Origin of the sequence: Idiomarina loihiensis L2TR (assembly GCF_000008465.1) — a bacterium.
Lineage (GTDB): Bacteria > Pseudomonadota > Gammaproteobacteria > Enterobacterales > Alteromonadaceae > Idiomarina > Idiomarina loihiensis.
In genome coordinates, this window is the sequence record NC_006512.1 from 575,219 (window position 1) to 632,889 (window position 57,671).

The 57,671-nt window shown below is 45.1% G+C and carries 47 protein-coding genes (2 of these 47 running past the window's edge); 42 read left to right on the forward strand and 5 right to left on the reverse strand.

Going from position 1 to position 57,671, the window contains the following annotated elements; all coding sequences use genetic code 11:
* The 36 genes from IL_RS02760 to guaA all read left to right on the forward strand — a co-directional run.
* On the forward strand, window positions 1–388 hold the 3' portion of the coding sequence (locus tag IL_RS02760) for an SDR family oxidoreductase (protein ID WP_011233802.1). It extends 338 nt beyond the left edge of the window; the window shows 388 of its 726 coding nt (coding positions 339–726); its start codon lies beyond the left edge, outside the window; its stop codon occupies window positions 386–388.
* A gap of 26 nt (window positions 389–414) precedes the next feature.
* Complete coding sequence (gene rffA / locus IL_RS02765) at window positions 415–1,557, forward strand: dTDP-4-amino-4,6-dideoxygalactose transaminase (protein ID WP_011233803.1); 1,143 nt, start codon at window positions 415–417, stop codon at window positions 1,555–1,557.
* The gene (locus IL_RS02770) at window positions 1,550–2,686 is read left to right on the forward strand and encodes a hypothetical protein (protein WP_011233804.1); all 1,137 of its coding nucleotides are present in this window, start codon (window positions 1,550–1,552) and stop codon (window positions 2,684–2,686) included. Before rffA ends, IL_RS02770 begins: the two co-directional genes overlap by 8 nt.
* Complete coding sequence (locus tag IL_RS02775) at window positions 2,670–3,191, forward strand: acyltransferase (RefSeq protein ID WP_011233805.1); 522 nt, start codon at window positions 2,670–2,672, stop codon at window positions 3,189–3,191. Before IL_RS02770 ends, IL_RS02775 begins: the two co-directional genes overlap by 17 nt.
* Before the next feature lie 12 nt (window positions 3,192–3,203).
* On the forward strand, window positions 3,204–4,394 hold the full coding sequence (locus IL_RS02780) for a UDP-N-acetylglucosamine 4,6-dehydratase (protein ID WP_011233806.1): 1,191 nt from the start codon (window positions 3,204–3,206) through the stop codon (window positions 4,392–4,394).
* A gap of 12 nt (window positions 4,395–4,406) precedes the next feature.
* Window positions 4,407–5,549 carry a LegC family aminotransferase gene (locus IL_RS02785; RefSeq protein WP_011233807.1) on the forward strand — a complete coding sequence of 381 codons (1,143 nt, stop codon included), beginning with the start codon at window positions 4,407–4,409 and terminating at the stop codon, window positions 5,547–5,549.
* A gap of 10 nt (window positions 5,550–5,559) precedes the next feature.
* Window positions 5,560–6,723 carry a UDP-N-acetylglucosamine 2-epimerase gene (gene neuC, locus IL_RS02790; RefSeq protein ID WP_011233808.1) on the forward strand — a complete coding sequence of 388 codons (1,164 nt, stop codon included), beginning with the start codon at window positions 5,560–5,562 and terminating at the stop codon, window positions 6,721–6,723.
* Between the two features lie 5 nt (window positions 6,724–6,728).
* A complete protein-coding gene (gene neuB / locus IL_RS02795; protein ID WP_011233809.1) occupies window positions 6,729–7,802 on the forward strand; it encodes an N-acetylneuraminate synthase in 1,074 nt (357 codons plus the stop codon).
* Window positions 7,795–8,436 carry an acetyltransferase gene (locus IL_RS02800; protein WP_011233810.1) on the forward strand — a complete coding sequence of 214 codons (642 nt, stop codon included), beginning with the start codon at window positions 7,795–7,797 and terminating at the stop codon, window positions 8,434–8,436. Before neuB ends, IL_RS02800 begins: the two co-directional genes overlap by 8 nt.
* A gap of 1 nt (window position 8,437) precedes the next feature.
* Window positions 8,438–9,493 carry a nucleotidyltransferase family protein gene (locus tag IL_RS02805; RefSeq protein ID WP_011233811.1) on the forward strand — a complete coding sequence of 352 codons (1,056 nt, stop codon included), beginning with the start codon at window positions 8,438–8,440 and terminating at the stop codon, window positions 9,491–9,493.
* A 1-nt stretch (window position 9,494) separates the two neighbouring features.
* Window positions 9,495–10,196, forward strand: coding sequence for a cytidylyltransferase domain-containing protein (locus IL_RS02810; RefSeq protein ID WP_231378622.1), 702 nt, complete (start codon window positions 9,495–9,497; stop codon window positions 10,194–10,196).
* On the forward strand, window positions 10,189–11,217 hold the full coding sequence (locus tag IL_RS02815) for a UDP-glucose--(glucosyl) LPS a 1,2-glucosyltransferase (RefSeq protein WP_011233813.1): 1,029 nt from the start codon (window positions 10,189–10,191) through the stop codon (window positions 11,215–11,217). The genes IL_RS02810 and IL_RS02815 overlap by 8 nt, the downstream gene beginning before the upstream one ends.
* A gap of 62 nt (window positions 11,218–11,279) precedes the next feature.
* Window positions 11,280–12,542: a nucleotide sugar dehydrogenase gene (locus IL_RS02820; RefSeq protein WP_011233814.1), complete on the forward strand. Its 1,263-nt coding sequence runs from the start codon at window positions 11,280–11,282 to the stop codon at window positions 12,540–12,542.
* A gap of 53 nt (window positions 12,543–12,595) precedes the next feature.
* A complete protein-coding gene (locus IL_RS02825; RefSeq protein WP_011233815.1) occupies window positions 12,596–13,408 on the forward strand; it encodes a glycosyltransferase family 2 protein in 813 nt (270 codons plus the stop codon).
* Window positions 13,409–13,916: 508 nt separating this feature from the next.
* Complete coding sequence (locus IL_RS02830) at window positions 13,917–15,038, forward strand: glycosyltransferase family 4 protein (protein WP_011233816.1); 1,122 nt, start codon at window positions 13,917–13,919, stop codon at window positions 15,036–15,038.
* Window positions 15,039–15,126: 88 nt separating this feature from the next.
* Entirely contained in the window at window positions 15,127–16,137 is a 1,011-nt protein-coding gene (gene galE, locus IL_RS02835; RefSeq protein ID WP_011233817.1) for a UDP-glucose 4-epimerase GalE, read from the forward strand.
* 50 nt (window positions 16,138–16,187) lie between these two features.
* Window positions 16,188–17,225, forward strand: a complete 1,038-nt coding sequence (locus tag IL_RS02840) for an EpsG family protein (protein WP_011233818.1) — start codon at window positions 16,188–16,190, stop codon at window positions 17,223–17,225.
* 2 nt (window positions 17,226–17,227) lie between these two features.
* A complete protein-coding gene (locus tag IL_RS02845; RefSeq protein WP_016341277.1) occupies window positions 17,228–18,148 on the forward strand; it encodes a hypothetical protein in 921 nt (306 codons plus the stop codon).
* Entirely contained in the window at window positions 18,145–19,071 is a 927-nt protein-coding gene (locus tag IL_RS02850; RefSeq protein WP_011233820.1) for an NAD-dependent epimerase/dehydratase family protein, read from the forward strand. The genes IL_RS02845 and IL_RS02850 overlap by 4 nt, the downstream gene beginning before the upstream one ends.
* A gap of 22 nt (window positions 19,072–19,093) precedes the next feature.
* Entirely contained in the window at window positions 19,094–19,645 is a 552-nt protein-coding gene (locus IL_RS02855; protein WP_011233821.1) for a sugar transferase, read from the forward strand.
* Complete coding sequence (locus tag IL_RS02860) at window positions 19,642–20,697, forward strand: NAD-dependent epimerase (protein WP_011233822.1); 1,056 nt, start codon at window positions 19,642–19,644, stop codon at window positions 20,695–20,697. Before IL_RS02855 ends, IL_RS02860 begins: the two co-directional genes overlap by 4 nt.
* Window positions 20,698–20,900: 203 nt before the next feature.
* A complete protein-coding gene (locus tag IL_RS02865) occupies window positions 20,901–23,582 on the forward strand; it encodes an SLBB domain-containing protein (RefSeq protein ID WP_231378623.1) in 2,682 nt (893 codons plus the stop codon).
* Between the two features lie 164 nt (window positions 23,583–23,746).
* Complete coding sequence (locus IL_RS02870) at window positions 23,747–24,043, forward strand: hypothetical protein (RefSeq protein WP_011233824.1); 297 nt, start codon at window positions 23,747–23,749, stop codon at window positions 24,041–24,043.
* Window positions 24,044–24,179: 136 nt separating this feature from the next.
* Window positions 24,180–24,890: a YjbF family lipoprotein gene (locus tag IL_RS02875; protein ID WP_011233825.1), complete on the forward strand. Its 711-nt coding sequence runs from the start codon at window positions 24,180–24,182 to the stop codon at window positions 24,888–24,890.
* Window positions 24,891–24,898: 8 nt separating this feature from the next.
* Window positions 24,899–27,766: a YjbH domain-containing protein gene (locus IL_RS02880; protein ID WP_011233826.1), complete on the forward strand. Its 2,868-nt coding sequence runs from the start codon at window positions 24,899–24,901 to the stop codon at window positions 27,764–27,766.
* Window positions 27,767–27,809: 43 nt separating this feature from the next.
* Window positions 27,810–29,714: a nucleoside-diphosphate sugar epimerase/dehydratase gene (locus tag IL_RS02885; protein WP_011233827.1), complete on the forward strand. Its 1,905-nt coding sequence runs from the start codon at window positions 27,810–27,812 to the stop codon at window positions 29,712–29,714.
* Window positions 29,715–29,733: 19 nt separating this feature from the next.
* Window positions 29,734–31,203: a glucose-6-phosphate isomerase gene (pgi, locus tag IL_RS02890; RefSeq protein WP_011233828.1), complete on the forward strand. Its 1,470-nt coding sequence runs from the start codon at window positions 29,734–29,736 to the stop codon at window positions 31,201–31,203.
* Between the two features lie 151 nt (window positions 31,204–31,354).
* Window positions 31,355–31,990 (forward strand): SatD family protein, encoded by a 636-nt coding sequence (locus IL_RS02895; protein WP_011233829.1) that lies wholly within the window; start codon window positions 31,355–31,357, stop codon window positions 31,988–31,990.
* A 1-nt stretch (window position 31,991) separates the two neighbouring features.
* The gene (locus IL_RS02900; RefSeq protein WP_011233830.1) at window positions 31,992–32,795 is read left to right on the forward strand and encodes a DUF3307 domain-containing protein; all 804 of its coding nucleotides are present in this window, start codon (window positions 31,992–31,994) and stop codon (window positions 32,793–32,795) included.
* A 154-nt stretch (window positions 32,796–32,949) separates the two neighbouring features.
* On the forward strand, window positions 32,950–33,684 hold the full coding sequence (gene cysQ, locus IL_RS02905; protein WP_011233831.1) for a 3'(2'),5'-bisphosphate nucleotidase CysQ: 735 nt from the start codon (window positions 32,950–32,952) through the stop codon (window positions 33,682–33,684).
* 102 nt (window positions 33,685–33,786) lie between these two features.
* Complete coding sequence (locus IL_RS02910; protein ID WP_011233734.1) at window positions 33,787–34,818, forward strand: IS110 family transposase; 1,032 nt, start codon at window positions 33,787–33,789, stop codon at window positions 34,816–34,818.
* Window positions 34,819–35,216: 398 nt separating this feature from the next.
* Window positions 35,217–35,570 (forward strand): hypothetical protein, encoded by a 354-nt coding sequence (locus IL_RS02915; RefSeq protein WP_011233832.1) that lies wholly within the window; start codon window positions 35,217–35,219, stop codon window positions 35,568–35,570.
* Window positions 35,571–35,635: 65 nt separating this feature from the next.
* Entirely contained in the window at window positions 35,636–35,842 is a 207-nt protein-coding gene (locus tag IL_RS02920) for a hypothetical protein (protein WP_011233833.1), read from the forward strand.
* Window positions 35,843–35,848: 6 nt separating this feature from the next.
* A complete protein-coding gene (locus tag IL_RS02925; RefSeq protein WP_011233834.1) occupies window positions 35,849–36,553 on the forward strand; it encodes a nucleotidyl transferase AbiEii/AbiGii toxin family protein in 705 nt (234 codons plus the stop codon).
* Between the two features lie 72 nt (window positions 36,554–36,625).
* Window positions 36,626–38,095 (forward strand): IMP dehydrogenase, encoded by a 1,470-nt coding sequence (gene guaB / locus IL_RS02930; protein WP_011233835.1) that lies wholly within the window; start codon window positions 36,626–36,628, stop codon window positions 38,093–38,095.
* A gap of 11 nt (window positions 38,096–38,106) precedes the next feature.
* The gene (guaA, locus tag IL_RS02935) at window positions 38,107–39,684 is read left to right on the forward strand and encodes a glutamine-hydrolyzing GMP synthase (RefSeq protein ID WP_011233836.1); all 1,578 of its coding nucleotides are present in this window, start codon (window positions 38,107–38,109) and stop codon (window positions 39,682–39,684) included.
* A gap of 162 nt (window positions 39,685–39,846) precedes the next feature.
* Here guaA and IL_RS02940 read toward each other — a convergent pair whose 3' ends face one another.
* Both IL_RS02940 and IL_RS02945 read right to left on the reverse strand, forming a co-directional pair.
* Window positions 39,847–40,371, reverse strand: a complete 525-nt coding sequence (locus IL_RS02940; RefSeq protein WP_011233837.1) for a hypothetical protein — start codon at window positions 40,369–40,371, stop codon at window positions 39,847–39,849.
* Between the two features lie 188 nt (window positions 40,372–40,559).
* Window positions 40,560–41,768 (reverse strand): endonuclease/exonuclease/phosphatase family protein, encoded by a 1,209-nt coding sequence (locus tag IL_RS02945; protein WP_011233838.1) that lies wholly within the window; start codon window positions 41,766–41,768, stop codon window positions 40,560–40,562.
* Window positions 41,769–42,159: 391 nt separating this feature from the next.
* Here IL_RS02945 and IL_RS02950 point away from each other — a divergent pair, with 391 nt between their 5' ends.
* From IL_RS02950 to IL_RS02960, 3 genes are all read left to right on the forward strand, one after another.
* Entirely contained in the window at window positions 42,160–45,321 is a 3,162-nt protein-coding gene (locus IL_RS02950) for a TonB-dependent receptor (RefSeq protein ID WP_011233839.1), read from the forward strand.
* A 153-nt stretch (window positions 45,322–45,474) separates the two neighbouring features.
* The gene (locus IL_RS02955) at window positions 45,475–48,672 is read left to right on the forward strand and encodes a TonB-dependent receptor (protein WP_011233840.1); all 3,198 of its coding nucleotides are present in this window, start codon (window positions 45,475–45,477) and stop codon (window positions 48,670–48,672) included.
* A 14-nt stretch (window positions 48,673–48,686) separates the two neighbouring features.
* On the forward strand, window positions 48,687–50,156 hold the full coding sequence (locus IL_RS02960; protein WP_016341278.1) for a Na+/H+ antiporter NhaC family protein: 1,470 nt from the start codon (window positions 48,687–48,689) through the stop codon (window positions 50,154–50,156).
* Here the strand turns inward: IL_RS02960 and tadA are convergent.
* Window positions 50,149–50,622: a tRNA adenosine(34) deaminase TadA gene (gene tadA, locus IL_RS02965; protein ID WP_081423214.1), complete on the reverse strand. Its 474-nt coding sequence runs from the start codon at window positions 50,620–50,622 to the stop codon at window positions 50,149–50,151. The two genes, IL_RS02960 and tadA, sit on opposite strands and share 8 nt — an antisense overlap.
* Window positions 50,623–50,692: 70 nt before the next feature.
* On the opposite strand from tadA, the gene IL_RS02970 reads away from it, so the two are divergent.
* Together IL_RS02970 and mltF are read left to right on the forward strand one after the other, a co-directional pair.
* Window positions 50,693–51,976, forward strand: a complete 1,284-nt coding sequence (locus IL_RS02970; RefSeq protein WP_011233843.1) for an amidohydrolase — start codon at window positions 50,693–50,695, stop codon at window positions 51,974–51,976.
* 1 nt (window position 51,977) lies between these two features.
* A complete protein-coding gene (gene mltF / locus IL_RS02975) occupies window positions 51,978–53,345 on the forward strand; it encodes a membrane-bound lytic murein transglycosylase MltF (protein ID WP_011233844.1) in 1,368 nt (455 codons plus the stop codon).
* A 325-nt stretch (window positions 53,346–53,670) separates the two neighbouring features.
* On the opposite strand, the gene IL_RS02980 is transcribed toward mltF, so the two are convergent.
* On the reverse strand, window positions 53,671–54,702 hold the full coding sequence (locus IL_RS02980; RefSeq protein WP_011233734.1) for an IS110 family transposase: 1,032 nt from the start codon (window positions 54,700–54,702) through the stop codon (window positions 53,671–53,673).
* Between the two features lie 120 nt (window positions 54,703–54,822).
* Here IL_RS02980 and IL_RS02985 point away from each other — a divergent pair, with 120 nt between their 5' ends.
* On the forward strand, window positions 54,823–57,399 hold the full coding sequence (locus IL_RS02985) for a zinc-dependent metalloprotease family protein (protein WP_011233845.1): 2,577 nt from the start codon (window positions 54,823–54,825) through the stop codon (window positions 57,397–57,399).
* A 63-nt stretch (window positions 57,400–57,462) separates the two neighbouring features.
* On the opposite strand, the gene IL_RS02990 is transcribed toward IL_RS02985, so the two are convergent.
* A protein-coding gene (locus IL_RS02990; RefSeq protein WP_011233846.1) for a transcriptional activator RfaH crosses the window boundary here: on the reverse strand, window positions 57,463–57,671 show its 3' end. The gene runs 289 nt beyond the window's last position; the window shows 209 of its 498 coding nt (coding positions 290–498); its start codon lies off the right edge, out of view; the stop codon is at window positions 57,463–57,465.

Sequence of the window (57,671 nt, forward strand, 5' to 3'; positions counted from 1 at the left end):
CACAAAGTCTTTGCTTCCACTGTTACGTGAGTCGGATACCCCTAGTATAGTAAATGTTAGCTCCATAATAGGTAACGTAGGGAACATAGGACAATCTAATTATTCAGCTTCAAAGGGGGCTTTGATTTCACTAACTAAAACTTGGGCTAAGGAGTTTAATAGAAAGGATCATAAAATTCGGGTGAATAGTGTTTCACCGGGTTTTATAGCAACAGATATGCTTAGAGGTGTCCCTGAGAGGTTTTTAAATAGAATTACAGAACAAACCCCTTTAGGTCGGTTAGGAATGGCAAGCGATGTTGCTGATGCAGTAGTATTTCTCCTAAGTGATGAAGCCAGATTTATTAACGGAGCCGATGTGCCTGTTGATGGCGGCTTAGTCTGGTAGTTCAACCTTGAGCTTGTGAGTATTTGATGATTCCATTTAATAAGCCGCCTTTGACAGGCAACGAAGTTCAATACATTACAGAAGCATTGAAGGGTAATAAGATTTCCGGAGACGGCCCTTTTGGAAAACGCTGTCAGCAATGGTTTGAAGAAAATTTACCAACTCAAAAGGCTCTTTTAACGCCTTCCTGTACTGCAGCACTCGAGCTTGCCGCTATCCTTATTGATGTCCAGTCTGGCGATGAAATAATTATGCCAAGCTACACCTTCGTTAGCACAGCCAACGCATTTGTATTGCGGGGAGCTAAAATCGTTTTCGTCGATATTCGCCCTGATACGATGAATATTGATGAAACGAAAATTGAGGCTGCAATTACAGATAGAACTAAAGCGATTGTTCCCGTCCATTATGCGGGAGTTAGTTGTGAAATGGACGCCATTATGGATATTGCTGGGCGTTATAGTCTTTACGTTATCGAAGATGCAGCTCAGGGAGTAATGAGTAGCTATAAAGAAAGACCTTTAGGCACTATTGGCCATTTGGGCGCTTTTAGCTTCCATGAAACCAAAAACTATACGAGTGGTGGCGAAGGCGGCCTGTTAATAATTAATGATGCTCGATTTACAGAACGAGCTGAAGTTATTCGTGAAAAAGGTACTAATAGAAGTCAATTTTTTAGAGGGCAAGTAGACAAGTATACTTGGGTTGATATTGGTAGTAGCTACCTGCCTAGTGAAATGCAGGCGGCATACCTTTGGGCTCAGCTTGAGAAAGCAAATGAAATAAATGATGCTCGACTCCGTACTTGGAAATCTTACTATGATTCTTTTAGAAAATTAATTCAGGAAGGTTTTATAGAGTTGCCGATAATTCCTGATTATTGTATCCACAATGCTCATATGTTCTATATAAAAGTTAAAAACTTACAAGTGCGAACTGAGTTACTCGAATTTTTAAAAAATAAAAATATTTTGGGGGCTTTTCACTATATACCTTTACATTCGACTCCTGTAGGTAAGGACTGGGGGCGATTTTCTGAGGATGAAGTGTATACAACATCTGAAAGCGAACGTTTGTTAAGACTACCAATTTTTTTTGGTATAAAAGATGAAGAAGTTTCGCTAGTAGTAAAAGAAGTATCAAATTTCTTTAAGGAACCTCATGCTTAAAGAAAAAAATCTCTATAAGGGTAAAAATTTATTTTTCATAAGTAATAGAGATAAATTTTTTAAGTTACAGGCAGATTCTTTAGTTAACAAAGCGGGTGTTAGAAAGGATTCGATAATTGCTATCGTTTTCGAAGTTGATAAAAAAGTTGAAATTACTAAAGTCGAGGGTATAGAGTATGTGGATTTTAATGTTTCCGATTTGAATTTTATGATAGAAGCTAAATCTTTTACCTTCATGTCTTTAAATAACTGGAACGCGCCTATTGCTGAAACGCTTATCAATAAAGACAAGCGAGTTTTACAGAAACTATACATATTTATTACGGACGACGAAGTCGAACGATGGAAGATAAATTATGAAAAAAATAACTGCTTAACTGAAGATATTGGCTCTCATATTTCAAAGAGTTGTATATTAGTCTTACAGTGTGTGAAAAATTTTATAGCGCCCGTTCCATATTTTAAAGAATTAATTTTAAAGGTTTTAGATAGAAAAGATATTGAGTTTATCAATTGTTCTATAATATTTGAGATCTTACCTTTCAATCAGTCGCAGCTTCTGAGGGACTCAACTGGAAGAGATGAGTCATATTTAAAAAGTAATAAAAAGAGAGTTTTAGTTGGCACAAAAAGTTATAAGTTAATACCTTTTTTTAAAGTGTTTAAGGATTTTAACCGGTATCAAAAGAATTCTGGTGAAGCGGTAGAGCTTCTCGTGTTCCAGAGCTTGTCGAATAGGTTTTTAATAGATGCCTTTTTACTTTTTAGAAAGCTTTTAAGGCTAAAAGACAGTAACGTTACATACCTAAGTGAAATGCCTCCCCATTTGTACTCATCACTCATCGGTAGTTGTGACTACATTTTATTGCAGGATAGAGGTGGAGCGAGTACAGCTAGAGTCTTTGCTAAGTGGGGGGCTGGAGCTTTGTTGATAAAAAACGGGTCTCCAAATTATTACTTCTTTAAAGACGTATATAAAATTGACTTTATATCTTTTGATGAGAAGTTAAAGATATCAGAGCGGATAAGACATGAAGATTTAGACTTGCTTTGTAATTCCTATAGAATCATTGAAGAAGAAAAACGCTCTATTGAAGTGTACGGGAAATTGTATGATGAAAAGCGTTAAAAAGGCTCTACTTTCCTTGCGAAAAAAGTTGGTTAGGTTTTATTGGACACATAGGGTTCGCTCCAGGGCTTCTGCTAGCGGAGTTGACCTTAGGGTAAACTCCAAGTCTATTGTAACAAGTAAGACGGTATTGGGTAACAACGTGAATTTTAATGGAATGCAGGTTGCGGGAGGTGGGAAGGTAATCATAGGAAGTAACTTCCATTCTGGACCCGAGTGCTTAATGATCTCTCAAAACCATAATTTTAATTCTGGCGAGGCCATCCCCTACGATTCAACTTACATATTTAAAGATATTATTATAAAGGATAACGTCTGGCTTGGGAGTAGGGTAATTGTACTTGGTGGCGTTACGGTTGGAGAAGGGGCTATTATTCAAGCGGGAAGTTGTGTCGTAAGTGATATTCCAGATTACGCTGTTGCTGGCGGACACCCTGCTAAAGTTTTTAGTTATCGAGATATTGACCACTATAAGAAGTTAAAAGCTGCTGGGAAGTTCCATTAACGGGTTTTATTTATGCAAAATACTTTAAGTTTAATTGGGCGTACAGAGCCCCTGTTTATCAGCGACATCTTAGTTAATGAAGATAAAATAAGTGAATTAGTTCAGTCTTCATCCTTTTTGGTTATTGGTTCGGCTGGTTCAATTGGTCAAGCAGTTACTAAGGAAATATTTAAAAGAAACCCCAAAAAACTTCATGCAGTTGATATTAGCGAGAATAATTTGGTTGAGCTTGTCAGAGACTTGAGAAGCTCTATTGGTTATATAGAGGGTGACTTTCAAACATTCGCCTTAGACATTGGCTCTCTGGAATATACTGCTTTTATAAAAAAAGATGGGCAGTATGATTACGTACTGAACCTTTCCGCGCTAAAGCATGTGAGAAGTGAAAAAGATCCTTATACGCTTATGAGGATGATAGAAACCAATATTTTTAATACGGTTAAGACGCTAGAACAGTCGAAAGAAGCCGGGGCGCGAAAGTACTTTTGTGTCTCTACCGATAAAGCCGCGAACCCAGTCAATATGATGGGAGCTTCAAAACGCATTATGGAAATGTTTCTTATGCAGGGTAGTGAGTCGATCGAAATCTCAACTGCTCGCTTTGCTAACGTAGCTTTTTCAGACGGCTCTCTTTTGCATGGGTTCAACCAAAGAATTCAGAAAAAGCAACCTATAGTTGCCCCGAACGACATTAAACGCTACTTCGTTACTCCGCAGGAATCTGGCGAGTTGTGCTTAATGTCGTGCTTGTTTGGTGAAAACAGAGATATATTTTTCCCTAAATTAAGCGAAGCGCTTCATTTAATTACATTTTCTGAAATTGCAGAGAAGTATTTGAGAAGTATCGGTTATGAACCATACCCTTGCAGTTCTGAAGACGAAGCCAGAGAGCTTATTAAGACCTTACCGGAACAGGGGAAATGGCCTTGTTTGTTTACTTCCAGCGACACAACAGGTGAAAAAGACTTCGAAGAGTTTTTTACCGACAATGAAGTGCTGGATATGGAGCGGTTTAGTAACATTGGTGTGATTAAAAATGACGCTATTTATGATGAAAAGCTGTTAGAACATTTCAGTAAAGCAATTAATGAACTACGAACCTCTCACTCCTGGACGAAAGAAGACATAGTAAAGCTATTTCACGAAATGATACCTGCATTCGGTCATAAAGAGATGGGTAAATATCTCGACAGTAAAATGTAATTTGAGAAAAGTATGTCACATCATTTAAGCGAGTTTATTCGTTCTCTTTATAAAACCAAAGATTTCATTCCGCTTCATGCCCCAACATTTGGCGATCAGGAAAAATCCAATGTGCTAGACACCATTGAAACAACCTTTGTGTCGAGTGTTGGTAAGTACGTTGACGAATTTGAAAGAGAAATAGAGCGTTTTACTGAAAGCCCAAAAGCAGTAGCTACAGTTAATGGAACCGCGGCACTGCACACTGCACTTTATATGGCAGGTGTAAAACAGGGCGATTTGGTAATTACTCAAGCATTAACTTTTGTTGCAACCTGTAATGCTATTCACCATATGGGTGCTGCCCCTGTATTTGTAGATGCATCACGTGAGACCTTAGGGCTTTGCCCCGTCGCGTTAGAGTCTTTCCTTGAGTATAACGCCAAACTAGATGGTGAACGGTGTATCCATAAAGAATCCAGGCAGGTAATAAGAGCTGCCGTTCCAATGCATACCTTTGGGCATGCCGTTCATTTGGATGAGATACAGCGTATTTGCAAAAAGTGGCATATTACTCTAGTGGAAGACGCTGCAGAGAGCTTAGGGTCTTATTATAAGGGTAAACACACAGGCACAATTGGTGAGTTTGCCGCTTTAAGCTTCAACGGTAATAAAATTATTACAACTGGCGGTGGCGGTATGGTGCTTTGTGCTAGTGATGTTGACGGGCGGTGTACGAAACATATTACAACTACCGCTAAAGTACCTCATCCTTATGAGTTTTATCATGATGAGCCGGGCTTTAACTATCGGATGCCGAATTTAAATGCCGCACTAGGTTGTGCGCAGATGCAAAGGTTGCCTTTATTTCTGGAGCAGAAACGTCAGCTGGCTAACGATTATCGAGCGTTCTTTAAAGGCTCGAACTATGAGTTTGTCGATGAGCCAAACCATAGTCACTCCAATTTTTGGCTTAACGCTGTACTTTGTGAAGATAAAGGTGCGCGCAATGCTTTGCTCGAAGAACAAAACAGCGCAGGGATAATGTGCCGGCCTATATGGCAGCTTATGCATAAGTTACCGATGTTTGCAGAGTGTTTAAGAGGTGATTTAGAAGTGTCCGAAGATATAGAAGCGCGTCTTGTAAATATCCCAAGTTCACCAATTTGTAGATAATGGAATTACAATGAAAAAAGTCGCAGTATTCACAGGAACTCGAGCTGAATATGGGCTTTTGTATTGGTTGCTTAAGGATATTCAGGATGCAGATGACTTAAAACTACAGTTGCTGGTTTCTGGTTCCCATTTATCTCCAGAGTTTGGTCATACTGCAGATCAGATAGAAGCTGATGGTTTTGAAATTTCTGAAAAAATTGAAATGTTACTTTCATCAGATTCAGCGGTAGGCAGTGTAAAAAGTCTAGGACTCGGTATTATTGGGTATGCTGACGCCCTTGAGCGGCAACAGCCGGATATTTTGGTTGTTTTGGGCGACCGCTATGAAGCACTGGGAGTGACGCAAGCCGCTATGTTAATGCGTGTGCCTGTGCTGCACATTCACGGAGGCGAGATAACCGAAGGCGCTTATGATGATGCTATTCGGCATGCGATAAGTAAATTAAGTTTGTTACACGCAACCTCCACTGAAAGCTATCGCAAACGAGTCATACAATTAGGTGAAGCCCCTGAAAGGGTTATCACTGTAGGAGCTATAGGACTCGATCATCTTAAGCGCTCTGAGTTCATGTCTCGTCAGGAACTATCCGAATCTTTAAAGTTTTCTTTAGATGGCGACTTTGCAATTGTGACTTATCATCCAGTAACACTCGCAAATGAACCTGCAGAAGAGGCTTTCGAAAATATTACGGAGGTTCTGGACACTTATCCTTGGCTTAAAGTAATTATAACTTATCCAAACGCTGATGAGGGTGGGCGAAAGATTATCCCTCTGATAGAAGCTTATGCTGCAAAGCATAAAGAGAGGGTTATTGTCGTTCCTTCGTTAGGGCAGCGTCGTTATTTGAGCGCAGTTAAGCATGCAACAGTTGTTATCGGTAACTCATCCAGCGGTATCATCGAGGTTCCTTCTTTCAACGTGCCTACTGTAAATATAGGGGCGCGCCAGTTTGGACGACTTGCTGCCGAAAGTGTAGTTAACTGTTCTCCAAGTGAAGTGGGGATCAGGAAAGCGTTAGAGCAAGCAATTGATATGTTTAAGTCTAATGCATTAAGCTCGGTGGTTAATCCTTACGGTAAAGGTAATGCTAGTGCAAAAATCCTTAATCTAATTCGTAAAGCAGACTTAACAACCATAAAGACATTTCACGATTTAGATTCAGAACAAGGTTAATAAGAATGACATTGATAATCGCTGAAGCGGGGGTTAATCATAATGGTGACGCAAAGCTGGCTCGTGATTTAGTAACCTCTGCTCATAAGGCTGGTGCGGATATTGTAAAATTTCAAACGTTTAAAGCGAAGAACATTGTTACAGAGAAGGCAACTCAAGCTAATTACCAGAAAAAGAACCTTGGTAGAGAAGAAAGCCAGTTAGCAATGCTACAACGCTTGGAGTTGAGTCACGAACTCCACTATGAACTGGTTGATTACTGTAATGAGCTAGGTATTGAGTTTCTTTCAACCGCATTTGATGATGAGAGCCTGAACTTTTTAGTCAATGATTTGGGGTTGAAGCGTTTAAAATTACCGTCTGGCGAAATAACTAATGCCCCTTTAGTTTTAAAGCATGCTCAAACCGGGTGTGATTTAATTGTTTCGACAGGCATGGCAACAATGGCCGAGATCGAATCGGTTTTAGGTGTTATTGCTTATGGTTATTTAAACCCGCATGCCAAACAAGCTACCCGAGCAGATTTTGAAACGGCATATGCATCAGAAAGTGGGCAGCAAATTCTGCGTGAAAAAGTGACGGTTTTGCATTGCACTACAGAATATCCTGCGCCTATGGAAGAAATTAATTTAAACGCGATGAACACCATCGGAACTACGTTCCGGTTACAAATTGGTTATTCCGATCACAGCCGAGGCATTACCATTCCGATTGCTGCCGTTGCCAAAGGCGCAACGATTATTGAAAAACATTTTACTTTGGACCGAAATCTGGAAGGACCGGATCATAAAGCGTCATTAGAGCCTGACGAACTTGCTGAAATGGTTACAGCTATTCGTGATGTGGAAAAAGCAATGGGCGACGGTGTTAAACGCCCGACGGTATCAGAAGTAAACAATAAAAATATTGCCCGTAAAAGTTTGGTTACAGTGAACCCTTTGAAAAAAGGCCAAGTGATAACAGCCGATGATATTGCTGTGAAGCGCCCTGGTGGAGGTCGCTCGCCGTATGATTATTGGAAAATTATCGGGCAGCAATGTGACAGAGACTATCAGTCAGGGGATACGTTGATTGACTAAGCGATATTTAGTTCTTGGCGGTGGTGGCCATGCTAGGGTTATCATTGATATTTTAGCCTCCTATAACATTCCAATAGAGGCAATTGTGGCTCCTGAGCTAGGACGAATGCAAGAGTTTAAGGGATTGAAGCATCTTCGAAAAGACGAGGAGGTAAGGCACTATAACGCCGACGAGGTAAGCTTGGTTAATGCGTTAGGGTCTTTGCCTGGCCAATATAACTTGCGAGAAGGGTTATTTAAACGCTTTAAAAAAGCCGGCTATCAATTTTTAACGGTCGTTTCGGAAGCGGCTATAATATCTCAGTATGCGGTGCTGGAAGAAGGCGTTCAAGTATTGCCCGGCGCGATTCTAAACGCTTGTAATGTTGGCGAGAACTCAATAGTTAATACGGGAGCTATAGTCGAGCACGATGTAACTATTGGAAAGCATTGCCATATCGCTCCGGGAGCAACGATTTGTGGCAATGTAACACTTGGCGATAATGTGCACATTGGAGCAGGAGCAACAGTCATCCAGGGGATTGATATTGGCGATAGCGCTGTCGTTGGAGCGGGCTCCATTGTTTCAAAAAATCTTTTTGCAAGAGACAGGCACTACCCAGCAAAATCATTTATTAAGAAGGGAAGTCAGTAAGATGAGTTACGATTGGCGCAATGCAGTTGTCGGTCCGTCAGTTTCTGTCAAGGACACTTTGGAGAAGCTAGATAAAGAAGCATTACGTATCGTTTTAGTCTGTGATGACTCGATGAAGTTACTTGGTGTTGTAACAGACGGTGATATTCGCCGAGCGTTACTAAAAGGGATGGGTTTGGAATGTGACGTTCATAAAATAATGAATCCATCACCAACGACAATAACGAACAATACGTCTAGAAAAGACGCCGTTGCGTTAATGCAAAGCAAAAGCATACTGGCTACTCCTATTCTGGAAGAAGGCAAACTAATTGGTCTCGAAACCCTTCAACAAGCAAAAAGCCGTAAGCAGTATAGTAACCCTGTATTCATTATGGCAGGTGGTTTTGGAACACGCTTACGTCCCCTGACAGATGACACTCCTAAGCCAATGCTGAAAGTGGGTGAACGCCCAATACTAGAAACCCTGATACTTAATTTTATTAAAGCGGGCTTTTCTAAGTTTTATATTTCAACACATTACCTGCCGCACGTTATTCGAAACCACTTTGGTGACGGCAGTAAATGGGGTGTAAACATTACTTATGTGCATGAGGAGACTCCTCTTGGCACAGGTGGAGCCCTTGGTCTGTTGCCGGACGATACACCTGAACACCCTCTTATTATGGTGAACGGCGATGTACTGACCAACGTAGATTTTGAACGCGTATTAGACTTTCATGTGCAGAACGCTGCACTGGCAACTATGTGTGTGCGTGAATACGACTATCAAATACCTTACGGAGTGATAGTTGGTGACGGTGAACGCATTATTAGTATGGAGGAAAAACCTATTCAACGGTTTTTCGTGAATGCTGGTATTTATGTGATTAATCCTGAAGTATTTAAAACAGTCGATAAAAATCGCCATATAGATATGCCAACGTTATTGCAGAAATACCTGGACGCTAATAAAGAAGTTTTGATGTTTCCTATTCATGAATACTGGCTGGATATTGGTCGTATGGATGATTTTGAGCGCGCACAAGCTGATATTAAAGGCTTGTCTTTTGAATGACATGAATAGTTCAGAAACTCTTATAATTATACCTGCAAGAGGCGGCAGTAAACGCCTTCCAAGAAAGAACGTTAAGCCGTTAGCGGGTAAGCCTCTTATTTGTTGGACAATAGAAGCCGCAATAAAAGCTAATTTAGATGCGAAAATAATCGTGACCAGTGACGATGATGAAATACTTGGACTGGCTGATACATATAAAAGTAAAGGGGTTTACAAGCGCAAGCGGCCTGACAATTTAGCAACGGATACAGCAAGTACAGTCGACGCAATAATAGATGTTATTGAGTCTGAAAAAGAGTTGGGTAATAACCCACAAACAATTATTCTGCTGCAGCCTACTTCGCCGATTCGAAACGAAGATGATATTCGCAATGCGTTTCTTTTGTATAACGATACAGAAGCTCATAATTACAGAAATACTGTGGTTAGCGTTTGTGAAGTGGAGCATCCAACTGCCTGGGTTGGGTGGGTTGATGAAAATATGTCATTTACGGGTACGGAACTGCTGAATAAACGCTCTCAAGACTACGAAAAAGAATACAGGCTTAATGGTGCTGTTTATGTAGCTTCTGTTGAGCACATTTTTAAAGAGAAATCGCTGTTCTCTCAAAAGTTAAAAGCATCGGTAATGCCGAGAACCCGCTCTATTGACATTGATGAAGAGGTTGACTTTAAAGTTTGTGAGGGATTACTAAGTGGTTGATAATTTATTTGTCGTAGAGTCACCCTTACAAGCTTTAGTAGCTTTAGAGCTCAGTCTACGTTTTAAGGACGCTCGAAACGGCATTGTGTACCGTTTTGTAGAGGGGCGAGAGCAAAATAACGAGCAGATAGAGAATGTTATCAGTAAAGGGGAATGGTCGTTCAGAAAAAAAGTGCTGTTTGACAGCAGTAGCGGCCTATCTAGTCATAGAAGCATTGTAAGAGAATTAAATTACTTTAACAAAACTTTTCCAGAGAGTATTAAACAGTTATTTATTGGTGAGTTTAGAGCTCAATGGATGCACTTTATGAGGGTTGCAGTTGCGCCATCTCTAACTGTACTAATGGATGATGGTGCAGCAACCTTAATGGTTAAAAGGGAGTTTATAGATAAAGGGATATATTATCCAACAGCACTTTGGGCGCATGGAAGTTTCATGAAAAGGCTTGTGAAGCGACATATGTATAGTCGTTTTTTACGAAATAACGAGCTACAGTCCCATCTATATTTCGCCTCAGCTTTTATTAAAACCGAAGCTCTATACCCTATAGATTTTTCTGCGGTGAAAAAACTGTTTAAAAGCAGTGAAAAAGGCGCTAGAGAAAAAGCTGTATTTTTCTTTGGCTCTAAATATAGCGAGGTAGGAATAGTTTCGCGTGAGTATGAACTTGCCTTCCTTGAGCGAGTGAAGCGGTTCTACTCGTTGTATGACTGTGACTTAGTTTACTGCGCACATAGAGATGAAAGTGATGAAAAGTTAAATGTGCTTAGAAATACACTAAAATTTAAGGTTGTAATGCCAGAAACGCCGGCCGAGATATTCTTATTAGAGAATAACCAGAGAATACTTGAAGTGTCAGGTGCTTACACGAGTGTTTTGAATAACGCGAAAGTGCTACTACCAGATGTTTTAGTTAGAGCTTTCCAATTGGCCCCAGAGGAAATAAGCGTTGAGCACAGAAAAAATATCGAGCTTGTCTATAAACACTTTAATCGCGAAGATATTAAGCTTGTTTTGTAATTCAGTTTGGTTGCAAGAAATGCTACTTTGGCAACCATTGATTAATGCTCAAAAGGCGGATAATGAAAGATAAAATTTGTGTGATAGGAATGGGCTACGTTGGGTTACCATTAGCTGTAGCTTTTGCCGAAAAGTACTCAGTTGTAGGTTTTGATATCAATTTCTCTCGAGTTCAGGAGCTTGAAGCTGGACAGGATAGTACGTTAGAGGTTTCTTCTAAAGAACTACAAGCTGTAAAGGATCTGCTGAAATTTACAAATAACGCAGCAGATATAAGAGATGCAAATATTTATATTGTTACAGTTCCTACACCTATCGATAGAAGTAATAAGCCAGACTTATCTCCCTTGGAGAAAGCATCTGAGACGGTTGGAAGTGTTTTGAAAGCAAAGGATATTGTCATCTACGAGTCGACTGTATACCCAGGGGTTACCGAAGAAGTTTGCGTTCCCGTATTAGAAAAGGTTTCGAAGTTAAGCTACAACCAAGATTTTTTCTGTGGCTACTCACCAGAACGTATAAACCCAGGAGATAAGCAGCACACAGTAAAAAATATTTTAAAAGTTACTTCCGGTTCAACGCCAGAGACAGCAGAAAGAGTTGATGCTTTGTATTCATCGATAATAACAGCGGGAACCCATTTAGCATCAAGTATAAAAGTGGCTGAAGCATCTAAGGTAATAGAGAACACACAGAGAGATGTTAATATCGCGCTGATAAATGAATTAGCTATGATATTTAATGAAATGGGTATAAATACTGATGAGGTAATAGAAGCTGCTGCGACTAAGTGGAACTTTATTAAGTTAAAACCAGGGTTGGTAGGTGGTCACTGTATAGGGGTCGATCCATACTATTTAACTTATAAAGCTGAAGAGTTAGGTTACAAGCCTAACCTTATATTGTCTTCCAGGCAGATTAATAATGGAATGGGTAAATATGTAGCTGATGCGACTATTAAAGAGCTTATTGATAAAGAAAAATTAGTTAAAAATGCAAATGTATTAATTTTGGGCTATTCATTTAAAGAGAATTGTCCGGACGTAAGAAATACAAGAGTGGTTGATGTAGTAGAAAATCTTTATAAATACGGAGTGAATGTTCATATACACGACCCGTGGGTAGCTAAACCTACATCGACTGATGGATTGACTTTTGTTACAGAAGTTAGCAGTAAGAGTAATTTTTATGATGCTATAATTCTGGCTGTAAACCATGATTGCTTTAGTAGCTATACGGAAAATGATTTTGCAAAACTTGTTCGAGGGAAGTTCATCCTCATAGATGTAAAGTCAGTAAAAAATTTTTCGACTTGGAAACTATAGTCAAATTATGCGAACCAGTAAAACTTATTCTCAAGCCAAATAATGTGGAAATTATGAGTTTAGTTTCGGTAATTATTCCAGTTAAAGATAGAGTCCTTCCCCTTAAAAGAGCTATTGAATCTGTAAAAAAACAAAGCCATAGAAACATTGAAGTAATTATAGTCGAAAACAACTCAAAGTCTCCCCCCAAAATAAAGGCTGCGATTGAAGATATGGGGGACCCCGCTTTAAAATTTTTTTCATTGTCAAGTTGTGATAATGCTAATGTAGCTAGAAATTATGGGATCTCGAAGGCCAGTGGAGATTATTTAGCTATTTTAGATTCAGATGATGAATTTTTTCCAACCCATATTGAAGACTGTTTAAAGCTACTGACCGAGAGTTGTTGTGACTTCGTGTTCGGCTCAATTTATTTAGATGATGGGGCATCAAAGATAGCAAGATATTCTCGAAATCTTACTTTTGGTGAGAGTGGAATAGAGTACCTTTTCGGTAAAAATGCGGGGTGGGCACCTACTCCGACCTATTTTCTACGTAAAGAGGTGACGACAAATGTAGTTTGGGATGAAAATCTCAGACGTCATCAGGATTTTGATTTTTTCATTCGCGTGGTAAGCAAATATCGTGTCATAGCTAAAAAGGAACCTTCAGTTGTTGTTCATTGGAAGAAAGGAGAGAAAAGAACCTATGATAGTAGTTCAATGCGAATTTTTTATGATAAGTGGAGGAGTAAAATGGGCCTGATAGAAAAAATTAGCTATAGTAAAAACAAAGTTAGAATTGCTATTTTGAATAGGGATATGCATAACTTGGCCTTTTTTACGTTAGAATATTTTAAGGCTAAAATCTGTGCCTATTTTAAATAAACCCTAGATTAAATTAATATCATATTTAGTGTCAGACCCTTTAACGAGGAAGTTTTTTAATGGCGTTATTCCGCCATTCGTTATTGATTTCTTGATGTTTCTTCATGATACAGAACTTGTTGAATGAGTGCTGGATATGGTTTATGAAATGGGAAAACCAGCAAGTGATATTGCATAGTGAACCGGGGATAAGTCGGCTCTAAAGTTAAGGCATAGGTTGTGGGGTGACTAGGTAATTCTATGCTTGGAGCGACTCGGAAACTGTTTGGGAAATAGTCCAAGGAAACAATCACTTAAAATGTTTAGCCTGGTTTGATGCCGGCAGTGCTTGTCGTTCATCAACTTAAGCAAAGCGAGATGCCAGTTACTTCCTGATGAATTATTCTAATTAACAGTGATTGCATCAATTTAACTATGGTCTACTGCCGGGAAAAATTAGTTAAATTTTCCGGGGCTTTCTGACCATTGCAGTATAGGTTTTTAAAAATATTTATTATAGGGGTTTGGGGTGGTAATTCTCCACATTATAGCAGGGCTAGAGAAAGGTGGTGCTGAGTCTACGTTAAAACGTTTGTGCTTAAATGGCACTGAACACGAGCATGTAGTAGTATCTTTGTCAACTTTGGGTAGTGTCGGCCTAGAACTTCAAAAGGCTGGGGTGAAAGTTTACTGCTTAGATATTAGGCCATCAATAACCAGCGTAGCAGCGATATTTAGATTATATAAAATCATAAAGCTTCGCAAACCGAGCGTTGTACAAACATGGATGTATCATGCGGATCTAGTCGGTGGGATTGTGTCGCGCGTTGCCGGCGTTAAAAAGATATATTGGGGTGTACATCATACCTATTTGATAAAAGGTCAATCAAAAAGAGTTACTATATTTATTTCGAGAATAAATTCGGTTTTGTCACATTTCATACCAACGAAAATTGTATATTGTGCTAATAGTGCTCGTGTAGCGCAGGAAAAGATCGGATATAACAAGAAAAGTGGGATAGTGATTTTTAATGGCTATGATACCTCTAAGTTTAAACGAGATTTAAAGCTACGCTCAGTATATAGAGAGAAGTTGGGACTAAAAGAGACCGATTTTGTTATAGGTCATGTAGGCCGTTATGATTCTCTTAAAGACTATCCAAACTTAATTAATGCTATTAGGAAAGTAAAATATAAAGTAGGTGGTCTGAAAGTTATTTTAGTGGGGGCTGGGCTTTCAAAAGATAATCGTGAGCTATTAAACGTTATTTCAGAAAGTACTCTTATTAGTAAATTCCACCTTCTAGGTCCCAGCGATGATATTCCAGGTATTATGAATGCTATTGATGTCTTCGTCCTTTCTTCATCAAGCGAAGCTTTCCCAAATGTTTTAAATGAGGCTATGGCATGTGGAACTCCCTGCGTATCAACTGACGTTGGAGACGCGTCAGCAATAGTCGGAATGACAGGGTGGCTTTCAGCTGCTGGGGATAGCAGCGCATTAGCTGAGAAAATCTATGCAGCTTACAAGGAATTTAGTGAAAATAAAGCAAACTGGGAAGAGCGCCAATATTCTTGTCGAGAGCGTATCGTGACTAACTTTAGTAGTCAAAGTATGGTTAGTAACTATACACTCTTGTGGCAATCTTAAAACCATTGATGTAGTTTTATTCTGATATATAGCTCGTTTAAACTATACTTAGATAAACTACTTATAACTATTAAAACAGGCGAAGAACTTGATTTTAGTAACAGGTGGTGCTGGATATATAGGAACTCATTGTTGCGTTGAGTTAATAGAATCTGGCTATGATATTGTTGTATTAGATAATTTGAAAAATTCGACCTTAGAAGGTCTTCGGCAAGTCGAGCGTATAGTAAACAAGCGAGTTAGATTTGTAGAAGGCGACGTTAGAGACTTAGGTTTATTAGAAAAACTATTTGGTGAATTTAAGTTTAACGCAGTTCTTCATTTAGCAGGCTTAAAGTCAGTGAATGAGTCATTGTCGCACCCAGTAGAATATTATGAAAATAATGTAACTGGTTCATTATCCCTATTAAAGGTAATGGAGAAATTTGGTTGCAAATGTATCGTGTTCAGTTCATCAGCAACTGTTTATGGCCATCCTGAATGTGTTCCTATTTCCGAAAATTCGACTTTATCAACTATTAATCCATACGGCTCTTCTAAATTAATGGTAGAAAATATATTGAGAGATTTATCAAGTAGCACCCTGGGTTGGTCTATTGGTATTCTTCGTTATTTTAATCCTGTGGGTGCTCATGAGTCTGGCCTTATTGGTGAATTACCACTTGGAGTTCCAAATAATTTAATGCCGTATATAGCTCAAGTAGCATTAGGGAAACTGGAGAAATTGACCGTTTTTGGAAATGATTACAATACAAAAGATGGGACAGGAGTTAGAGATTATATACATGTAGTTGATTTAGCGAAAGGGCACGTAGAAGCTCTGAGAGAGCTATTTGGTAAAGAGGACTTATTCATCGCTAATTTAGGAACAGGCGTAGGGTATAGTGTTCTTGAACTTATTAAGAATTTTGAAAAGATATCTGGTAGAAAAGTTCCATATGAGGTAGGAAATCGAAGAAGAGGGGATGTAGCAGCTTGTTATGCAGACCCTTCATATGCTAAGTCAAGATTTGGCTGGAGTGCTGAGTTCGATATAGACAGGATGTGTCATGATACATGGCGCTGGATGGTTAAAAGCAATAAAACATCAGTAGATTAAATTTTGATTGTATTTTATTTGGCGGAAAATAACGGACAGGCATTTCAATTTTGCTAATATATTACTTCACATTTATCTTTCTATTTATTTTAGGTCTTGGCTATCAACATCTTAACCTTGGGAAGGACTCTAAAGTAGCTCTAATTGGATGTGTAATTCTAGCTCTTTTATTTATATATGGCTTCCGTTTTGAAGTTGGAGTTGACTGGTTTAACTATATACGAGTTTACGAAAGAGACGTAGCAAATGCACTAACCTTTACAACCCCGGAGTTAGGCTATAAGTATTTAAACGTACTGTCAGGTGCACTCGGTTCGGGCATTCATGGAGTAGTGTTTGTCGCGACTCTAATGCTTTTAGTTTTTTCTTTTTTAGCCCCGATGCGACTCGGTATTAACCCCTTTTACTTTATGGCCTTAGTTGCTCCTTACCATTTAGTGGTCGCTGGTATGAACTTAACGAGCCAATCTATAGCCATCTCTATTTTTATTTATGCGGTTACTTTCCTAATGCAGAAAAGGAAAGTGACGTATGCCTTCCTTATTTTATTTGCTGCGCTGTTTCATTTTTCTGCCATCTTGTTGTTGTCATTTTTGTTTATCGACTTTAGGAAAAGCTATCTTATTCCGCCTTTACTCTTTATTTTCCTACCGGTAGTGGGAGCAGCTTTCTTCTTTTATGGACATTACTTTGAGTCAGAGATGGAAAATGCCGGGGTAATTCTACGTGTTGGCTTCTTATTTCCTGTCGCTCTTCTTATTCTGGCCCATAAGAAAAAGTGGCTTAAACTCGATAAAATACGCTTTAGACTATGCTTAGTGACTGTTTTAATTGGTCCAATGTTACTGGCAGCGTCACTGCTTTCCTCTACACTGGCTGACAGATTCTCATACTATTTTATACCATTAGCGGCTTTGTTAGTCATGGAGCAAGTTATTCACTCAAAACGCAGACCTTCTGATTTGATGACCTATGCTTCACCAATAATGTTTTTAACGGCTGTAACTGCTTTTGTAGCTTGGCATGTTGCGAGCTCTTACATTCCTAAATACCAGTTTCAGCACTTGTTTTTTGCGGCGGCTAGCTAATAATGAAGCGAAACCTAATTAAATTTGTAAATGACAAAGCAAAATATAACGATTTATACCGAAAGTCTTTGATGACTAACTTGAGTAACTCAGGAACGAAGGTCAGCTCTTTAGGGGTATTTGAGTCTGTAGGAAGTACGCTCTCGTTTTTGTGCCTTAACTTTAAGAATGAAAAAATAGTTTCTTCTAATTTAAAAACCAACCTATTTTCTTTACTGTTTTGCTTCAAGCCGCAGGTACTAATAATTAATGGTTTGGGTAGGTATAGAACGAGCCAAAGGTTTAGGCTTCTACTACGGGTGCTGTTGGATTATCGAAACTCCAGTGTCCAGGCTATATTCCAGAATTACGCGGATTACCGCTTTTATAGACGCTTCTGCAATCATGCTAAGGTCTACTGGGTTCCTGGTTCTGGCGGGGTGTCACGAAAAATCGGGGCGAGCGAAAACTCCTTTGTCGCGATTCAGCGCGACAGTAAGTTGTCGTTAGTTGCTAAGTCTATTCAAGAGTGTGCGAGTTTGATTCAAGAAGTTAAAGCGGGTGACTCGTTATCGTTCACTTTAGTTGGTTGCTCTATTAGAAATGAACTAGCAAAAGCTCAACTTCCGAACTTTGAAAATGTTGGCCGGTACGCTCAAGATGACATCTTTATCGATGGAAGAAGCTTTATACAGCCGGAAGGCTATGGTGAAGGTATCCCTCATACGCTGGTTGATGCAATGTGTAGTGGCATGAAAGTTTTTATAAAGAAACAATGTTTCCTAAGGTACGGGTTGCATAAGTTACATTGTAAGTTTTCTTGTATCGGTAATGGATGGGGTGAGTTAGGAGCGACTGCTAATGCTAGTAAGGAAGTCTCTCTGGAATCAGTAAACGAATCTTACATAAGTATAATATCTAGCATGAATAAGCTGAAAAAATGAAAGTATTATTAACTGGTAGTACAGGCTTTCTGGGGGCTCATTTAAATAAATACTTTCTTGGGAAAGGGTTGAGCACTGTTACACCAGTACGCAAGCCTGGAAATGGTAATGAGCAAACAACTAATATCCGTCTTTCGGCTTTAAGTGACTTAACGACTAAAATTTTAGTTTCAGAGAACGTGGGTATATTTGTTCACTGTGCGGGAGTTGCACATAAAAAAAATGTATCTGCAGATGATTTTTTTCGAGTAAATACCGAACTTACCTTGTTACTAGCACGGCGAGCTGCGATGGCTGGAGTAAAGCGGTTTATCTTTTTTAGTTCGATTGGAGTAAACGGCGCCTCAAGTGATTCTCCTTTCAACGCATGTGATAGTGGTGCTCCTTATGACGCGTACACAGAGTCAAAATATGATGCTGAGGAAGGTTTAAAAGCGGTATCGCAAGAAACAGGTCTGGAGGTGGTAATAATAAGGCCTCCTCTCATTTATGGCGTTAATGCCCCGGGAAACTTTGCGAAGTTCGTAAAATTAGCAAACATTCCAATTCCCAAGCCTCTGGGAAGCATAAAAAACAAAAGAAGCTTTGTTTCAGTCAATAATTTATGTGATTTCACATATCTATGTTTAACACATCCGGGCGCTGCAAATGAGACTTTTCTAGTAAGCGATGGCGAGGATCTGTCTACCTCGGAGTTTTTAAGGAAAATTTCAAAAGCCATGGATAAGCCCGCTATGCTTATACCGTTCCCTGTTAATGTGATGAAACGCTTGGCTGGCGTTGTTGGTAAGAAAGAACTGATCGATAAGCTGGTGGTAAACCTGCAAGTTAATATTGAAAAGAATAAAGTCTTGTTAGGTTGGGAGCCAAAAGTTTCGGTTGATGAGGCTTTAAGAAATGCTCTCTCACAAGAGAAGGCATAGTTACTAAAGAGGCAATGACTGGATGTTATTAAGAGCGTTTGATTTAGCTTTTTCTTTTGTGGGCTTAGTTACCGGGCTGCCCATACTTATTTTGCTGACCTTAATAGGTTTATTCGATACCGGCTCCCCCATATTCCGACAAGAGCGGGTAGGCAAAAACAAAAAACCTTTTGTTCTGGTTAAGTTCAGAACCATGAAAAAGGACACCGCATCAGTAGCCAGCCATTTAGCCAGTAGTGCATCTATTACCAAATTCGGACATTTCTTGCGCCGCACTAAGCTGGATGAACTCCCTCAGCTTTGGAATGTTCTAAAGGGCGAGATGAGCTTAGTTGGCCCACGGCCGGGGCTTTTTAATCAGGAAGAGTTAACCCAGGCGCGCGAAGCAAAAGGCGTGTTTAACGTTCGCCCTGGTATAACCGGGTTAGCGCAGGTAAACGAAATAGATATGTCCACACCGCAGTTACTGGCAGAAACCGACGCAAAAATGATTAGTACACTCAATATAAAAAACTACTTTCAGTATATTTTAATGACGGTTACCGGCAAAGGTTCTGGAGACAGAGTGAAATGAAGGTTTTAGTAACAGGCACAGCGGGCTTTATTGGTTTTTACACGGCCTTAAAGCTGCTAAAACAAGGCCATACCGTAGTTGGGCTGGACAGCATAAACGACTACTATGATGTAAACCTAAAATATGGCCGCCTACAAGAAAGCGGTATAAAGCAAAGCAATATTGAATACGGTGCAACGGTTCAGTCCGGTTTATACCCTGACTATTCTTTTGTGCAATTAAAACTTGAAGACAAGCCCGCATTAGACGCCTTGTTTGAACAAGAGCAATTTGACGCCGTCTGTAACCTGGCCGCCCAGGCAGGTGTTCGTTACTCGTTGGAAAACCCCAATGCTTACATAGACTCCAACATTGTCGGTTTTATGAATGTGCTGGAGGCTTGCCGCCATAACGGCGTTAAAAACTTAAGTTATGCGTCCAGTTCGTCGGTGTATGGCTTGAACGAACAAATGCCGTTTTCAACTTCGCATAGTGTGAACCACCCGGTGAGCTTGTACGCGGCCACCAAAAAGTCGAACGAGCTTATGGCGCACACCTACGCGCACTTGTATGGCATGCAGTGCACCGGGTTACGGTTTTTTACCGTTTATGGTCCCTGGGGCAGACCCGACATGGCACCTTTTATTTTCACCAAAGCCGCATTAAAAGGCGACACCATTAAAGTGTTTAATAACGGCAAAATGAAGCGTGACTTTACCTACATTGACGACATTGTTGAAGGTGTAGTGCGGGTTATTGAGAACCCATGTAAAGCCAGCAGCGAGTGGAGCGGTAAACAGCCAGACCCATCCAGCTCCTCGGCACCTTATAAAATTTACAATATAGGCAATAGCCAACCTATTGAGCTTATGACTTTTATAGAGGCCGTTGAGAATGCGGCCGGTGTGGAAATACCAAAAGACTTTCAGCCCATTCAGCCCGGCGACGTTGTCGCCACTTATGCCGATGTGTCTGAGTTAGAAAGCGATATGGGCTACAGGCCGTCAACGCCGGTAACCGAAGGTATGAAGCGTACCGTTGACTGGTATCGCAATTTTTATGGTATGGCTTAAGCGGTTACTTTTCTCTGTTAACAAATTGCTGTATCTTACTTGTCACTTTTACCTGTTGCTGCACTCAAGTTCTAATACTGGGTTTTAATACAAAAATAATTGAGGGTTATACCTTGCTGACTATGAATAAAAATGCTTTAAACGCCACGCAATTTTCTGTTTCTACGGTTCTTTTTGCTGCTGTTTTTGCTTTGGTAACAAGCATGTTTTCAGTAAATGCGGCGGCGCAAGCCATGCCTAGCCAGGAACAGCTTGAGCAATTACAAAGCTTACCGCGTGCACAGCAAGAGGCGCTGGCGCGTCAGTATGGTATTGACCCTTCAGCAATTGACCAGTTTAATGCTGCCCAGCGCGACGGCGACTCCAGTGCCAAGCAGGAAGTGGATGTTGTTAGCGAGCGTTCAGGTAATGGAGACACCGGGCAAACCAGTTCGTCTTTTATGTCGGAAAATTTACAAAAAGAATTTAACCGGGGGCGTTCAGAGCTGAAGCCTTTTGGTTACGACATATTCTCGGGTGAACCCAATACCTTTGCTCCGGTGGCGCATGCGCCTATTCCTGCAAACTACATAATTAGCGTGGGCGATGTTATTCACGTTGAAATGTTTGGTAAGCAGGACGAGAGCTTTAAGCTAACCGTAAACCGTGACGGCAGTATTGTATTACCAGACGTAGGTGAAATGAAAGTTGCGGGCATGACCTACTCCTTAATGCAGGAAATGATCCACCACGAAGTTCAGGAGCGCTTAATTGGGTATAAGGCGGCAGTAACTATGGGCGAGCTCCGCTCTATTCAGGTGTTTATTGTGGGCGAAGCCTACAAACCGGGAGCCTACACGGTAAGCTCGCTGGCGACTATAAGCCAGGCCTTGTATGTGGCCGGTGGCGTTTCAGATATTGCCTCGCTGCGTTCAGTACGTTTAATGCGCGGCGGTAAAGTTGCGTCTGAATTCGACTTATACGACTTACTGCTACAAGGTGACGCTTCTGCCGACAAAACTCTGAAAAGTGGCGATGTTATTTTTATTCCGGCACGTGGCGACATGGTAGCGGTAAAAGGTGAAGTAAAACGCCCGGCGCTTTATGAATTAAAAGGCGATGAAACGCTAGAAGACGCTCTGGAATTTGCCGGTGGCGCAAAAGACTCCGCCTATTTGCAGTCGGCTGAGCTGCGCAGAATAGTAAAAGGCAAACGCTTAGTCAGTACAGTTGATTTAACTGCAGAAAAAGACTTAAACCGTGAATTAAGCGGTGGTGATGCCTTAACCGTGCGTGAGGTGTCGCAAGAGTTGGATAATAGTTTGATGGTGGTAGGGGCTGTCACCCGCCCGGGCTATTATGAATGGCAAGACGGTATGCGTATTAATGACATATTGCGCGACGTTCGCCACGACTTGTTAGAACAGGCCGACTTAGGCTACGGCCTGGTAGTGCGTGAGCAAGGCCCGCGCCGCAACGTAAAAGTTTTACAGTTTGATGTGGCCGACGCCATTAATGGTGTAGAAGGTGAGAACCTGCGCTTAAATGAGCGTGATCAGCTGGTAGTTTTCAGCCGTTTTGAAACCAAGGCCGAAGAGCGTGACAGCCTGTCGCGTTATACTTTGTCAGAACAGGAACGCGAATACCAGCAGCGTCAGCGTCAGTTAGATGCTTATCGCGATGCCTACTTAAATGACGTAGTTAATACAAAACTGGCTGGCTCATCAGAAAGCCCGGACGCCGAGAACGAAGACAAAATTGTGCCTTTGCGCGAGCTGTTTACCGAAAAGCAGGAAGAAGAGCCTACAGTGAAGAAAGAGCTGGCTATGTATTCCCGCCAGAACTTACTTGAGCCTATTATGCAACGCATACAGCGTCAGCGCACGGCAACTGGGACCGCGCCTTTTGTGTCGGTAGCCGGTGAAGTTATGCACCCGGGTATTTACCCTTTAGTTGAAAATGCCACGGCGGAGAAATTGCTGGCCGCAGCCGGTGGCCTGAAAAATGGTGCTTACACCGAACAAGCAGAAATTACCCGCTGGGCTATTGGTAAAGATACCGCCAATACTGACTATTTAAAAATAGACTTAGCCGAGGTTATTAATGGTGAAGTAGACGTACCTTTGCAGGGGCGTGACCGTTTAAATGTACTGAGTATTCCTGAATGGCAAAATACCTATGAAGTGACCTTGCGTGGCGAAGTTCGCTTTCCGGGGACTTATTCTATTAAACGCGGCGAAACACTGAGCGACGTTATTAAGCGCGCAGGCGGCTTTACCGACCATGCCTTTTTGGAAGGGGTGGTATTTACCCGCGAAGAGCTGCAGGAGCAGGAACAAAAGCGTAAAGAAATGCTGGCACAGGAGCTGCAGCGTGAAATTGCCAGTAATATGATTACCGGCACCGGCGACGCTAACCAGTCTTACGACCAAATGCGCACTTTGCTGGCCGACTTAATGTCGACACCGGCGGTTGGTCGTTTAATTATGGATTTACCCAAAGTGTTGTCAATGAACGGCAGCCGCGACGTACAGCTAAAAGACGGGGACACACTGCATGTGCCTTCGCGTAGCGACTCTATTAGCATTATGGGCGAAGTGCAAATGGCCACCTCTTACCGGTTTGATTCTGAGCTTACGGTTGATGACTACATTAGCCGTAGCGGCGGAACAAAAGAAAAGGCCGATACTGACCGTATATATATAGTAAAAGCCAACGGCGCAATAGAACCTTATAAAGGCGGTAGCAGCTGGTTTGGTTTTGGCGGCGGTACCGACTTAGGCCCGGGTGACGCTATTGTGGTACCGCTGGATACTACCTATACTGAGAGCTTAGAGTTGTGGTCAGAGATTACTAATATTATTTACAACTCGGCTGTAGCCGTAGCAGCTATCAGTAGTATTTAATACTAAGTTGTAAAGAAGTGTTAAAGGCTCAATTACTTGAAAAAAATAGAAAAATCTAGTTTGCAATTTGTTGCATAGCAACATACTATGGAAGTTGCTGTTAATTAAAATAGTTTTAGTAACAGCGATACATGTATCTATATCTCTGGAGTGAGGTTAACATTATGAAAACATTAGCATTATCAGTAGTTGCTGCGTTAGGCTTAGCTGCCGCGCCAGCAATGGCACAAGACGGCGCTGCAGGCGCAAACGCTTCTGAAAGCGGCTACGGCGGCTTATCAACTGAAGCTTGGGTATTTGCAGGTGTTGCAGCAGCAGCAACTGTAGCAGTTGTTTCTGACAGCTCTTCAAACTCAGCTATCGACCCAACTGACCCGACTGATCCGACAGACCCGGATCCAATCGTTACAGTTACTGGTACAGGCACTAACACCTATACTATTACTATTCCAGGTCAGTAAGTTTTACTGAAGTAAGAATACGTGACCAGTAACCTGAGTTAAGTGTGAAGAAGCGCTTCTTTGCGTCTTGCTTAGGTTACTGTGATAAAATACCGCCGAAGGGCGGTATTTTTTTGTCCAGCTATTGAGGAAGATCATGTCTCGTTTGTTGCTGATACCCATTGTTTTATTGCTGTTAAGCGCTTGCACGGCGGTAACAGATGAAGTGCGCGCCACTATAGAATACGCTTTTGAAGGCGGCGAAGACGCCGAGCTTTCCCAGGAAAAAATAGACTCTTTTCCCTACACCTCACTTTACGCGCAATGGTCCGACAACCCCCGAAGTTTAATTGTACTGGGTTACGTGAATAAACCCGATGACTGGCATTTTATTACAGCGGAAAAAGAGACTCTGGTATTACGCAATGGCCGGGTTATACGGACTCAGGCTCTTAATAAGAATCTGCTGGCGGTATCTAATTTAAAAGACGACCCGTTACGCTGCATAGTAACCAGCCAGGCAAACTGCCCAACCCACTGGCGACGGCAGTACGACATTGAAATGGCTAATAAAGTGGTCAGCCGCGAAGCTTCCTCTGAGTTTTCTGTGCAGGACAAACAAGTATTAAACTTACCCATTGGCCCGGTTAATACCACCTACGTGGTTGAAAAAGGGGAGTTTACTCTTAGCGGTCAGGAGTTTGTGAATGAGTTTTGGCTGGAAGACGACGGGCACGTTGTAAAAAGTCGGCAGACGTTATTTCCGGGCGGCGATAAATTAACCCTGACTCAGGTTACCTGGATAGGCCGCGATTATTCTGCAAGCCGCAATGCGCGCGAAGAACAACAAGGGCAAGAAGCGCAATGAGAAAACCAATGAAACTGATGCTCCGGAACACGCTACTTATTAGTGCTTTGTTTTCACTGAACGCCGTTGCTCAACAAGCTAAGTATGAATTTGAAGGCCCGGTGCGGTTGCAGCAAGTACTGAATGACGCTGAAAGCGAAGGCTTGTTAGCCGACGCATACTGGCCTTTAGTGAGGCTGGTTAAAACCGACGATAAAGCCGAAATAGAACAACAACGTAACCAGATACTGGCGCAACTGACCGAGCTGGAACAGTATTGGCAGTCGCGCAGAGAAACCGAAAAAGCGCAAAGCGCCGCATTACTGAAAAGCCAGGTAAAAAGCTGGCAACTGGGTAAACAATTATGGGGGCAAATTAGCATTGAAAATGCCCGTACGGAATTAGCCAGCAACCCCTTACTGCCTGCGGGAGAATATAAGCTTTATGTACCTGAACGTCCGGACTCGGTGCACGTATATGGTGTTGTCAGTACCCCTGGTGATTACCGCTATGCCAGTGGTAAAACCGTAGCCGACTGGCTGAACAGTATAGATGACAGCGAAGGGCTGGGGGCGGCCTATAATAAAAGCCAGGCCGTGCGTATTAGGCAAAACCAGCAACAAACAGCGGACTGGGCTTATTATAAACAAAGTGACGCCGAGCTTCTGCCCGGCGACATTCTCTGGTTAGGCTTTGAACCTAACCAGTTGCCGCCTAAATTTGAAAGTTTAAATGCGGATATTCGTGACTTACTAATGCATTTTGTTGCTAATGAGTCTGAGCGTAATAGCTTAAACCTGCCAGTTCATGAAGTTGAAAATAACCATGCCACTTCCAGTTGGCATTGGTCACGCAGAGACTTGTCGCCCAGTTATGGTGACTATGGCTCTGTCGGCTTGCTGCAAACGCCTACCGCCCGTATGGCCGAAGAAGGGGCTTTGGCTATTACCTACAGCGACATGGAAGAATATCGCCGTTATACGGTAAACCTACAGTTGCTGCCCTGGTTGGAAACTACCGCCTTTTATACCGAGTTTCCTAACCGTAAGTACAGTAATGTCCCTGACTTCAGTGGTGACAACGTTTTTGCGGACAAAGGTTTTGATATAAAAGCCCGTTTATGGGAAGAGAGTTATTGGGTACCGGAAGTGAGTGTGGGCTTTCGTGACTTTGTTGGTACCGGGCTTTTTGATGCCGAGTATATTGTAGCCAATAAACGCTTTGGCCCTTTGGATGTGAGCTTAGGTGTAGGTTTTGGTCGCCTGGGTACACGTGATGATTTCACTAACCCCTTTTGCGAGCTGTCTGACGAGTACTGTGATCGTGAAACAGGTTATGGATCTGGCGGTGGTCAACTGGAGTATGATCGCTGGTTTACCGGTCCTGCTGCCTTATTTGGTGGGGTGGAGTACCATACGCCCTGGGAGCCGCTGAGTTTAAAAGTTGAGTACGAAGGCAATGACTATTCTGACGAGCGCGCCGGAGTGCCTATTAAAGTCGACAGTCGCTGGAACTTTGGTGCCAATTATCAGGTAACCGACTATTTTGACGTGCAACTGAGTTACGAGCGTGGCAACACCTTTATGTTTAACTTTAGCTTGCGCACTAACTTCGGCACGCTGAACCAAATAAAGGTAACGCCGGACAAAACCGTACCCACACCGGAAAAACGTAAAGAGTCGTTAGACGATGTGAACTGGTCAGCCATGAACCTGGCTATGCGTGAGCAGGGGGCTTTTAGTGCGGCGCGTTTTGCCGCAGAAGACGACGAAGTGACCCTATTTGCTTACCACTTGCGGTATCGCGACAGCAGCGAGGCTTATGACCGGGCTGCACGTATTATGGCGGCCGAGTTACCAGACAGTGTGAAAACCTACAACCTGGTGGATATGACGCTGTTTGATCCGAACGTGAATACCCGGGTGAATGCCGACAAATTTAAAGACCGCGTGCTGAATAAAGACCCGGGTAAAGCAGTGGATGAAACCGGCGACTTATTTGAGCGCATGGATTCTCCTGACATGCCTGCGGAAGGCGATGACAGCTGGATGCTGAACCCGAGAAACCAGTTTAGCAACCGTTTTGGTCTGAAGCCGTTTCTTGACCAGAGTTTTGGTAACCCGGAAACCTTCTATACTTACCAATTGGGTGTTTATGCCTTTGGCCGCCGGTGGCTAACCGATAATGTAGAGTTATTTGGCGAACTGGGCTTTAACATTGCCACCAACTACGACGACTTCTTGTTCTTAGACGGTGGGGAAGATGCACTGCCTGATGTACGTACGAATATTCGCCGTTATGTGCAAAATGACATTTGGTTAGACTCTGCGCAGGTCACTTACCATAAACGTTTAGGCCAGGACTGGTTTGCTATGGCCTATGCCGGTTACTTAGAGCGCATGTTTGGTGGTGTCGGTGCCGAAGTACTTTACAAACCGGTAGACAGCCGCTGGGCCTTTGGGCTTAGAGCTAACCGGGTAAGGCAGCGTGACTTTAATGGCGGCAGCGGCTTCTTAGACTATGAAGTGACCACCGGCTTTGCCAGTGTGTATTACCAAATGCCGTGGTTGTCTGATTCGTTATTGCAATTAGACTTTGGTCAGTTTCTGGCGGGCGACAAAGGTGTTAACGTAACCATGCAAAAACGTTTCGATAGCGGCGTTATAGCAGGGGCTTATGCAGCCTTTACCGATGTTTCGTCGGAAGAATATGGCGAAGGCAGCTTTACCAAAGGCTTCTTCATTAGTATTCCGTTTGACTTAATGAGCATAAGACCGACACGGGAACGGGTTGGCTTTAGCTGGGTGCCGTTGTCTCGTAATGGTGGTCAGCAGTTACAACGCCGTACCCGTTTGTACGACTATACTGATGACAGAGCGCCGTTTTACAGCCGTTAACTGAGTAAAAGGACACAAAGCTTTGAATCTTTTTAAGGTACTAATGCAGTTACCGCGTAATGTTAAGCGCGGTATTGGCCTGGGCGTCGATATCTTGTCGATTGCTATTGCCATGGTGTTTTCGTACTTATTAAGTTTTGAAGCGGTAATGCCGTTGCGGGTGTCGCAGTGGTTATTGCTGGGGGCTATAGTCCTTTGCGTAACCTTGCTGGTGTTTATCCGCATGGGTTTGTACCGCGCAGTGGTGCGTTACGTTGGTTTTAAGGTACTGAGCCTGGTCTTTTTTACCGTGTTATTAAGCGGTGCCTTATTGGTGCTGGGTGCTTTATGGATGGGCATTGCTTTGCCGGTAACCGCCGTTGTTAACTATGTGCTGGTAGCCTTTTTATTGACTGGAGGCAGCCGTTTAATTGTGCGTGAAGGCTACCAGCGCGCTATGAGTCGCCAAAAAGACCGGGTGATGATTTATGGTGCAGGCTCTGCCGGACGGCAGTTAGCGCAGGCGCTGGCTAATGGTGACGAATTTCACCCGGTAATGTTTATTGACGACGATTCGGGTTTGCAGAATACCTCGGTACTGGGGCTAAAAGTAACCGGCCCCGAGGGTATTGCCTGTGCGGTTCGCGAGCTGGATGTTCAGCGCATTTTACTGGCTTTGCCCAGCACGCTGCGCTCGCGCCGTCGCCAAATTCTGGATAGCCTGGAGCAGTTGCCGGTAAAAGTACAAACCGTGCCGGGTATGTCTGACATGGTTAATGGCGATATGTCGATTGACCAGCTGCAGGATGTGCGGGTAGAAGACTTGCTAGGGCGTGACCCTGTGACTCCGGCACCGCAGTTAATGGAAAAGCACATTACCGGACAAACCGTATTGGTTACCGGGGCAGGGGGCTCAATTGGTTCTGAATTGTGCCGCCAAATATTGCAACAACGCCCCAAGGTACTGGTGCTGTATGAGTTGTCTGAGTTTGCTTTGTACGCCATTGAACGCGAATTAACGCAAATTTGTCAGCATCAGGGCATTGGCGCGGAAATTATTCCGGTAATAGGTACGGTACAGCGACGCAACCGCATTGAAACCGTGCTGAAGACCTTTGCGGTTGATACCGTATACCACGCCGCCGCCTATAAGCATGTGCCTTTAGTTGAATACAATATGGTAGAGGGCGTGCGCAACAATGTGTTTGGCACCTGGCATACAGCGGAAGCCGCCATTTCTGCCGGTGTTAAGCAGTTCGTGTTAATTTCCACCGACAAAGCCGTGCGACCCACCAATGTTATGGGCACCACCAAGCGCTTGTCGGAGCTGGTGCTGCAGGGGCTGGCGCAACGGCAGCGCGGAACGCGTTTTTCAATGGTGCGTTTTGGTAATGTACTGGGGTCTTCCGGTTCGGTTGTGCCTTTGTTTAAGGAGCAGATTGAACACGGCGGTCCGGTAACGGTAACGCACCCCGATATTACCCGCTTTTTTATGACCATACCCGAGGCTGCACAGTTAGTGATTCAGGCTGGCACCATGGGGCATTCCGGCTCGGTGTTTGTGCTGGATATGGGCGACTCGGTTAAAATTGTCGATTTAGCCCGCAAGATGATCCGCCTGTCGGGGCTTGAAGAGAAAACCGAGAAGAACCCGCACGGTGACATTGCTATAGAGTTTAGTGGCTTGCGGCCGGGCGAGAAGTTATACGAAGAACTGTTAATTGGTGACAATGTAGAAGCCAGTGACCACCCGCGTATATTGCGTGCCAATGAGCAGTCGCTAAGCTGGGACGAAATGGAGAAACTGCTGGGGCTGTTGGATGACGCCTGCCAGCGGTTTGCCATTGACGAGCTGCGCCAGTTATTGCTGGACGCTCCAACCGGCTACGCCCCGCTGGACGACCATATTTGTGATGTTATTTGGAATAAACACCGCACCTGTAGTGATGATGAAACCGACGTTGCCTGATGTATAAATGGACGAAACAATGATAAAAAACGGACCTTACCTAGCTTTAGATACCAGCTACCAAAAGCTGTCAGTGGACGAACTGCTCGAAACCGCTGGCAAACGCTTACCCGAACACTTCGATGATTACCGCCAGCAATTGTGCCGCGGTGAATACCGCAACATAAGCGAAGACCGCCCGGTAACTCATGTGTTGAGCCGCTCGGTACACGCGGTAGCAAAACAAAGCAACCGTAAAACCCGCTTTGTGGATACCGTACAAAAGCTGCGCTCTGGCCGTCGGCTGGGCAGTACCGGAAAACCTATTACCGACGTGGTGAACATTGGTGTGGGCGGATCTGATCTGGGGCCGCAGATGGGCGCTTTTGCCCTGCGTGAATTTGCTAACGACGCCGCTTTACATAATTTGCAGGTACATTTTGTGTCCTCTATGGATGGTGGCCAGCTGTATGCCGTGTTGCCTATTGTTGACCCCGAAACCACCTTATTTATTATTTCGTCTAAGTCGTTTGGCACCGTAGATACCTTTGCCAATGTGGATACCGTACGCAAATGGATTGAGCCTGAGTTGACTCAGGAGCAGTGGCTGGAAAACCATGTAATAGGTGTGTCGGCTAATGCACAAGGTATGACGGACTACGGTATACCACCGGCGCAGCAGTTTACCTTTGGTGATGGCGTTGGCGGGCGTTTTTCCTTGTGGTCGGCGTTAGGTTTGAGCATAGCGTTAACCACTGGTATTCGACCCTTTGAGCGTATGCTGGAAGGCGCTAAAGCCATGGACGAGCACTTTTTAGATGCGCCGTTGAACGAGAACTTGCCGGTTTTGTTGGCGCTTTATGGTGTGTATAACCGCGAGCAACTGGGCATTAATAACTTAGCTATTTTGCCGTACGACGGTCGCTTGCGTATGTTGCCGAACTACCTGCAGCAGCTGGATATGGAAAGTAACGGTAAGCAGTACACTGCCGAGAATGAGGCCATTGATTACCCCACCGGACCGATTATTTGGGGCGGTTTTGGACCTAACGGACAACACGCGTTTTTCCAGCATTTGCACCAGGGTTATGACCAGTTTACTGCGGACTTTGTCACCGTGCTTAAACGTGAAGCGCCGGGCTTTTCTGATGCCACCCGCAGTGGTCTGGCCGAGCAGCAGCGTTTGGCTGTAGCCAACTGTCTGGCGCACCGCCGCCTAATGTCGGACGGCAGCGAAAATGCCGATTCACCCAGTGACCATTATCCGGGCGGGCACCCGTCCAACTTGTTGATAATGGACGAACTGACCCCCGAGAGCTTTGGCGCTTTAATAGCCGCCTACGAGCACAAAGTATTTACCCAGGGCGTTATTTGGGGCTTGAACAGCTTTGACCAGCCCGGCGTAGAGAAGGGCAAGAAAATTGCCATGGACGTACTGCGCGTACTGGACGGCGAAAGCGACGAGTCCTTCGACGAGAGCACCGACGCCGTTATTCAGCGGATGCGGTGATTTGGTGATGTAGCCTGACATTTATGTCAGGTTCTGCACCCCACCTGACATAAATGTCAGGCTACGTACATATTGTAACCGTATTCAGTTACAATTGATAATGTAACTATATTAAGTTACATTTGATAGTGTAACTCTACGGGAAAACAACATGAAAAACTCTATGATTGGTGTAATAACTGGCGATATCGTTAATTCGCGGCAAATTCCTGTTGAGGAATACGATAGTATGCTTTATCGGCTGCACCAGACGCTTGAGTCCTTTAGTGAGCGTTATCAGATGCATTTTGATGTATTTCGTGGCGACGAGTTTCAATTACTGTTAAAGCGGCCTGAAAAAGTCATCTATTTAGCAACAATTATTCGTTTATCGCTTAAATCGGGCTCCACCAACATTGATGTCCGACAGAGTTTGTCTGTAGGTGACAGTAACGAATTGCGAGATGACGTGAAGAGTTCTACCGGAGAGGCTTTCGTTTTATCAGGGCAGAACTTAAATAAAATGAAATCTGAGTTATTAATCTTTGACTCTACAATCGAACTCCTCAAACATCACCTCGGGTCGACCATTGAATTACTGGATGCACATTTAAGTTCTATAACAAAAACAGAAGCTTACGTATTGATTAATTACCTGGGGGACCCCGAAGTTTCGCATGCTGAACTGGCGAAAGAGATAGGTAAAAGTAGACCTAATACGACAAAGATGCTGAATTCAGCTCGTTACAATAGCGTTTTGAAGTACTTGTACTATGCCGAGAACCTGATAATAGAGGCTCGGGGATAAAATGAATGACTATTTAATTTTGATGCTGTTACTGCTGGCGCACATAGCCGGTGATTTTTATTGTCAGCCGGATTATTTGGTTGGTAAAAAGTTATCATCAAGCTTCCGAAAGCGACTGTATGCTAACGCGATTCATGCTTTTATTCATGCTGGCTTGGTCGTGCTTCTGCTGTTGATACCGAAAATGTCTTGGGATGATTTATTGGTAACGACAGCTGTTATAGGCGTGACTCATTTTATTATCGATTCACTTAAGTCAGTAGCTGTTATCAAATGGGTTGATACTTGGGAAGAAAACGAACAGCCGGAGGAGGGTAGTAAACCAAGGAAAAGGAACCGTGCTTTTTATTGGTTCGTATTAGATCAACTGGCTCATTTGAGCGTTATAATTCTAATTTGGCTTGGGTTATTCCAACCTTTTTCCTCTATTGTCGAATATTTGTCAGTTGAATACCTTGTTGTTGTCATTTCTTATCTTCTTGTTTTGAAGCCGACCTCTGTATTAGTCAGTCTTATTTTAAAATTGTGCGAGACGCGAGAGAAAAAAGATAGAACTCTGGATGAGGCTGGTGCGGTCATTGGCTATATAGAACGTTTGGTTATCCTTACTCTGATATTAGTCGGGCAATATACCGCAATTGGTTTTGTGATAGCTGCTAAGTCGGTATTGCGCTTCGGCGAGAATAAAGGGAAGGACACGAAGCTAAATGAATATGTGCTTCTGGGGACCTTGGCAAGTTTTGCTATAGTTTTATTTGTCGGCATTGCTACCACTGAAGTATTAGAAATACTTAAATGTAACTAAATATGGTTACGTTACCACTTGTAACCGAATACAGTTACTTTGGAACCAAGCGCTTGGTTATGTAGCCTGACGTTTACGTCAGGTTCGATATCCCACCTGACATAAATGTCAGGCTACGCAAGCCTTGTAACTGAATAGAACAACGGAATGACTCATGCTTAAAGAAGTAAAGGATATAGCCCACGACGCTGGCGCTGCCATTATGGATATTTACCAAAGCAACGACTTTGATGTGCAGAAAAAGGCCGATGACAGTCCGCTGACCAAAGCAGATTTAGCGGCGCATAACATCATTTGTGAGGGTTTGCGTGCGCTGGATATTCAGTACCCGGTTATTTCGGAAGAGTCGTCAGACATTAGTTGGGCGCAGCGCAAGCACTGGTGCCGCTATTGGCTGGTTGACCCGTTGGACGGCACCAAGGAATTTATTAAGCGAAATGACGAATTCACCGTGAACATTGCCCTGATAGAAAAGGGCGTGCCCATTTTAGGTGTGGTGTATGCTCCGGCGTTAGACGCCATGTATACCGGCGAGCGTGACCGCGGTGCGTTTTTAAACGACAAAGCGATTTCGGTTGCCACGCAGGAACCTGAAGCTTTGCGCGTTGTAGGCTCGCGCTCACACCCCTCACAGGAAACGACCGACTGGTTAGATGCTCAGGGCAAATCCTACGAGATGCTGGCGGTAGGCAGTTCACTGAAGTTTTGCCTGGTAGCCGAAGGTAAAGCCGACATTTATCCCCGCTTAAGCCCCACCAGCGAGTGGGACACCGCCGCAGCCCATGCGGTATTAAGTGCAGCAGGTGGGGACGTACTGACCCTTAACGGGGAACCGCTGCTGTACAACCAAAAAGCAGACTACCTCAACCCGCACTTTATTGCCCGGTGATTGGTGTTGTAGCCTGATGAGATGGTCCCCTCCCTCCTAAGCGGCATCGCAATGTGCCAATATAGAGGTTCAAGCTTCTATAGAACAGAGTGGAGAGGACCAATGGCTATTGTAAACAGAATTGCCCTGGATTTGGCAAAGGATTTTATTCAGGTTTTGGCGCTGGATGAAAATGAGCAGGAAGTTTTTAATAAAAAACTGCGCAGCAATAAAGTGTTAGCGAAGCTGGCGACGCTGAGCCGTACGGATGACTGTGAAGTAGCGGTTGAGTCCTGCGGCATGAGTCATTACTGGCGCCGCGAATGTGAAAAGCTGGGTTATAAAACGGTGGCGTTGCCACCGCGTTTCGTCAAAGCGTACCTGCAGGGTGAGAAGAACGATGCGAATGACGCCCGGGCAATAGCCGAGGCGGCATCACGACCCAACCGTCAGACGGTCAGGCTGAAAAGCATTGAGCAGCAGGACTTAGCATTGATGGTCAATCAGCGGGAAGGCTTCGTGCAGACGAGAACGCAGTTCTCGAATAGGTTGCGGGGGCAACTGGCCGAATACGGCATTCTTTTACCGAAGCGAGTCGGTACGATATTACAGAGAGTACCGGAGGTACTGGAAGACGACAGCAATGCGCTGACGCTTCAGTCACGGGACCTCATCAACCGGCTCTATCAGATGCTGCGAGCGGTGGATGAAGAAGTTAAAGCGCTGGATAAGCACTTAGCGACACAGGCCGAAAGGAATGAAGACAGTCAGCGGCTGATGACCCTGCCGGGTATCGGACCGATAACAGCGACCTCGCTGCTGGCACTGATAGGTGATGTGAGTGAATTTAAACGCGGCCGCAACCTGTCGGAATACCTGGGACTGGTACCACGGCAAAACAGCAGTGGCGGTAAAGACCGTTTAGGCGGTATTACCAAAAAAGGGAACACCAAACTCAGGACACTGCTGGTGCATGGCGCCCGCTCGGCACTGCGGGTGGCACAACAGCGCCACGACAGGCTGAGCCTCTGGGCACAGGATGTCGCTAAACGCAGAGGCAACAACGTTGCAGCGGTGGCACTGGCTAACAAGCACGCCCGGATAATCTGGGCGATGTTAAAGAATAAAGAAGATTACCGGATGACTGCTGCTTAACAGCATTCAGTAAAAGAGCACAGCGAAGGTTCATTCCTTCCGGGAGTTGCAAACGTCAACAGGATGGTAAAATAGGGTAAACCGACGACAACTGAGACTGTTGAACGTCCGTACATAAAGTACGTTAGCCTGATAAGCCAGTTGTCGTGCGGAGTTCATCCAGGCCAGGTGCGCAAAGCGCGCACCATAAACAGGCCGTATATATGCGAGCGCCCCGACATTTACCACGAGTTGCCGTTGCAAAACGGGAGGGGACCATATATGACGTTTACGTCAGGAGCGATGCCCCACCTGACATGAATGTCAGGCTACGTGCAGTTAAATGTGAGTAAATGTCGATTTTTCCAAATGGATGCTAGACTCTTTAGGTAAGAAAGCAGGCCACATAGGTGAAACACATGAAACTACTTTTAGCTTTTGCAACGACGGCGCTATTGGCTGGTTGCAGCACAGCCCAGTCGGCAACAGACACTCCGGTCACTATGGCCGATATTAACGAACTGATTGGTAAGCCAGAGGCGCAAAGTATAGATAGCTGTAAGGTACTGCCTGTGGGCAAAAGAGCTTGCGGTGGCCCAGCGGGTTATGTGGTTTACAGTAGTGAGACCATCACTGATGAGAGTAAATTGCTTAACGCTGTGCATCGCTACAATGAGAAGGCCGAAAAAGATGCTCAAACAGGCTATTCTACCTGCCAGTTTATTCCCGAGCCCGAACCTCAGTTAAAAGCTGGCGTGTGCTGGATACCCTAGTGGACAAATACTAATCACTTAATTAGACTAACTAGTATCAATATTTAAAAGTAAGCGGAGGCTTGATGGACAAGATTGATCGTGCTTATTATCCAGAGCTCGACAAGCTTCTGTGGGATACCAATACGAAATACTTAACGCCTAAAGAAGCATTGGATATATATGAAACTCGCTGGCGTTTTGTCGAAGAAAGGCAATTGCTTAAGCGCGAGCGTCAGCTAATTGATAAATTGGCAAAAGATGCAGGCGGTTTTCTCCCAAGTGCAGCGTAAAAATTGATGAGCACTTACCAGCGTAAACACCACCAGTTAATTCAGCGTTGCCTGGATAATTTTAATAGCCACTACTTAACGGAACACGCAATTCTTTTTGGTGGCGGCACTCGGATAGCTCTGGAGCTTAGCGAGTATCGTGAATCAGTTGACATTGATTTTCTTTGTAGAGATAAAAAATCATTTCGAGCGGTAAGAGAACAGGTAACGAATAGAACGCTAGGTGAGCTGGTAAAAGAGGATTTTATTTATTCTCGCGATATTTCGTTTGATAGATATGGTGTGCGCACTTTTCTGGATGTTGATGGTGTGAGAATTAAGCTTGAGTTTGTAGCTTTTGACAACTACGCGTTAGAGCAAGGAGATGACGCAGATTTATTTAATGTGCCTTTTATTGACCGTACTTCATGTTTTATCACCAAGCTTCTGGCAAATGCTGATAGGTGGATGCAGAAACCTTATAAAGACATATTTGATTTGATTGTTATGTTTGAAAACTGGGGGGAGATACCACCCGAGGCGTACGCGGAAGCTCACACCCATTACGGTGTTCAAGTTGTAAATAATGGCTTAAAACGGGCACTCCAAAACCTCCGGAATAATCACATTGCTTACAGAGAAGAAGCCGAAGGTATGGGAATACAAAGAGAATATTTTGATAATGTTGTGTTCCCAGGCTCTGAGCGATTATTGTCTAAGCTTCTAAATTAATTTTCCTTGCGCTCGTTAGTAAAAACGGGTAAAATCCACCCGCAACATGAATCCAGTCACGGAGTGTTGCACATGCTGCGAATTGCCCAAGAAGCCTTGACCTTTGACGACGTTTTGCTCGTTCCCGGTCATTCCGAAGTTCTCCCCCATACCGCTGATTTACGCACGCAATTAACGCGTGGAATTTCTTTAAATATTCCTTTGGTTTCAGCTGCGATGGATACCGTTACTGAATCGGCACTGGCAATTGCGCTGGCGCAGGAAGGCGGGCTCGGATTTATCCACAAAAATATGACCGCAGAGCAACAAGCCGCGCACGTTCGTAAAGTTAAAAAATACGAAAGTGGCATGGTCTCTGACCCGGTTACCGTAAGACCTACTACCACCATTGGTGAAATTAAAAAGCTGACTGCCGAGCATGGCTTTCAGGGTTTTCCTGTGGTTGAAGGTAATGGCGACTTGGTTGGTATTGTTACCGGTCGCGATACACGTTTTGAAGATGACGACAGCAAAGAGATTCGCCACGTAATGACCGGCAATGACCGCCTGGTAACTGTGCACGAAACGGCAGAAAGCGAAGAAATTCTTCAGCTTATGCACAAACACCGCATTGAAAAGATTCTGGTTGTGGATGATGCGCACAAGTTGAAGGGTATGATCACTCTGAAAGACTTTGAAAAAGCGGAAAACAAACCGAACGCTTGTAAAGATGAACTAGGCTCATTGCGTGTTGGTGCTGCTGTCGGTGTCGGCGCGGGCACAGAAGAACGTATTCAATTACTGGTTGAGGCGGGCGTTGATGTATTGCTTATTGATACTTCACACGGGCACTCTCAGGGCGTTTTAGACCGCGTTAAGCAAACTCGTAAAGACTACCCGGAATTACAAATTATTGCTGGTAACGTAGCAACTGCCGCTGGCGCTAAGGCGCTGGTTGAAGCGGGCGTTGATGCGGTTAAAGTTGGTATTGGTCCGGGCTCAATTTGTACTACGCGTATTGTTACGGGTTGTGGTGTGCCGCAAATTAGCGCCATTAGCGATGCCGTAGATGCCATTAAAGGCTCGGGTGTTCCGATTATTGCTGACGGCGGTATTCGCTTCTCAGGCGATATTGCTAAAGCTCTGGCTGCCGGCGCGCATTGTGTGATGGTGGGCAGCATGCTGGCCGGTACGGAAGAGTCGCCGGGTGAAGTTGAGCTTTACCAGGGACGTTATTACAAATCGTATCGCGGTATGGGCAGCCTGGGTGCAATGAACCAGCGCAATGGTTCGTCTGACCGTTACTTCCAGAAGAGCGATGAAGCCGATAAGTTGGTACCTGAGGGTATTGAAGGGCGTATAGCGTACAAAGGACCCATTTCTGCGATTATTCATCAGCAAATGGGCGGCCTGCGTTCAGCTATGGGCTTAACCGGTTGTCCGACAATTGATGACATGCGCACCAAGCCGCAGTTTGTAAAAGTAACGGCCGCCGGTATGGGCGAATCACATGTACACGATGTGCACATTACCAAAGAAGCACCGAATTACCGCAGTTCATAACAGGATGACTAATGACTAGAGATATCCACGACCACCGAATATTGATTCTGGATTTCGGCTCTCAGTACACTCAGCTGATAGCCCGCCGCATTCGCGAAATTGGCGTTTACTGTGAACTTTGGGCCTGGGATGTTGACGAAGCTGACATCCGCGAATTTGCGCCTAAAGGCATTATTTTATCGGGTGGCCCGGAAAGCGTAGCTGAAGAGGGTTCGCCGCGTGCGCCTGAATATGTCTTTAACGCAGGCGTACCAGTATTTGGTATTTGCTACGGCATGCAGACCATGGCACATCAGCTGGGTGGTTCGGTGCAATGCTCGCTGGAGCGCGAATTCGGTTACGCGCAAATTGAGCTGGTAGAGCAAAGCCCGCTGTTTAAAGCTATTGAAGACGCTGTGTCTGAGTCTGGTGCGCCGTTACTGGATGTGTGGATGAGCCACGGTGACAAAGTGGAAATGATTCCGGAAGGCTTTCACACCGTAGCGAAAACCTCCTATTGCCCGTATGCCGCAATGGCTGACGAAGAACGCCAGTTTTATGGTGTGCAGTTTCACCCGGAAGTGACTCATACGCGGCAGGGACAGCGTATGCTGGAGCATTTTGTCAGCGATATCTGCGGTTGTGAGAAGCAATGGACGCCGGCAAAAATCATTGATGACGCCATTGAGCGCATCCGTGAACAGGTAGGTAGTGACAAGGTTATTCTTGGTTTGTCTGGCGGTGTTGATTCGTCGGTAACGGCTATGCTGCTGCACCGGGCTATTGGCGAGCAGCTGACCTGCGTATTTGTCGACAACGGATTGCTGCGGCTGAACGAAGCTGAGCAGGTGATGGAAATGTTCGGCGACCACTATGGTCTGAACATTTTGCCAATACGTGCAGAAGACCGCTTCTTAGATGCGTTGGCGGGTGAGAATGACCCGGAGAAAAAGCGTAAAATTATTGGTAATACCTTCATTGAAATTTTTGATGAAGAAGCCGGTAAGCTGACCGAGGTTGACTGGCTGGCGCAGGGCACTATTTACCCTGACGTAATTGAGTCCGCTGGTTCTAAAACCGGTAAAGCGCACGTGATTAAATCACATCACAACGTGGGCGGTTTGCCGGAAGACATGAAGTTAGGTTTGGTTGAGCCACTGCGTGAATTGTTTAAAGACGAAGTGCGTAAAATTGGGCTTGAGTTAGGCCTGCCGTACAACATGCTTTACCGTCATCCGTTCCCGGGACCTGGTTTGGGTGTTCGTGTGCTGGGTGAAATTAAGAAAGAATACTGCGACTTATTGCGCCGTGCCGATGCGATTTTCATTGAAGAGCTGCACAACGCGGACTGGTACAACAAAGTCAGCCAGGCCTTTGCGGTATTCCTGCCGGTACGTTCGGTGGGTGTTATGGGTGATCAGCGTAAATACGACTGGGTTATTGCCATACGCGCCGTAGAGACTATCGACTTTATGACCGCGCGCTGGGCTCATTTGCCGTATGAGTTGCTAGAGAAGGTATCAAACCGGATTATCAACGAAGTTAACGGAATTTCCCGCGTAACCTACGATATTTCAGGTAAACCACCTGCCACCATCGAGTGGGAATAAGCGGGTAAACATTGGCTGGCCGTTGCAGGTAATCTTCCGAAAGACGCCAGCAAGTACATCCCTGTAAGGCTTGTGCAGCGCCGTCCATGGCGCTGCACACTTTCTCCAGATTTTCCTGCAACGACGTAACGCCAATGTTGACTTGTTATTTACTTAATCCACTTAGAAGTGGTAAGTCACGCCTAAATGTACTTCATTGTCGATGCTGTTGAAGTTTCCACGGAAACCAGCGTCAGCAGAGAATTGCTCAGTGAAAGCGTAACGTAAGCGCGCACCAACTGATGCAAAGCCGTCTAAGCCCCAGTCATAACCGGCGTCTACAATAGCAGTGGTTTGCTGGCTTAACTTAGTCATAGTACCGATACCGGCATAAGCGCTGGTGTCGTCGTAGTTGCCAAAGTCATAGTGGCTAACACCGGCTTTCAGGAATGTATTGAACTGCTTACCTGCGCCCATGTCTATGAAATATTTAGCGCCAGCACGAAGTGAGTAGTCACCCATATCTTGCAGTTGTATTTCACCAACCCAGTTTGGGGCGATAGTTTTGGATCCTTCTACGTAGAAATCGGAATCGTAGAAATCGGAGAAACCGCCGCTAACATAGTTTAAATCATCAGCTTTGCTGGCTGCTGAAAACATAAGCGAGCCGCTTGCGAGTAGAGCTGTTGTTAGTATAAGTTTTTTCATAGTTTGCCTCCTTGGATATGACATTTGTATTATGGCACCTGAGAGGCGAAATAGCAGCCCTTCAACTGTAAAGGTTCAGTAAAATAAAGGGCTGTAGGGGTGGTGTGTGTCGTTGTAGCCTGACATTTATGTCAGGTGAGATACCGTTCCTGACGTAAACGTCAGGCTACGTACCCCACCATGCCGAGCTATTTAACGATATCCAGCCAGACCATGCGATGGTCGGAAGAGGCGCTGCGCTTTTGCATTAGCCTGCTGCCGGCTTCATCACCGACAGGCCAGAACACGCCGGCGTCTTTTACGACTAAGTCGTTAGACGGCAACACGTAGTCTACGCGCTTGCGCCAGGCCGCGGTATGATATTGCGAGCCTCGTTTGTCAGGAGAATGCTGTTCACCGCCACGGCTTTGGGGTTTCACGTCATTTACCCGCGGGTGTTGCAGTAATTGCTCAATAGCACCATCAATACCGCCGGAACCGGCCTCTGCATTCATGTCACCCATAACGATAAAGCTCTCGTCAGCTCCCAGGCCGCCACGCACACCATTATCATCGTAAAGGTAGTTATCACTGCCGGGTGTAAGGTAGTCAGCTAATAAGCGGATTTCATCGTAGTTACGCATGCCGTTGCTGTTTTCCGGGCCGTCGAACGCTGGAGGTACTGGGTGCGCAGCTAATAAATGAATGACTTTGTCGCCCACTTGCACGGGGACGTCCCAATGCGATTTCGAGCTTAACGGGTACTGCGCCATGATTTCGTCGGAGTACCATTGCTCGTCAGTAGGCTGTTCCTGTTCATTCATCACGTAAGGAATATGGCGGCCGGGCATGTCTTTCCACAAAAAGTGTTGAAAGGTTCGGGCTTTATCCGTTAGTAACGGATATTTCGATAAGATAACCATACCGTACTGCCCCGGATACCAGCCAAACCCCCAGGCGTCGATGCCGGTACCTTGTGCCGTGCCGTCGCGGTTTAAATCAAAAGGTGAGGCCACCCCTGTATTTACCGGAGCAATATAAGTATAGGGGTATTCAATTGCCTTTTGTCCGTTCTGGGGAATCGACAAGTACTTTTCCTGAAAGACATTTACGCCAATTTCTTTATCAACGTAGTCAAACTCGTTCAGCAAAACGATATCAGGTCGCACACGTTGCAGTATTTCGGCAATACCACGAATTTGTTCATGATCCTGCTGTAACACCTCGGGTACAGGCGATTTGTCCAATTGCGGGAGCTCGCTGTCGCTCAGGTAATTAGATGCGTCCATACTGACATTAAAAGTCGCAACCCGAATGGTTTCTGGTTCGCCTTTGCCGGAACCGGCGAATGCATTAAAAGAAGTAGGAATCATAAGAACAACGAATGTTAAAATTAATAAAAACCGTATAAAGCCCATGGGATAACCGTTTGAGAGCAGCCTAAGACAGTGAGTGAGAATAAAGGTTCCCGGATGACTAGGCAAGAGCTAATAATTTGATTAAAATATGTCACATATCTGACACAAAAATGTCTTAGAAGCGTAATGAAATCAGCCCGATCCCATACAGCTCCGACCTCTTGCCGCGCACTGAATACTTTTCAGGCTATTAGTTTCCCGGTAATGAATCAGCTGTTATGCCGTGGCTCCTCATCTAATACTAAGCGAACGATCCAACTTCCTCTTCTGCGTTCGCAAAAAAGTTCCATTGCTTCTCATATTTTTTTTAAGTTTCACGAAATTGTCATAAATAAGATTTACCCTCACTTTCGCATAAATACCCAAAACCAAAATCGGGAAGAACAAAACTATGTTTAACTCTACTTTCAAGCGTACAGCTGTTGCAGCTGCTATTGCTTTTGGCCTTAGTGGTGCGGCCATTGCACAAGATACTTCATCAGTCGTTCGCGGTAACGTTGTTACTGAGTCTGGCGAAGTTGCTGCAAACGCACGCGTTGAAATTATTCACGTTCCCACTGGAACTCGTTCAGTTGCGACGACAAACGAATCTGGTGCTTTTTCTAACTCAGGCTTACGTGTCGGTGGCCCTTACATCATCGTTATTGAAAGCAGCGAAGGCAAGAAAGTTTACGAAGACGTTTACCTGTCTTTAGGCGAACCTCTCCGTATTAATGCTCAACTAGAGTCTAGTGATATGGAACGTTTGCAAGTGACCGGGACGGCAATTCTTGGCGGGGCGAACAGTGGTAGCAGCAGTTACTTTGGTGAAGAAGATATTGCTAACACTCCAACCTTTAATCGGGACTTAAAAGAAGTTGCGCGACTAAACCCTTACGTTAACTTGCTGTCAGGTTCTGAGTCTCCATTAAGTATTGGTGGCGCGAACCCGCGTTATAACAGCATTGCAATTGACGGCGTTGGTGTGAATGACGATTTTGGTTTGAACGGCAATGGGTATCCAACCCAGCGCTCACCTATATCTTTGGATGCGATAGAGCAAGTCTCTGTTGACGTGGCGCCATTTGATGCTGCCGAAGGTGGTTTTTCAGGTGGTCGCATTAATGCGGTAACTAAATCGGGAACGAACGAGTTTCATGGTTCACTAACATACGAGCGTATGAGCGATGCTTGGGCTGGTGACCCCGAGAATCCTGCCGGCGACGAAGTGCCATTAGATTTCGAGCGCGATACATACAGTCTGGCATTAGGTGGTCCAATCGTAAAAGACAAAGTTTTCTTCTTTGTTAACTACGAGAAGTCAAAAGAGCCAGCTCAGATTGAGTTTGGCCCTGCCGGTGCCGGCGCCGCTAACGACAGTGACGTTACTCAGGAGCAATATCAGGAAGTAAGAGACATCGCACAAGGTGTCTATGGTGTTGATATTGGTAATTGGAATACTTTAAAAGACACTACCAATGAAAACTTGTTGGTGAAGTTAGATTGGAACATTAACTATGATCATCGCTTAGCATTTACCTTCAATAGAACAGAAGGTAATAATGTTCGCGGGCAATCAAATAACCCTGATTCATTGGCGTTATCGACCAACTGGTATGACTATCAGCAGAATATGGATCTTTATCGTCTTTCATGGTTTTCTGACTGGAGTGCCGATCTTTCCAGTGAAATCTATGTTAGTTATAAATCTGTAGAGTCTATTTCGGGGCTTGAGACTAAAGAGTTTGGTGATATATCTGTCGACATGGATTCCGAGGGCGAGATTAGCTTGTCGTTTGGTCCGGATTACAATCGTCATGCGAACAGTTTGGAAACCGATAACCTTAAGATTGGCGCTCGTTTTGACTACCTGGTAGGCGATCATGAAATTGAGTTTGGCGGTGAGTACGACAAAACTGACGTATTCAATATCTTTGTGCGTAACTCACTTGGTTCGTGGAGTTTCTCTTCAATTGAAGACTTTGCCAACCGCGAGGCGAGCAGCTTTTACTATGAAAATGCCTATACAAATAATGCGAGCGACGCAGCTGCTGATTTCTCTTTAGGTCAATTGAATTTATACGTGCAAGATAACTGGTACCTTAATGACTCTATGGAATTAGGTCTGGGGTTACGTTACGAGCGATATAATACAAGTGATAAGCCAACATTAAACGAAAACTTTGTTGAGCGTTACGGTTACAGCAATCAGGAAAACCTTGATGGTTTGGATATTTTCTTACCACGCGTTGACTTCAAATGGTTTGCGGCGGATGACCTTGTTGTCCGAGCAGGAGCCGGTCGTTTCTCAGGTGGTCGTCCTAATGTTTGGGTTTCTAACTCATTTTCGAATGATGGCTACACGCTGGTGCAGTTTGATCGTGGTGAAGTTCCGGCAAATGAATATCTGAACAATGTCGATATCACGGAAGTACCAGAAGCGGTGCGTAATGCTATGTACGCCGGCGATGGCGACACCAATAGTATCGATCCAAATTATGAGATTCCATCGGACTGGATTGCACGCGTAGGTGTTGATTATCAGTTTGATATTCCAGGCCTTGGTAATAACTTTAATGCGACTGCGGAAGTTATGCGCAAGTGGATGACTGACAACAGCCAGTGGAAGGATATTTCACGTTGTGTTTCAGGCGAAACAGCTGCTGGCGTTAGTATATACGAACCATGTGATCCTGATGCGCCAATTGGCCATTATGATTTACAGTTAACGAATGAAGATAAAAATGGTAAAGCGTGGATTTATACTGCGTCACTATCCAAACAGTGGGATAACGGCTTTAATGCATATGCTGCTTATACGCATCAAAACATTGATGAGGGTAACCCAGGCACATCTTCAACGGCAACATCTAACTATGAGTACAACATTGTTGTTGACCGTAATCAGCCGTTAATTGGTACTGCGGACTATGAGACTGAACATACTCTGAAAATTGCGTTAGGTTATAGCCATGAGTTCTTCGATGGTTATGCGTCTAAGTTCAACTTATTCTTCCAGCGCCGTTCAGGAACTCCGTTTAGTCACACTATGAACCTATATTGTAATCGCAGAAATAACGACTGTGATGATGACTTTGGAGACCAGGATACGTTCGTAACGGGTAGTTACTTGCCTTACATCCCAGCGGGTGCAAACGACGCCAATATTAGCCCTGAGAGCACTATTAGTTACGATGACATGATGGCGATTTTTGAAAGTGTTGATTTAGCTCAGTACGCAGGTGGGTTTGCTCCGAAAGGTGCACGTCGTGCACCATGGGTCAATACCTTGGACTTCCAGTTCCAACAGGAGTTACCTGGTCTGATGGATGGTCATAAAGGAGTATTCTACGTAAGTATTAATAACTTGTTGAACTTGATTGACAGTTCAAAGGGCAAGTCATTACGTATGAACTACACAAACAACTCAATTATTGACTTCAATGGTTTAGATGATGAAGGCCGTTACATATACGGAGCTCCTTATGGTGGAGCGGACACGCGTAACTGGGATACTTTTGAAGCTGAAGAGTCGACTTGGCGTATCAAAATGGGTGTTCAGTACAAGTTTTAATTATAAACAAGTGCTAAGCAACTAATTAAGAGTAATCAGCCGATTTAGCGATAGCTAGGTCGGCTTTTTTTTAACTAAAATTCACAAAAATGTCACAATTAAGCTATACCTTATTTGCAGTTAAAACCAAAACAAAACTGGGAAGAACACACTATGTTTAATGCCACTTTCAAGCGTACAGCCCTTGCCGCTGCTATTGCTATGGGTCTTAGCGGTGCAGCTATTGCTCAGGAAACCTCATCCAGCCTTCGTGGTGTTGTCACCACTGAGTCCGGACAGGTTGTTTCAAATGCAACTATTCAGTTACGTGATGAGCGTACCGGAAGCACTAAAACTCTAACGACTAACCAACAAGGCACGTTCTCTTCACGTGGTTTACCGGTTGGCGGGCCATACACTATAGTAGCAGAAGGCCCGGGTGGTCGTACTCAGGTTGTTGAAGATGTCTACCTAACCCTGGGCGATTCACAAAATGTGAATATCTCGCTTGTATCGCAACAAGACATGGAACGTTTGAGTGTTACTGGTTCTATGACCAGCAACGCGCTGTATGGCAGCAACAGTCCGGCTGCAAACTTTAATCTTCAGGATTTACAAAACGCTCCGGCGAGTGATCGTGATTTACGTGATGTTGTGTCGATTGACCCGCGTATCTATATTAATGAAACGAACTCTGGTGCTATTCAGTGTGGTGGTGCAAACCCACGCTTTAACAGCCTGACCGTTGATGGCGTTCGTATGAATGACAACTTCGGCTTGAACAGCAGCGGTTACCCAACTGAGCGCATGCCATTTTCTTATGACGCGATTGAGCAGGTTGCGGTAGAGTTTGCTCCGTTTGACGTTCAGTACGGTGGTTTCACTGCCTGTAATATTAACGCTGTTACCAAAACTGGCGACAACGAAATGTTTGGTGGCGTGTTCTATGACTACACTAACGACTCTTTGCAAGGCGACGAGCTGGAAGGCGACAGCATTAATGTTGGTGATTTCAGCGAGAAACGTTATGGCTTTAACCTTGGTGGTGCGTTTATTGAAGACAAGTTATTCTTCTTCACTGCGTACGAAAAATTGGAAGGTTCTGACACTTTTGACCGAGGTCCTGAAGGCTCAGGTGCGGCGACAGAAGTTGTTGGCGTAAGCCAGGCTGACGTTGACCGTATCGCTCAAATTGCACAGGATAAGTACGGTTATAATCCTGGTGGTTTCCCGGCAAGCCTGCCAGTTGAAGATGAAAAATTCCTTGCTAAGTTAGATTGGTATATTAATGATGCACATCGCGCGTCATTAACTTACAACTATAACGACGGTTATTCTATTGCGGAGTCTGATGGTGATTCAGACGAGTTAGAGTTTTCTAACCACTTCTACGAGCGTGGCGCTAAGTTCACTTCTTATGTTGGCGAGTTATACTCTGACTGGAGTGATAACTTCTCGACTGAAGCGCGTATTGGTTACTCTGAATTAGACGCTCGTGTTAACCCGTTGGGCGGCACCGATTTCGGTGAAGTGCAAATTGGCGTTAATGACGCAACGGTGTACTTAGGTGCGGATGACTCTCGTCACGCGAACAAGCTGAAGTACGACACGACCTTCTTCAAATTAAAAGGTACCTACTTAGCTGGTGATCACGTGATTTCAGCCGGTATTGAGCGCGAAGAATATGACGTGTTTAACCTGTTTGTTCAGGAAGCACAGGGTGAGTATCGATTCAGTTCGATAGATGAATTTGATGCTGGCACGCCAATTGGAAGCCAAAATGACGATGGTAGTTATGACGATACTGTTATCTATGAAAGTGCAGCTGGGACTAACAATCCGCAAGACGCTGCCGCTGAATTTGCTTATGCGGTAAATACTGCTTATGTTCAGGATGAGTACTACTACGCTCCAATGGACATTACGTTCACTTACGGCTTACGTTATGACTGGTACACCAGCGATGACATGCCGGTGAACAACCCGTTGACCGAGGAGCTCTATGGTTTCTCTAACCAGCAAAACATGGATGGTCAAGATTTATTGCAGCCACGTTTTGGTTTCAACTGGTTTGTTAACCCAGACTTAGAAGTTCGTGGTGGTGTTGGCTTGTATTCTGGCGGAAACCCGAACGTATGGATTTCAAACAACTATTCAAACAACGGTGTGACTCAGTACGAAGCCGCATTTACAGGCGACTACTTTTTAGGCGGTAACACATTGTTTAATATTCCGCACACTGGCGAAGGTCGTCCAATTTATGATATCCCTCAAGAGCTGTATGACGAGGTGGCTAACGCAAGTGGCCAGGGCCCGATCAATACTATGGACCCTAACTTCGAATTACCAAAAGAGTGGAAATATGCTTTAGGTGCAACTTACACCTTGCCGGATAACTACATTCTGATGGCTGACTTCTTATACACTGATAAGAAAGACGCTGCTGTTATCTACAACTTGGGTCTGGAGCAGGTTGGTACAGCACCAGACGGACGTCCAATTTTCGACGAGTTATCTACTGACGGACGTGACCAGGGTGACGACTTCATGTTGACCAACGTTGATGGCGACTCAGGTTCGCAGACGACTGTTTCACTGGCGCTGAGTAAAACTCATGACTTCGGTCTGGACTGGACTTTAGGCTACGCTTATAACGAAGCGGAAGACGTTAACCCAATGACCAGTTCAGTGTCGTTCTCTAACTACACTAACCTGGCAACGGCTAACGCTCAGAACCCTGGTGTTGCAACTTCTAACTATGAGATACCACATCGCTTTACCTTTAAAGCGAACTACACCAAAGAGTTCTTTGATGGTTACGACACTACTGTGACCTTGTTTGCGACTCGTAACAAAGGACGTCCGTTCTCTTATACAATGAGCGATGGTCCTTTTGGCGACATAGCTTATCAGGGACGTAGTTTGTTATACGTACCAACTGGTCTGGATGATCCAAACTTTGCCGTCGGTACAGACCGTGACGGTAATCCATTTGAAACAGGCGCTTTCTTTGACTTTCTTGAAGAGTCTGGCTTGAGCAAATACGCGGGTGGCATAGCACCACGTAACGAGTTCAACAGCAAATGGTGGACTAAAGTGGACTTGCGTGTTGAGCAGGAATTACCAGGCTTTATGGACGGACACAAAGCTTCTGCATTCTTCGTTATTGAAAACTTAGGCAATATGCTGAATGACGACTGGGGTGTGCTTTATGAAGCTCGATTCCCACGTGCTATCAATATTGCTGACGTTGAAATCAATGACGCGGGTCAGTACCAGTTCAATAATTTCCGCGACGTATCAAACGTTCAGTCACGCCAGGGTGAACCTTCACTATGGTCTGTGCGCATAGGCGTAGAATACAAGTTCTAATTGTTTGACGCCGAATGAATAAACCGCCGCTGGTATTGCCCGCGGCGGTTTATTGTTTTAACCTCCCAGTATCAGACATTTACAAACGCACCCTAATGGAACTGAGCTGGACCAGTCTTTTACCTTCCTTATTGGCAATTGTATTTGCCATAGTTACCCGAAAAGTTCTGCTGGCGCTTATTGGCGGTATTATTCTGGCCAATATACTGCTGTTCTGGCCTGCCCCTGAAAACATTGCTTACGGCACTTTAAACAGCACCTGGGACACCCTTATCGACCCCAGTAATATGCTGGTGTGGTTTTTTACTCTGGGTATTGGTGCGTTGTTTGGCGTGCTGGAAAATGGCGGTACGTTTAAAGAGTTTGTGCTGAAGCTGGAAAAAAAGCAGTGGATAGAGAATAAGCGCCGGGCGAGGTTAATGACCTGGATACTGGGCGTTGTGGTCTTTATTGAATCGAACGTGACCATTATGATTTCCGGCACCACCTCGCGGCCTATTTATGACCGCCTGGGCATTGCCCGCGAAAAGCTCGCTTACATTGTTGACTCTACATGTGCTGCTATTTGTATCTTAATTCCGCTGAATGCCTGGGGAGCGTTTAATTTAACGCTTATTACGAACCAGGGCGTTGAGCAACCATTACTGGTGTTTATTCAGTCTATTGCCTTTAACTTCTATGCCATTTTTGCGGTATTGCTGGCGCTGTTTGTGGCGTTGTTCGACTGGAACATAGGGCCCATGAAAGCCTTTGAAAAGAATGCTGTGCCCGATCAGGTTTCCAAAAATACCTGGGGCGATGGCCCGGATGATGAGGCCAGTTTTGGCAAAGGTACAGCGGTGGTTATGACCAGCCTGATTTCGCTGGTGGTAATGGTTCCGATTATTCTGCTGGTTACCGGAAATGGCGTATTGGTTGACGGCAACGGCACATTAAGTGTGTTTGTCGCTATTTATGTGGCGCTGGGTATTGCTGTAGCCGGAACCCTGATGACACAGCCGGCAGGTTTAGCCGATATTGGTAAGTACCTGTTAAAAGGTGCCTGGAATATTCTGCCACTGGCGGTCATTTTGTGGTTGTCTATTGCACTGGGTGGCTTAACCCGCGACTTAGGTACGGGAGAGTTTTTGGCGGCTGCTCTGGATGGTTCGGTGGCATTGTGGATGCTGTTACCGCTGATATTTGTGCTGTCGGCTATTACCGGTTTTTCTATTGGCTCCAGTTGGGGAACCTTTGCCATTATGCTGCCTCTGGCGATACCGCTGGCAATGACGTTAGGTTTGCCGGCCGCGCCCTTTATAGCAGCGGCGATTTCCGGTGGCATATTCGGTGACCATGCGTCGCCTATTTCTGATACCACTATTATTGCTTCTATGGCGTCGGGAGTTGAGCACATAGACCATGTGCGTACGCAATTACCTTATGCTTTATTAGCCGGGCTTGCAGCGACTGTGGCTTACGCTATAACGGGTATGCTTATTTAGCGTTAGCTTTGGCGGATTTGCGGCGAGCGCGGAAGAAACGACGTAAAATGTCGCCGCATTCTTCTGCTAAAACACCGCTTTCTACATCGACTTTATGGTTCATGGAGGCGTGGTTAATAACCTCAATGGCAGTGCCGGTGGCTCCTGTCCGCGGGTCGGTTGCGCCGAACACCAGGCGTTTGACTCGTGCATGAGTGATTAAACCGGCACACATGGCACAGGGTTCGAGGGTGACGTACAGAGTGGCGTTGACCAACCGATAATTATCGATAGCCTGACCGGCAGAACGAATGGCTTGTGCTTCGGCATGAGCGGACGGGTCGGACAAAGAAATAACCTGATTGTAACCTTCGCCAACAATTTTATCGTCCATGACCAATACCGCGCCAACGGGCACTTCGTCTGCGTTTTGCGCTTGTTCAGCAAGTTCTAAGGCTCGCTGCATGTAGATTTCATCGGTTGTCATGAGGGCGATTTTAGCGCAGGATATTACCCAGTACCAGAATAACAATCCGCACTTATGCAGGAGAGAACAAATGAAAAAGCTCATTATTAGCTTAATGCTGGCCAGTAGCTTTGGCTATAGCGCTCAGGCTGCTGCACAGCAGTCGCCGGTAAAAGTCAGCAGTGACTTAGAAGCTCAGGTCATTGAATGGCGTCGCCATATTCACGCCAACCCGGAACTGAGTAACCGTGAGTTTGAAACCGCCAAAATGGTGGCTGAGCATTTGCGTTCTCTGGGCATGGAAGTTGAAACTGGTGTTGCGCACACGGGTGTCGTTGGCATGCTAAAAGGCGGTAAGCCAGGCCCAACTATAGCTTTGCGTGCGGATATGGACGCTTTACCTGTTACCGAGCAGACCGATGTTCCTTTTAAGTCAACCGTGAAATCAGAGTATCGTGGCAATGAAGTGGGTGTGATGCATGCCTGCGGGCATGATACTCATGTTGCTATGTTAATGGGTGCAGCAGAGAAATTAGCCGAAATGAAAGACGAGCTGGCCGGTAACGTGATGTTTATTTTCCAGCCAGCTGAAGAAGGCGCGCCTGAAGGTGAAGAGGGCGGCGCGGCATTGATGCTGGAAGAAGGGCTTTTTGCTGATAACAAACCAGAAAAAGTCTTTGGTATTCATGTCTGGGCAGGTTTTCCAACAGGTCATGTTGGTTATCGGAAAGGCCCTCTGATGGCTTCTGCAGATAGATTTGAGATTAAAGTGAAGGGCAAGCAGGCTCATGGTTCAGCTCCGTGGACAGGCGTTGACCCTATTGTGACTTCGGCACAAATTATTAATAACGCACAGACCATTATCAGCCGTCAGACCAATATTACCAAAGCCCCGGCAGTTTTATCCTTCGGTATTGTGGAAGGTGGTGTGCGTAATAACATTATTCCGGACGAAGTGACCTTAATTGGTACTATCCGCAATTTTGACATGGACATTCGCTCGGATATTCACGAGAAATTAAAGTTAACGGCAGAAAAAACGGCTGAAGCAAACGGAGCCGAAGCTCACGTTCATGTCGATTTAGGCTATCCGGTAACCAGTAATGACGCGGACCTGGTTGAACAGATGCTGCCAATAACTAAAGCGGTAGCCGGAGCTAACAAGGTGCAGGAAGTACCGTTAGTGACAGGTGCTGAAGACTTCTCGTATTATGCGCTGGAAGTGCCGGGTATGTTTGTATTTTTGGGGGTTACCCCACCAGAGCGTGATATGGCTAATGAACCAAGCAACCATTCGCCACACTTCTATGCCGACGAAGACGCACTGAAAACCGGTACGGAACTTTATGTGAATTGGGCTCTGGAATCTCTCTAATATGCCGAAGTCTGCAGTATCGCTGTTTGCTATTTTACTGCTGGCCGCTAGTGTAATAACGGCCTGCAGTCCTCAAACCCGCCCCGATGCCATGTCCGTAGTTCAGGAACGCCAGGTATTGCGGGTGGGAACATTGATAAACCCAACCAGTTATTATTTTGACCATGACCGGGAGCAGGGCTTCGAGTACGACTTGGCGAAACGCTTTGCTGATCGCTTAGGGGTTGAGCTGGAAATGGTGCCGCGCTTTGACGTGAATGACTTGTTTACCATGCTGCGCCGCGGTGAAGTTGATATTGTTGCGGCGGGTCTTGACCGGACATCGACGCGTGCTCAGCTGTTCCGTTTTAGCCCGCCTTACGACATTATTAGCCAGAAAGTGGTTTTCAAACAAGGTTCACGGCAGCGCCCGCGTGACTTACAGCAAATTACTGATGGTGAAATTGTTGTAGTAGAAGGCAGTTCGCACCATGAGTTTTTAAAAAGTCTGGGCGATAGTATTCCTACTTTAAAGTGGCGCGCGACCCGGGACCATGATGCGGTTGAATTGCTACAGATGGTGATTAGCGGCGAGGTCGATTACACCATTACCGACAGTACTGCATTAGATATTCAACGGCGGTTTCATCCTGATTTAAGTGTGGCTTTTACGGTAAAGCATGATCAAGACATTGCCTGGGCTTTACCGCAGGGTAAAGATGACTCTTTGTTTGCCGCCGTTATTGAATATTTTGGTGAGATTCGTTCCAGTGGGCGTTTAGCCCATATTAAAGAGCAGCACTTTGGTCATGTAAAACAATTTAACTATGTCACTACCAGCTTATTTATTGAAGCGGTAGAGCAAGTTTTACCCGGTTATATTGAAACCTTTAAAGAACATTCGGGCTCGCTTGACTGGCGGTTACTGGCTGCTATTTCCTATCAGGAGTCGTTGTGGAATCCGCGAGCAGTGTCTCCTACAGGTGTGCGCGGCATGATGATGCTGACTTTGCCTACAGCGAAAGCTATGGGCGTTAAAAGCCGCTTGAATGCCGAACAAAGTATTCGCGGCGGTGCACGTTATCTGGAGCGTATGTTGAATAGGGTGCCGGCAAGAATTCCTCAACCGGACAGAACCTGGTTTGCGATAGCTGCGTATAATATAGGATTCGGGCATTTAGAGGACGCGCGAATAATAACGGAGCGTCAGGGTGGTAACCCGGACCGTTGGGTGGATGTGAAGAAACGCTTGCCGCTGCTGAGACAAAAGCAGTTTTACCGACATACCCGCTATGGTTTTGCTCGAGGCGATGAACCCGTGACCTATGTTGGTAACATCCGCCGCTTTTACGACACATTGAAATATTTAGATGAGCAAGGGCGGCTGTAGCCGTCCCGCGACGTAGCCTGGCATTTATGTCAGGTGAGATGCTGATTCCTGACGTAAACGTCATATATGGTCCCCTCCCGTTTTGCAACGGCAACTCGTGGTAAATGTCGGGGCGCTCGCATATATACGGCCTGTTTATGGTGCGCGCTTTGCGCACCTGGCCTGGATGAACTCCGCACGACAACTGGCTTATCAGGCTAACGTACTTTATGTACGGACGTTCAACAGTCTCAGTTGTCGTCGGTTTACCCTATTTTACCATCCTGTTGACGTTTGCAACTCCCGGAAGGAATGAACCTTCGCTGTGCTCTTTTACTGAATGCTGTTAAGCAGCAGTCATCCGGTAATCTTCTTTATTCTTTAACATCGCCCAGATTATCCGGGCGTGCTTGTTAGCCAGTGCCACCGCTGCAACGTTGTTGCCTCTGCGTTTAGCGACATCCTGTGCCCAGAGGCTCAGCCTGTCGTGGCGCTGTTGTGCCACCCGCAGTGCCGAGCGGGCGCCATGCACCAGCAGTGTCCTGAGTTTGGTGTTCCCTTTTTTGGTAATACCGCCTAAACGGTCTTTACCGCCACTGCTGTTTTGCCGTGGTACCAGTCCCAGGTATTCCGACAGGTTGCGGCCGCGTTTAAATTCACTCACATCACCTATCAGTGCCAGCAGCGAGGTCGCTGTTATCGGTCCGATACCCGGCAGGGTCATCAGCCGCTGACTGTCTTCATTCCTTTCGGCCTGTGTCGCTAAGTGCTTATCCAGCGCTTTAACTTCTTCATCCACCGCTCGCAGCATCTGATAGAGCCGGTTGATGAGGTCCCGTGACTGAAGCGTCAGCGCATTGCTGTCGTCTTCCAGTACCTCCGGTACTCTCTGTAATATCGTACCGACTCGCTTCGGTAAAAGAATGCCGTATTCGGCCAGTTGCCCCCGCAACCTATTCGAGAACTGCGTTCTCGTCTGCACGAAGCCTTCCCGCTGATTGACCATCAATGCTAAGTCCTGCTGCTCAATGCTTTTCAGCCTGACCGTCTGACGGTTGGGTCGTGATGCCGCCTCGGCTATTGCCCGGGCGTCATTCGCATCGTTCTTCTCACCCTGCAGGTACGCTTTGACGAAACGCGGTGGCAACGCCACCGTTTTATAACCCAGCTTTTCACATTCGCGGCGCCAGTAATGACTCATGCCGCAGGACTCAACCGCTACTTCACAGTCATCCGTACGGCTCAGCGTCGCCAGCTTCGCTAACACTTTATTGCTGCGCAGTTTTTTATTAAAAACTTCCTGCTCATTTTCATCCAGCGCCAAAACCTGAATAAAATCCTTTGCCAAATCCAGGGCAATTCTGTTTACAATAGCCATTGGTCCTCTCCACTCTGTTCTATAGAAGCTTGAACCTCTATATTGGCACATTGCGATGCCGCTTAGGAGGGAGGGGACCATCTCATCAGGCTACGAAAATGATAAAATTAGGTGTTTAAAATGAAAAAGACAGTCGCCGCAGTGCTAATGGCTTTAGCTCCGGTATTTGCCTTAGCACAAAGCCTTGGCGACAAAATTGAACTATCCGTAAACAATCAGGTTATTGAAGCGACTCTGGCCGAGCCTTTGTCGTCGGGAAACAGTTATCGACTCACTTTTGAAGACCGCTATGGTGACACTCAGCATTTAGGTTTTTTGCATAAGCGTGGCGATAACCAGCTTATTTCCATTACGCATCCCGATGTGGGGGAAGTGGAAATTCGTCGCGTAAACGGTAAAACCTATATTAATCAAAGAAACCGAACACCATCGGAGCCGTTAAAACCTAAGAGTCGGACAGAACCACAACAACTGGAAAAACAGCTTCAGCTAGCTCCTGCTCCGCGTAAAGCGGCACTGACGAAAGCCAACAACGCTCAAATAACCTCCCTGGTGACTCAGTTCGATAACAACGTTGACGTGTTATTTCTGTACGACGAACGCTTATTGGGCTATGCCGATGATAAAGGTTACGATTTAGCTTTACGCATTGAAGCCGCCGTGAGCACAAGTAACTCTATTTTTGAACGTTCACAATTACCCGTTGAAATGTCTGTGGCCGGTGTTAGTTTTTTCAATCCGGCATCTACCACTAGCTTTCCGACAGAAGACCCTAACGCGATTATTGATGAACTGGTTGATGATCAGCGGGTTCGCCGGTTGATGGATCGCTATCAGGCCGATGTCGTCCATTTTATTGGCGCTGAAAACCCCACTGTTTGCGGCCTGGCTTTTGTTGCTACCGACTTTAATGTCAGTGACAACTTAGTGAATAGGGTGAGCGGCGCCGCGGGTGCAGGTTATACTGCATTATCCTGTACGGGCACGGGAACTGTTGCGCACGAGGTTGGGCATAACTTCGGACTCAATCATGACCGCTATACCTTGGCCGACAATGCGAGTGGCGGTGGCGGTGATCAGAAGGATTACCATATTCCTTACGGCTTTATTGAAGATAGCGGACTTTTTTACACGACCATGTCATACGGCAGTGTCTGTCGGAGTGAATTTGGTAGCGGTGCCGTCTGTCGGGATGAAGCTGTCTACTCCAGCCCCGATATAGTAGATAGTGACTCTGGACTGCCAATGGGTAAAGCTGAGTCTCAAATTGATGCGGCTGATGCCAGTACGGCGGCTCAGCGCAGCACGGTGGTTTGGGCTAATAATGCGTCACGCACTAATGTGAATGCTATGGCAGCCAGTCGCTCCGGCAATTCCGAGCTAACTTTAAGTTGGCCGGCGGTTGCTAATGCCGACCGCTATGCATTAGCCGGTGGGCGCTGCGAACAGTATGAGTCTGTAAGTCGTGAAGCTCTTTTGGACTTGCAAAGCTTTAGTGTGAACTCGGTTGCTTTAGGCGGCATACCCAACGGCTCAACCGATATCTGCATTATCGCGATAGAGGAACTGACCAACGGTGCTGTTCGCTGGCGTTTTGTCAGCAATAGTAGCTTTAGTGGTAACTTCTCGAATACTAATGCAAATTACCTGTTACTGAATAGCAATGTGATGGGCTTGGTGGAAGCCGGAGATCAGGCCAGCTTTACTATTGAGCTATCGGATGCCGATACCAGTAACCAGTCATTACAGATGGCTGTTCCGACAACCGCTAGTGGCACTTCGGTGAGTCAGGACGTGGGTATAGCAACTGCCGGACAATGGTTTGACTGGGTTGTCAGCGGTAGTGGCAACACACGTATGATGACGGTAACTTTAAAGACCGATATTGAAGAGATTGCGGCAAGCCTGGATAAAGACACTATTTTTAATCCGTTCCACTTGCGTTTAAAAGTGGTGAATACCGCTTTTAACGATTTTAATATTTCCAGCGGACTGTGGAATGACCCTTCTAGTATGGTTGGCTCGCGTCCGCAGGCTTTTTTAAGTTCGGGTGATACGGTTGGCGAACTGGAGGTGCTGGATACTCAGCTGAGCCTGTTTAACGTCAGTAACGATGTGGCTGTTTCAGTAGTTAATTTAGACGATGACCTTGTCCGTGACTTTAGCTTTAACGAGGTGAGCGGTGCTGTTGATGGTGAGCGACGCTTCGTTATAGAAGGAATTGCCGGTATTGTGGATTCGGAGCAGACTGCCATACTGAGAATAGACTTCAGCGACGGCAGTGACAGCCTGAGAGTTGCGTTAACGGTTGAACCCCGGGCTATTGCGCCGACCATAGTTGGTTTTACAGCAACTGGCACCACGGTAGGGCAAACGGTTCGCCTTGCGGCAACAGTGACTGATGCTGACTTGAATCTTGACCCGGATAGCTTGCGGTTGTTCAGGGTAATGGAGAGTAGCGAAGAGGAAGTAACGGGTTTTAGTTTTAATGATGGCGCATTCAGTGCCTCGTTGGGGCAACTTGCGGCGGGAACTTACCAGTACCGGTTAAATGTAAATGATACCGAGGGTAATACGCAGTCGGCGACCGCTCGCTTCACCGTTGCCGCAGCTGACTCTGGCAGTAGCGGCGGCCATGCAGGTTGGCTGGTGGTGCTGGGGCTTGTGGCTATGGGGCTACGCAAACGCGTAGCCTGACATTCGTTGATGTAGCCTGACATTTATGTCAGGTGAAATATTGTTCCTGACATAAATGTCAGGCTACTGAAATTGAAGTTCCTTGTAGCTGAAGTTGGCTTTGACTTCTTTTTGCATCCATTCCAGCATAACGAAACAGCGTGATTCACCGTCCAGCTTAACAATTTTAGCAAGGAATCCACGGAAAGGGCCTTGCTGAATTTCGACCGTGTCGCCTATTTGAGGTGCCTGTTCATCGGTCAGTTGGTCAACCCCTCGCATTTGGTCAATCC

Bases quoted from the DNA above. Each gene is read 5' to 3' on its own strand.
- rffA (WP_011233803.1), top strand. From the start codon at position 415: ATGATTCCATTTAATAAGCCGCCTTTGACAGGCAACGAAGTTCAATAC.
- IL_RS02770 (WP_011233804.1), top strand. From the start codon at position 1,550: ATGCTTAAAGAAAAAAATCTCTATAAGGGTAAAAATTTATTTTTCATA.
- IL_RS02775 (WP_011233805.1), top strand. From the start codon at position 2,670: ATGATGAAAAGCGTTAAAAAGGCTCTACTTTCCTTGCGAAAAAAGTTG.
- IL_RS02780 (WP_011233806.1), top strand. From the start codon at position 3,204: ATGCAAAATACTTTAAGTTTAATTGGGCGTACAGAGCCCCTGTTTATC.
- IL_RS02785 (WP_011233807.1), top strand. From the start codon at position 4,407: ATGTCACATCATTTAAGCGAGTTTATTCGTTCTCTTTATAAAACCAAA.
- neuC (WP_011233808.1), top strand. From the start codon at position 5,560: ATGAAAAAAGTCGCAGTATTCACAGGAACTCGAGCTGAATATGGGCTT.
- neuB (WP_011233809.1), top strand. From the start codon at position 6,729: ATGACATTGATAATCGCTGAAGCGGGGGTTAATCATAATGGTGACGCA.
- IL_RS02805 (WP_011233811.1), top strand. From the start codon at position 8,438: ATGAGTTACGATTGGCGCAATGCAGTTGTCGGTCCGTCAGTTTCTGTC.
- IL_RS02810 (WP_231378622.1), top strand. From the start codon at position 9,495: ATGAATAGTTCAGAAACTCTTATAATTATACCTGCAAGAGGCGGCAGT.
- IL_RS02820 (WP_011233814.1), top strand. From the start codon at position 11,280: ATGAAAGATAAAATTTGTGTGATAGGAATGGGCTACGTTGGGTTACCA.
- IL_RS02825 (WP_011233815.1), top strand. From the start codon at position 12,596: ATGAGTTTAGTTTCGGTAATTATTCCAGTTAAAGATAGAGTCCTTCCC.
- IL_RS02845 (WP_016341277.1), top strand. From the start codon at position 17,228: ATGAAGCGAAACCTAATTAAATTTGTAAATGACAAAGCAAAATATAAC.
- IL_RS02850 (WP_011233820.1), top strand. From the start codon at position 18,145: ATGAAAGTATTATTAACTGGTAGTACAGGCTTTCTGGGGGCTCATTTA.
- IL_RS02855 (WP_011233821.1), top strand. From the start codon at position 19,094: ATGTTATTAAGAGCGTTTGATTTAGCTTTTTCTTTTGTGGGCTTAGTT.
- IL_RS02860 (WP_011233822.1), top strand. From the start codon at position 19,642: ATGAAGGTTTTAGTAACAGGCACAGCGGGCTTTATTGGTTTTTACACG.
- IL_RS02865 (WP_231378623.1), top strand. From the start codon at position 20,901: ATGTTTTCAGTAAATGCGGCGGCGCAAGCCATGCCTAGCCAGGAACAG.
- IL_RS02870 (WP_011233824.1), top strand. From the start codon at position 23,747: ATGAAAACATTAGCATTATCAGTAGTTGCTGCGTTAGGCTTAGCTGCC.
- IL_RS02875 (WP_011233825.1), top strand. From the start codon at position 24,180: ATGTCTCGTTTGTTGCTGATACCCATTGTTTTATTGCTGTTAAGCGCT.
- IL_RS02880 (WP_011233826.1), top strand. From the start codon at position 24,899: ATGAAACTGATGCTCCGGAACACGCTACTTATTAGTGCTTTGTTTTCA.
- IL_RS02885 (WP_011233827.1), top strand. From the start codon at position 27,810: ATGCAGTTACCGCGTAATGTTAAGCGCGGTATTGGCCTGGGCGTCGAT.
- pgi (WP_011233828.1), top strand. From the start codon at position 29,734: ATGATAAAAAACGGACCTTACCTAGCTTTAGATACCAGCTACCAAAAG.
- IL_RS02895 (WP_011233829.1), top strand. From the start codon at position 31,355: ATGAAAAACTCTATGATTGGTGTAATAACTGGCGATATCGTTAATTCG.
- IL_RS02900 (WP_011233830.1), top strand. From the start codon at position 31,992: ATGAATGACTATTTAATTTTGATGCTGTTACTGCTGGCGCACATAGCC.
- cysQ (WP_011233831.1), top strand. From the start codon at position 32,950: ATGCTTAAAGAAGTAAAGGATATAGCCCACGACGCTGGCGCTGCCATT.
- IL_RS02910 (WP_011233734.1), top strand. From the start codon at position 33,787: ATGGCTATTGTAAACAGAATTGCCCTGGATTTGGCAAAGGATTTTATT.
- IL_RS02915 (WP_011233832.1), top strand. From the start codon at position 35,217: ATGAAACTACTTTTAGCTTTTGCAACGACGGCGCTATTGGCTGGTTGC.
- IL_RS02920 (WP_011233833.1), top strand. From the start codon at position 35,636: ATGGACAAGATTGATCGTGCTTATTATCCAGAGCTCGACAAGCTTCTG.
- IL_RS02925 (WP_011233834.1), top strand. From the start codon at position 35,849: ATGAGCACTTACCAGCGTAAACACCACCAGTTAATTCAGCGTTGCCTG.
- guaB (WP_011233835.1), top strand. From the start codon at position 36,626: ATGCTGCGAATTGCCCAAGAAGCCTTGACCTTTGACGACGTTTTGCTC.
- guaA (WP_011233836.1), top strand. From the start codon at position 38,107: ATGACTAGAGATATCCACGACCACCGAATATTGATTCTGGATTTCGGC.
- IL_RS02940 (WP_011233837.1), bottom strand. From the start codon at position 40,371: ATGAAAAAACTTATACTAACAACAGCTCTACTCGCAAGCGGCTCGCTT.
- IL_RS02945 (WP_011233838.1), bottom strand. From the start codon at position 41,768: ATGGGCTTTATACGGTTTTTATTAATTTTAACATTCGTTGTTCTTATG.
- IL_RS02950 (WP_011233839.1), top strand. From the start codon at position 42,160: ATGTTTAACTCTACTTTCAAGCGTACAGCTGTTGCAGCTGCTATTGCT.
- IL_RS02955 (WP_011233840.1), top strand. From the start codon at position 45,475: ATGTTTAATGCCACTTTCAAGCGTACAGCCCTTGCCGCTGCTATTGCT.
- IL_RS02960 (WP_016341278.1), top strand. From the start codon at position 48,687: ATGAATAAACCGCCGCTGGTATTGCCCGCGGCGGTTTATTGTTTTAAC.
- tadA (WP_081423214.1), bottom strand. From the start codon at position 50,622: ATGACAACCGATGAAATCTACATGCAGCGAGCCTTAGAACTTGCTGAA.
- IL_RS02970 (WP_011233843.1), top strand. From the start codon at position 50,693: ATGAAAAAGCTCATTATTAGCTTAATGCTGGCCAGTAGCTTTGGCTAT.
- mltF (WP_011233844.1), top strand. From the start codon at position 51,978: ATGCCGAAGTCTGCAGTATCGCTGTTTGCTATTTTACTGCTGGCCGCT.
- IL_RS02980 (WP_011233734.1), bottom strand. From the start codon at position 54,702: ATGGCTATTGTAAACAGAATTGCCCTGGATTTGGCAAAGGATTTTATT.
- IL_RS02985 (WP_011233845.1), top strand. From the start codon at position 54,823: ATGAAAAAGACAGTCGCCGCAGTGCTAATGGCTTTAGCTCCGGTATTT.